We start from the raw sequence: 57,671 nt of genomic DNA, 5'->3' as shown, positions 1-57,671 counted from the left end.
GGCCGCGTGCGTGTGCGTGCCCGTACCGAAATCGATGTCGATAGCCGCGGTAAGCCGCGCATTGTCGTGAGCGAAATTCCTTACATGGTCAACAAGGCCGAACTCTGTAAGAAGATTGCAGAATTGGTGAAGGACAAACGTGTCGACGGCATTACCGACATCCGCGATGAATCTAGCCGCGAAGGTATGCGCATCGTGATTGAAATGCGCAAGGACGTGGTCGCCGAAGTCGTTTTGAATAATTTGTTCAAAAACACGCAGTTGCAGACGACGTTCAGCATTTACAATTTGGCTCTCGTCAATAACCTGCCGAAGCTCCTGACTCTCAAGGACCTCATCCAGGTTTATGTGGATCACCGCTTGGAAGTGATTACGCGTTCCACGCAGTTTGACTTGAACAAGGCCGAAGCCCGCTTGCACATTATCGAAGGCCTGCGCATTGCAACGCAGAACATTGACGAAGTGGTGCAGATTATCAAGTCGAGCCCGACGACCGAAGCCGCAAAGACTGCTTTGCAGGACCGCTTCAACCTGGACGACATTCAGTCCCAGGCTATCGTGGACATGCGTCTTGCCCAGCTCACGGGCCTGAACTTGGAAAAGTTGGAAAACGAATACAACGAACTCGTTGCTACCGTTGCCGACTTGAAGGATATTCTGGAAAAACGCGAACGCCGCGTGAAGATTATGCTCGACCGTCTCGACGCCATCGTGGACAAGTGTGGCGATGACCGCCGTACTTCTATCGAAGACGCTGTCGACGACTACGATTACGAAGACCTGATTGCCGAAGAAGAACAGGTGATTACGCTCAGCCGCGAAGGCTACATCAAGCGCTTGCCGATCGATACCTTCAAGGCTCAGAACCGTGGCGGCAAGGGCATTATCGGCGCAACTCTCAAGGAAGAAGACAACGTCGAACAGATCTTTACCGCAAGCACGCACAGCTACTTGCTGGTGTTCACGAACAAGGGTCGTGCTTACTGGACCAAGGTTTACCGCTTGCCCGAAGGCACTCGCAACGGCAAGGGCCGCCCGATTATCAACTTCATCGGTCTTACCGAAGGCGAAAAGGTGCAGGCGATTGTGCCGGTGCGTAAGTTCGGTGGCTACTTCTGCCTCGTATTTGCAACCAAGAAGGGTGTCATCAACAAGATGGACCTCACGCTGTTCAGCCGCCCGCGTAAGGCCGGCGTGAACGCCATCAGCCTCGACGAAGACGATGAATTGGTGAAGGTCCAGCTCGTGGGTATGTCTGCCGAAGACTTCAAGGCTAGCGAAGCCGCCGAAGGCGACGAAGTGGATGCCGAAGCCGAAACACAGGCTGCCGAAGCCGCCATCGCCGAGGAATCCGAAGACGCCGAAGATATCGAAGGTCGTCCGATTCCGAAGGACTTGCTGATGCTTGCGACCAAGAACGGTCAGGCCGTGACCTTCCCAATCAGCTGCTTCCGCGCCATGGGCCGCGGCACGCACGGCGTGAAGGGTATTACCTTGGCCGAAGGCGACGAAGTGATTTCTCTGTTGTGGCTCAAGGCCGGCAACAAGATCGTGACCATTACCGAAAACGGCTACGGCAAGCGTAGCGAGCCTTCGACTTACCGCATTACCCGTCGCGGTAGCAAGGGCGTGCGCAACCTGAACGTGACCGATAAGGTGGGCGCCGCCGTGTTCGTGGAAAGCGTCGCTGACGACTACGACTTGATCATTACCAGCCGCGAAGGCCAGGTGATTCGTATCAAGGCTGCCGATATCCGCCTCACGGGCCGTAACGCCCAGGGCGTCAAGGCTATTAGCCTGCGCGAAGGCGATGTGGTGCAAGATGCTACCGCACTCCCGAGCGTCGAAGATATTGAACAGGATAGCGCCGAGGCGAAGGAAACCTTCGACAAGGTGGAAGGCGTCGAAGTTGATGACGATTCTGTCGAAAAGATCGAAGACAAGCCGGAACAGCAGATTGGAGTTCCTTCTTCTGACGAAGAATAGCTCCAAATTCCGCTAAATAAAGCCGTTTTCGGCACTTTGTAAATCTTTTGCCGTTGTTTCTCGGAACAACGGCATTTCTTATATATAAAGAATGATTTGTTGAGGCTGGATATATTTTTGAAGCTAGAGGATCTTTTGATAGGAGACTGAAATGAAAACTCTATTCAAATCTGGCGTCAAAGTTGGTTTGGCTTTGACTTTGGGTGTAGCTGGGGCATATGCACAGGATTTCTGTAGCAATGCACAGCATTCTGGCCAAAAAGTAACGATTACTTCGAACCAGACAGGTAAAATCGGCGATATCGGTTACGAACTCTGGGACGAAAACGGTCATGGCGGTAGTGCTACCTTCTATAGCGACGGTTCCATGGACTGCACTATCACAGGTGCCAAGGACTATCTTTGCCGTGCGGGCCTTTCTCTTGGCAGTAACAAGACTTACAAGGAACTTGGCGGTGACATGATTGCCGAGTTCAAACTTGTGAAAAGTGGCGCAAGTAATGTGGGTTACTCCTATATCGGTATCTACGGCTGGATGGAAGGCGTTCCCGGAACAGCAAGTAACCTTGTTGAATACTACGTGATTGACAATACCCTCGCCAACGACATGCCGGGTAGCTGGATCGGTAACGAAAGAAAGGGTACCATTACGGTTGACGGCGGTACCTATACCGTTTATCGTAACACCCGTACCGGTCCGGCCATTAAGAACTCCGGTAACGTCACGTTCTATCAGTATTTCAGCGTGCGTACCTCGCCGCGCGATTGCGGTACCATCAATATTTCCGAACACATGAGACAGTGGGAAAAGATGGGCCTCACCATGGGTAAGCTTTACGAAGCCAAGGTGCTTGGTGAAGCTGGTAACGTCAATGGTCAAGTTAATGGTGGCCATATGGACTTCCCGCATGCCAAGGTGTATGTTTCTAACGGTGACACTCCGAAGTCCAGTGCTTCTGGCGCCAAGTCCAGCTCTTCGAGCGCTGCAGTTAAGTCCAGCTCCTCTAAGGGTAACGGTGGTTCTACCTCTACGACTATCGACGCCTGTAAGGACGAAATGGGCCACCAGGGTGAAAGCAAGACAACTCAGGGCCAGAACAACCAGAGCGTGACGGGTAACGTCGGCAGCTCTCCGTACCATTACGAAATCTGGTACCAGGGCGGCAACAACAACATGACGTTCTATGATAATGGTACTTATAAGGCCAGCTGGAACGGCACCAACGACTTCCTTGCCCGTGTGGGCTTCAAGTACAACGAAGACAAGACTTACCAAGAACTTGGTCCTATCGATGCTTACTTCAAGTGGAGCAAGCAGGGTAATGCCGGTGGTTACAACTATATCGGTATCTATGGTTGGACTGTCGACCCGCTCGTAGAATACTACATCGTGGATGACTGGTTCAGCGAACCGGGTGCAAATCTTCTGGGTTCCAAGAAGGGTGAGTTCACGGTTGATGGTGCAACTTATGAAATTTATCAGAACCAGCGTAATAACGCCCCCTCTATCAAGGGTAACCAGACCTTCCCGCAGTACTTCAGCAAGCGTAAGGGTGGAGCTCGTTCCTGCGGTCATATCGATGTTACCGCTCACTTCAAGAAGTGGGAAGAACTCGGTATGAAGATGGGTAAGATGTACGAAGCCAAGGTGCTTGTCGAAGCCGGTGGTGGCTCGGGTTCCTTCGATGTCTCTTACTTCAAGATGACGGACAAGGCTCATCCGCTTGCTCAGCCGGAACCGGAATCCAGCTCTAGCGAAGAACCCAAGTCCAGCTCCAGCAAGGAAGATAAGAAGTCCAGCTCCAGCGAAGCGAATGTCCCGAGCAGCTCTACTACCGCACTGTTTGCTCAGACGATCAAGCTCCAGGATATGAGTGGAACCTTCCAGGTGCTCGACATGCAGGGCCGTTACCTGGGTACTGTGGAAATGCAGGCCGGCAGCGACATGAAGGATGTGCTGTTCGCCAAGTTCCACAAGCCGGGTGTCTACATGGTCAAGCAGGGTAACTACTTGAACACGGTTAGGGTCAACCGCTAAAAAGTTTCCACAATTTTCAGGAAAATCCCGAAAAACAATACTCCAAATTTTGTGGAAAAAGGCGCCTCACACGATGTTGTGGGGCGTTTTTTTATGTGCGGAGAAAAACTCGGCTTTAAGTCCTAAAATTGGCCTTTTTGTGTAAGAAAAAGCCAATTCGGTGTTGTTTTTTACAACAACGCCATTTATATGGATGCTATTCCAAATTAGACTAAATGGATATAATTTTGGATTAGAGGTTAAAACGGGATTTTTCTTAAGGAGTATACCATGAAATCCAATCTTTTTGTTAAAACAGGGCTTGTTCTAGCCCTTGGTATGTCCGGAGCGTTTGCTCAGGATTTCTGCAGCAATGCATCTCATTCCGGCCAGAAAGTGACGATTACTTCGAACCAGACTGGTAAAATCGGCGATATCGGTTACGAACTCTGGGACGAAAACGGCCATGGTGGCAGTGCTACGTTCTATAGCGATGGTTCCATGGATTGTTCCATTACGGGAGCCAAGGACTATCTCTGCCGCGCCGGTCTTTCCCTTGGTAGTAACAAAACTTATAAGCAGCTTGATGGCGACATGATTGCCGAATTCAAGCTCGTGAAGTCTCCGGCACAAAATGTGGGTTACTCCTACATTGGTGTGTACGGCTGGATGGAAGGCGTTTCTGGAACGGCCAGCAGATTGGTCGAATACTACGTGATCGATAACACCCTCGCTAACGATATGCCGGGTAGCTGGATCGGTAACGAAAGAAAGGGTACCATTACAGTTGATGGCGGTACTTATACGGTTTACCGCAATACCCGTACGGGTCCGGCTATTAAGAACAGCGGCAACGTGCAGTTCTACCAGTACTTCAGTGTCCGTACTTCTCCGCGTGACTGCGGCTCCATCAATATTTCCGAACACATGAGACAGTGGGAAAAGATGGGCTTGGAAATGGGCGTGCTCTATGAAGCCAAGGTGCTTGGTGAAGCGGGCAACGTCAATGGCGAAGTTCGCAATGGCCGTATGGACTTCCCCCATGCTCGCGTTTATGTAGGCGAATATGTTCCGCCTGAACCGCCGAAAAAGATTGAGCGTCAGCCGTACAAGGGTGTAAAGGCTAAGGTTCCGGGTACTGTTGAAGCCGAAAACTTCGACGAAGGCAACAGCGGTGTTTCCTATGAAGATCTGGGTAACGGAGAAGCCACGGATGAAGTCTATACCTATCGTGGAACGGATTACCAGGCTGCTGTCGTGGATGGCGGTACCGGTAAGGCTATCGGTTATACCAATGCCGAAGAATGGTACGAATACACGATCGATGTCGAAGCCGATGGCGAATACGATGTCGAAGCAAACGTCTCCAATGGTTCCGGCGCCGGTAAGTTGAACCTTTCCTTGGACGGTAAGTCTCTCGCTTCGCTTTCCTTCACTGGTACTGAAAACGACTGGGATACCTATGAAAAGGCAACGGGCAAGGCAACCCTTACCAAGGGTGAACATGTACTCCGCATTACGATTGCTTCTGCAAACACCAACGTGGACTACGTCAAGTTCAGCAAGGATGGTGGCGAACCGCAGGCTATCGCAGCCGACCTCCGCCTGAACGCTACGGGCAAGACCTACCAGGTGTTCGATATGCAGGGTCGCGCTCTCGGCAAGGTTGAAGTTGTCGCCGGCGCATCCATCTCTGACGCTCTCTTTGCCAAGTTCCAGCAGACCGGTGTCTACATGGTCAAGCAGGGTGGCAAGCTCACCCAGGTGCGTGTGACTCGCTAATACTTAACATCCAAATGCTCCTATATTGTGGATGATGAGGAACGTCTCGCGAAAGCGAGACGTTTCTTTATGTAGGCAAAACAATCTTTTTTATATGCGGGAGGGCGGACAGCACTTAGCACTTTTAGTGCTTAGTGCGCATGGTCTTCGTAAGGAGAGACCCCAGCTCGGAGTTGACGCCTGCGGCGTCCGTGGCTGCATTCGGTCATATCGGCAAGTAAACTTGCCGCTGCGACACTCATTTGCGCACTCTTGCGAAGGCTTTCTTGGCCGACATTTTTCAGGACAGGCTTCGGTCTGCATCAGCATTGTTTGCCTACTGTCATGCTGACGAAAGTCAGCATCAGCTTCTCGTAAATACTATATTTCTCTCTGAGGTTTTACTATGAAATTCTTTGTGACAGGTGTTGGTGGCCAGCTGGGCCATGATGTAATGAATGAACTTGCAAAGCGCGGTCATACGGGTGTCGGTTCCGATATGGCGCCTGCCTATAGCGGTGTGGCTGACGGTTCTGCCGTCACGACCATGCCTTACGTGCAGCTCGACATTACAGACTCTGCCGCGGTTGACAAGGCTCTTTCTGAAATCAAGCCCGATGCCGTGATTCACTGCGCCGCATGGACTGCAGTCGACATGGCCGAAGACGATGCGAATGTGGCAAAAGTCCGCGCGGTAAACGCCGGCGGTACCCAGAACATCGCCAACGCCTGCAAAAAGCTCGGCTGCAAGATGACCTATATTAGCACCGACTACGTGTTCGACGGTCAGGGCACGGAACCCTGGCAGCCCGACTGCAAAGATTACAAACCTCTCAACGTTTACGGCCAGACCAAGCTCGAAGGCGAACTCGCCGTCGCCAATACGCTTGACAAGTACTTCATTGTGCGAATCGCTTGGGTGTTCGGCCTGAACGGCAAGAATTTTATCAAGACCATGCTGAACGTGGGCAAGACTCACGATACCGTGCGCGTGGTGAACGACCAGATCGGCACGCCCACCTACACGCTGGACCTTTCGCGCCTGCTCGTGGACATGAACGAAACCGAAAAGTACGGCTACTACCACGCCACCAACGAAGGCGGATTCATCAGCTGGTACGACTTTACCTGCGAAATTTACAAGCAGGCAGGCCTTTCTACCAAGGTGCTGCCGGTAACCACCGCCGAATATGGCCTGAGCAAGGCCGCGCGCCCCTTCAACAGCCGCCTCGACAAGAGCAAGCTCGTCGCAAACGGTTTCAAGCCGCTCCCGACCTGGCAAGACGCCCTCGCTCGCTACCTCAAGGAAATCGGAGAATAAACGATGGCTGAAAAAGAAACGTACCGCGAAGTCATGCCTGGCGAACTCCCGTGCGAAGTTCCGGAATGCGATGGCGTGATGGTCGTCGACCCCGATAACAGCTACAAGCTGACCTGCGACAAGTGCGGTCATATTAAGGAATGAGTCTAAAAATCGACTACCCAGAGCTTCCCGTCGTTGAACATCGGGAAGAATTTTTTGAGATGCTCGAAAAGCATCAGGTGGTGATTGTCAAGGCAGACACCGGTTCCGGAAAGTCGACGCAGCTCCCGAAATTTCTTTTAGAGTGGTTCGCAAACTCGAGTGAGAAGACGCAATCATTCAAAATCGGCGTCACGGAGCCGAGGCGCTTGGCCGCAATCTCCATTGCGGACCGCCTGCGTGAAGAACTGAAAGACGAAACGCTCGTCAGCACCAAGATTCGTTTCTGGGAACAAGGCCAGAGCGATGCCCCCATCAAGGTCATGACCGATGGTATCCTGCTGCAGGAATTCCGCCGCGACAGGCTTTTTCGCCAGTATTCGGCGGTCGTGATTGACGAAGCCCACGAACGCTCGCTGAATATCGATATCTTGCTTGGCATTTTCAAGACGGTTTTGCAGGCCCGCCCCGAGTTCAAGCTGATTGTGGCCTCGGCAACGCTGGATGCCAAGCTCTTCGAAGAATTTTATGACAACAGTTGCGTGCTCGAAGCCGAGGGCCGCATGTACCCGGTCGACATTGAGTATTTCTTTGACGGCAGTGCGGCAGAGCGGGCGGCGCTCGATATTAGCGGAAAGGGTGATTCCGGCTTGCTGGACGAAGCCCGCGACGCAATTCTCGATTTGGAATCCCGCCACCGCGACCATTTGCTTTGCTTTTTGCCGACCGAGCGCGACATTCAGGATTTAGCGGGGGAGTTGGCCCACGAACTGGACAGCGCGACTTTCGACGTGCTCCCGCTTTTCGGGCGCATGAGTCCCGAAGAACAACGCCGCATTTTCAAGAATTCGGGCAAGACTCGCGTGGTGCTTGCCACGAACATTGCCGAAACTTCACTCACGATTCCGGGAATTGCCTACGTGGTCGATACGGGCATGGCCCGCATCTCGCGATACAATGCCCAGTCGAGAATCCAGGGGCTCCCGGTCGAAGAAATTTCGAAGGCGAGTGCCCGGCAGCGCACAGGGCGCGCGGGGCGCGTCAAGCCTGGCGTCTGTATTCGACTTTATTCGCCTGAAGAATTCGAGAAGCGTGACGAGTTTACGGAGCCGGAAATCCGGCGCAGTAATCTCGCGAACGTCGTTTTGCAACTCAGAAGCCTCGGGCTTGAACTGGAAAACTTCCCGTTCTTGCAATCGCCGCCGCATTCGGCATTCCGCGGCGCGTACAAGACGCTTTTCGAACTCGGCGCGTTGACTGCGGACAATTCCAGCGGTCATGTGACTAAGCTTGGCCGCGAAATGACGCGGCTCCCCATGGACGTGGCGCTTTCGGCTGTGCTTTTGCGGGCCCGAGAAGCGGGCGTCTTGCAGCCGGCGCTCATCGTCTGCTCGGCCTTAAGCATTCAGGACCCACGCGTTGTCCCTGGCGAAGAGCCGGAACGCACCCGAATCCGCCAGCTGCACCGCAAGTTTGCGGGGCACAAGAGCGATTTTTTGACTTTTATAAGCATGTGGAATGCCTTCTGCGCCGAATGGGATGGCAAATCCTGGAACAAGCTCCGCAAATTCTGCGACAAGTTCAGCATGCATTTCTTGCGTTGCCGCGAATGGATTGATTTGTATGAGCAATTCGGTCGCATCCTCGATGTCAAGTTCGACAAGCGCGAATGCCCGCTTGAAAGTTTCCATGCCGACAACTTGCACATCGCACTCCTTTCCGGATTCCTGGGGGGCGTTGCCCGCCGCGACATCGAAAACGGTTGCTACCGTCTGGTAAGCGGGCGAGAGACTCATGTGTTCCCGGGCAGTGACCTTTACGGCAAGAGCGTAGAATGGCTCTTTAGCGCTGAAGTTCGCGAAACGAGTCGCATATTCCTGAACAAGGGCGCCGAAATCAAGCCCGAATGGATCATGCAGGTGGCAGAACCGTTCTGCACCCGCCGCTGGTTCATGCCGACCTGGAATCAGGAACGCGGATTCGTGGAAGCCGTCGAAGAAGTAAGTTTCAGGGGCCTCGTGATCAGTCGCGGCCACCGAGTGGATTACGCCCGCGTAAATCCGGACGAATGTGCCGAAATATTCTGGCGCGAGGCTGTGGTGCTCGGGCAAATGGCACGCCCGTTTGCCTTCATGACCCACAACGAGCGCGTGGTCGAAGACTTGCACGGGCTCGAAGCCCGCAAACGCCAATTCGGGCTCGCCCCCAGCGAAGACGCCTTGGTCGATTACTACGTGCGCATTGCCCCGCGGGTCAATTCCATCAAGACGCTCAAGGACTACATCCGCGAACATACCGACCAGTTCCTGAAATTCGACGCCAAATTCTGGCTAGATCAGAACGAATCGGGTGTCAGCTATACAGATTCGGGCTTCAGCAATCGCGCCTTTGATGCCTTGGCGAAGGGCGACAAGAAAAAGGGTCCCAAGCCGCAGGAACCGCAGCTCGGCGGTTCCCTCGAACAGTTCCGAATCGAATGTCTCGACGGGTCCAGCCGCATGGTCGTGGGCGAGATGGTTTTTGATGCTACCAAGGAATACGATGGCATTACGCTGGACTTGCCTTATGACTTGATTCCGCAGGTGACGCCTGCAAAACTCGCGCTTTCCATTCACCAGTGGCGCGAATGGATGATTGAATCTATCGTGCGCGAAATGCCCAAGGCCGCCAAAAAGCAGCTCGAAAATCGCCGGACTTTCATTGATGACGCTTTCTGTGATCGCCTTAAAGCGACCCCGCACAAGTCGCCCATGGTCTCGCTGTACGAAGTCTTTGCCGGAATCAAGCAGCTGGATTGCGACATTCCGACCGTGACGCCCGAAAAGGAAAACCACCTGCGCCTGCATGCCAAGATTTTCAAGACCGGCTTCCCGGAAAAGTTTGCCTGCGAAATCAACCCCGAATGGGGGAGTTTCAATTTGTTTGCTGCGGTCCGCCCGATTGTGGTGACCTTTGGCATCGATTTTGCGCTGGGCGACATGCGCTTTGGCTGGCGCCTCGGCGAATCGGCCCTCATGACTCCGGCAGAATCCGCCTTCTGGCAGAACTTCCGCAAGCGGGTAGAAGGTCGCGCAAATTCCTCGGTCGACGCAACCGCGCCCGAAACGTCCGAAGCTGCCGCGCAGGCCCTCATTGCCGACCGCCTGAATCTGCTCGAAACCGGCGGCCTCTATTCCGACGGATTCAAGACGGCGCTCAAAGCTTGGGCTCTCAAATCACTCGTCGCCGACCATCTGGATGCGAACCGCTGCGTACGCTTTACCGGCCTGGAATTTTCCCGCGGCAAGAAAATCAACGATTTCAAGAATCTCGCGGCGACCTCGCGCAGCGAAGATGACGAAGTTCGCCTCGCCCTGGTGCGTGCCACGTACGAGTCGGCGCTTCTCGGTGCCGAGGTGTTCGTAAAGTATTGGGACATCCTTCGCGAATTCTCGGTTGCCATGCGCCAGGGCGGTGACCACGCCCGCGACGCCATCGCCGCATTGACCGCTGGTCATAAGTTCATCGTCAAAATCATCGAGCTTTATTCGCCTGATGGCCCCGAAAACACGCTTTTCGAGCGAATTTCCGTCCTCGCCGGCGCACTTGCCTCGCAAATTAGTGCGCTTGCCTCGCAAATCGGTGCTCCAGAAGGCCAGAACAGCCGTATTTCCGTCGTCACGCCTCAGTCCGCGGACCGCCCAGACCTTTCGGTCAAGGCCCTCCGCGAAAAGTTCCGGCCCTTCCTCAAGGCCCGCTTCATGAAGGACCACGAGCTCAAAAACGCCCGCGACCTGCTTTCCAAGATGGAACGCCTTTCGCAAGACGAGCCCGAATACCCGGAACTCTACCTGCAGGCCTGTGCCATGCTCGAAGGTTTCGAAGTGCTCAAGTTCAAGCGCAAGGGCGACGATTCCGAAGACGTAATCGAAGTCGATGCCCTCGCCAAACTCAAGGGCCGTTTCGGACGACTCTAGTTCCCGCGACTCTTGTGATAAGGTCCCGCGACTCCCGCGCCCGATATTTATATTTTAGGCAAAAAAAGAGGTCCCCGATGCAAATTTCCGAATTCTCGACATGGCTAGACAACCTGCTTGAACCCAAGCTTTTTAAGGATTACTGTGTCGACGGCCTTTGCGTCGAAGCCTCCGACAAGGTCAGCCGAATCGTCACGGGCGTCTCTTTCCGCGACCGCCTGATTGATGCCGCCATCGAAAATAAGGCCGACTGCATTATCGTCCATCATCCGAACGGATTCTGGCAGGGCGAAAACCGCGTGCTCGTGGGCAAGTTCGGCGAGCGCATGCGCCGCCTGATGCAGAACGGGATTTCGCTTTACGGCTTCCACCTGCCGCTCGACGGCCACATGGAAGTGGGGAATAACATCTTGATAGCCAACGCTTTCGGACTCCAAAATGTGGAAGGGTTCCTCCGCGAAGGCGAACGGACCATCGGAGTCGTGGGGGAGTTTGCGGTCCCCGTCGCCCTCGACGAATTCCAGGCCCTCAGCGGCAAGGTGTTCGAACATGGTGTGCAGCACGCCCTCCGTTACGGCAAGCCCGCCATTAAAAAACTCGCCGTCTGCAGCGGCTCTGCCGGCGCTCCCGCCATCGAAGAGGCTATCGCCCTCGGTTGCGACGCCTTCGTGACCGGCGAAATCAAGGAGGCGGTCCCCATCGCCTGCGAAGAACTGGGCTTCAACTTGTTCAGCTGCGGCCACCACCGTACCGAAATATTCGGCGTGCGAGCCCTGGCTGCCAAAATCCAGGCCGAACTGGGTATCCCGGCTACCTTTATCGATATCGATAATGAAGTGTAAAAATCCCTGTTTTTACACCCTGTGTAAAGTTACTTTTTTATTCCGGAAAAGTCACTCTTTTGCCGTTTTTAGCCCGAAAATGGCGTTTTTGGAGCGGTTTGGCCGTTGAGTGCTTCGCATCACACTATTTTACATTGCCACACAAAACCTTTTTGCTATCTTTTCGCCCGTGAATTTTTATAAGACAACCATACACTTCCAGAACTCCTCGAAGTCGATGACCGTCCACATGCCGGTGTTCCTTTTCAAGGCATGGCCCGTGCTTCGGATCTTTGTTGCGATCGGTGTATTGTTGTTTGTCGTCCAGATGGTTTCGACCACGATTTACGACGGCATCTTGAACCATCAGTTGAACGAACGCCAGAAGCTCGACAAGGAAATGTCCCAGATTCAGGGGACCCTCGACTACCTGTCGAACACCACGGCTTCTTTCTTCTCCGACGAAAACCGCCTTTATGCAAGCTTTGGACTGCCGACCCAGGACAAGGGTTCCCGTGAACTCGGTACCGGTGGTTCTGTGAGCCCCAATTCCCTTTTGCTCCGCAAGACGTCCCCGGTCTACGAACGCATGTCCATGCTCGGCGAAACCGCCCAGCGTATTCAGGGCAAGCTTGCGAACAATGACTCGTCTTTCCGTACCCTGAACAAGTTCATGGACCAGAAGCACTACATGTGGCGCTTTATTCCGTCCATTTCTCCGACTAACGGCCGCTACGCTTCGGCTTTCGGCCCCCGTATCCATCCGGTGACGGGTGAAGTCGGCAAGATGCACCAGGGTGTGGATATCGCAAACGAACGCTGGACCCCGATTTACGCCCCTGCCGATGGCGTGGTGGAAGTCGCCCAGTTGAGTTCGACCTTCGGTAACTATGTAACGATTGACCACGGAAACGGCATCAAGACACGCTACGGTCACATGCAGCTGTCTATTGTGCATCCGGGCCAGTACTTGCACCGCTACCAGGTGATTGGTTATATGGGTAATACCGGCCGCTCCGTGGGTCCGCACCTCCATTACGAGGTCTGGGTCCGCAATAGCCCGGTGAACCCGCTTGCCTATATGTTGCCCAACGAATATACCGTTGACTGACGGTCCCGGGTAACACCCTGCTCCTAGAATATGGCGCCGCTTGTCGGCTAAGAGCAGCAACCCCCTAGGGGGTCTCATGAATCAGAATGCAGTTTTGCGTTTGTACACGCTTCTTTGGGGCGTGGTGTTTTTCTTTTTCGGCTTGGCCCGGGCAGCCGAAACTCCGGATCTCTACTTTACCGAGGTTCACCATTGCCCTGCAGAACCCGAACCGGAATGGGTCGAAGTCTACAACGCTTCGGGCGGGCCGCTCGCCTTCGAGGACTACCGCTTTTGCAACCGTACCAAGAACTGGAGCGCCTCTCAGGGCAAGACCCGGACCAAGCGCGACACCCTGGCCGCTTACGAGACCGTCATCTTCACCCGCGATACGCTCCTTTTGCGCGAATACCTCGGGTTCAAGGATGTGCGCCTCATCCAGTACGCCATGGGTTACCTGAACAATACCGCGGGCTCGCTTGCCATTTGCAAGGGCGATACCGTCATAGACAGTGTGGCCTGGGATAAAGGGACGGTCACGTGCCCTTCGGGGTTTAACCCGCAGACGGGCCGGGCCGAGAATACGCCGGGCTACCAGGGGCGGGTGGACTTGTACAGAGGCCGGTCTGCAGACAAAGGCGAGAAAACGCAAACGGGCAACCAGGCTCCATTTACATTCCGGCTATCGACGCGCGTGGTGCGGGTGAACAAGACTCCCTTGCGGGTCCTGATTGAAAGCGACTTGCCGGTGACGCTTCGGCTGCTGGATTCGGCAGGTCGCGAGCAATGGAAAACGGAGGTGCCGCCGCATTCGAATACCTGGCTGAATATCCCGCTGAATCACCTTTCGGGTATAGGCGTTGCCTATATCGCCCTCGCTTCGGGCAGCTACGAAAAGATGGTCGGATTCCTGCTGAGGCCGTAATATGCGAGGGGTTATACTATTAATAATATGGCTCGCGAGCCTAGCCTGCGCCATGGACTTTCCCGGAGAATTTGTCCAAAATCCGGGCGGCTCGCTCGCCCTTTCGGGGCTTCCCGGGTATAAATCGAGCCCGGCAAGAATTGCAGAACCCGGTTTCGGGCTTGCCTATGCGCAAGTGGACGAGGCTTCCTTGCAGGTGGCAGGTGCTGCTGGCGAACTCGGCCTCTGGCGGGATTATCGATTGGCGTTTTTCAGTTCGTATCTAGAAATGGATTCCCTGTACAGGCAAGTTTATTCCGAATGGAATTTCTCGGTGGCAAAATCCTGGCTTGTCGGGGGAGTGGGCTATGGGCTATCCGTCGACTGGATCCCGGGGGACCGATTGACCAAAGAAAACTGGACGATAAACCGTTACAAGGCGGGGTTCGCTTTGAGGCAAAGCCCGTTGTCGCTATCGGCAATGGCAGCCCTTGTCAATCACTGCTCGTTTTTCGACTTGGATTATGCGGTCGCGTTCCGGTTTCAGGGCGAACGATTCGGGGCCTTTGTCGAGTACGACGGAAACTCTATCGATATCGGCCATTCTCTAACCTTTGCGCATGCGGTTATCCTTTCGGCTTACCGTTTCCCGGAATTTGCAGTGTCCGTTTCGCTCGGGTTTACTTTGGGAACATGGACTTTTTCGGGGGCGTACGGCAACGCCCGCTCGATATGGGATTGGTTTGGCTTTACGGCGACTAAATCGGTTCGAAAAAAGACTATATTATGAATATGCAGGTTTCTGTAGGTCTTTTAATTGCGGTATCGTTTGTCTGTTTCTTGGTAATCACGGCGTTTGTGATTGTCGTCCTTTTGATTAGGGACTTATTGAACAAGCAAAAGATCTATTCCGTTTTTTCGGGCTACCTGGGCGATTTCTTGGTGATTGTCTCTAAAGAAGGCCGCCTGATCGATGCCACGCCGACCTATATTTCGGATCCGCTTTACAATTCCATTTTGCGCCAGAAATCCTTCAAGAAAATTTTTTCGGCGGCCGAATACAAGCGATTCCTGGAATACGTCAAAGGCCTGGACGCTTACCCCGATATTCCGTTCGTCTTTTCGCAGGATTCCGGTGACGGCTTGAACTGGTACGAAATCCGCGCCAGCATGCAAAAGCAGGGGGTCGATGTCCATATGGTGCTTTTGCTCAAGAATGTGACGCTGGACGTGGAATCCAGAACCCAGCGCGATGAATTGAAAGAAAAAGTCGATATGCTTTTGCAGAATACAGGCGACTTTTTGTGGTCCATGGATGTCGATACCCGTACATTTACGTTCTTGACTCCGCTAGTCGATGACGAAGGACGAGCCATTCCGAGAACCCAGGGCGTTCAGGATATTCGTGCGATGATGCCCGAAGACGATTACGCCTTCTTTGACAAGCATTTGAATGCCCGCATTGTGGAATTCCGTGCTACGGGACAGAATTCTAGCGAAAATCGTGGCGTACGGTTGCGCTTGCAGAGTGAAAACGGCAAACTGGACTGGTATGCTTTTTGTGGACGCCTCTACACCGAAGAAAATGCGAAAATCGTATTCCGCGGATCGGCTCGCCGCCTAGACTTGCAGCTTGAAAATCCGGTGGTCGAAGGGGCTGATATGAGTGAATCCCTGCAAATGTCGGCTTTGGCGTTTCCTGATATTCGCATGTTCTGGATTGATAGAGATTACAAGGTCCGCGGTTGCAACCAGGCTTTTTCGCTGGCGTTCGGTAGCCCGAATCCCGAAGAAATTGAAGGCAAGCGATTGCTCGAGGTGGTGCGCCCGCGGTATTTCTCGCTGTTCCACGGCGTGGTCTCAGAAGTTTTTGAAAAGGGGCTTTCTAAATCCTGGAAGGGCGCCTTCGGTGTAGGCAAACGCCTGCTTTGGTTTAATGCGGTACCCCTCAAGCGTGAAGATGGCTTTACCCATTGTGTGCTTGGCGTGTATATGCAACTCGATGAAAACGATTTTAATATCGCTAATAATTCAACTATGGAGAAGAAATGAAAAAGTTAATGATGATTGCCGTGGCCTCGATGTTCATTTTCGCAGGCTGTGAAGAAAAGAAGGCCGAAGCTGCCGTTGAACAGGCCAAGCCTGTGGAACAGCCGGCCCAGCCCGAAGCCAAGAAGGCTCCGGCTCCGTCTGAAGTGGCCGTACGTGCCGGTGTGCAGTCGGTTGATTGGGACAAGGCAATCGAAATGAATGCCAATGGTGCTATTTACGTGGATGTGCGTAATGCTCCGGAATTGAACGAAGGTTTTGCACCGCATGCCTTGAACATTCCGCTGAATGAGCTCAAGGAACGTATTGGCGAACTTCCGAAGGACAAGGACTTGCTGATTTACTGCCGTTCCGGCCGTCGCAGCGAAGCCGCTACCAAGTACCTGATGGATCAGGGCTACACCCGCGTGTACAACGTGATTGGTGGCTTCCTCGCTTTCCCGAAGAAGTAAGCCTGTTGCCCTCGTCATCCCGGCGAAGGCCGGTATCGGCTCCTGCCTCCAGTGTCATCCCGGCGAAGGCCGGGATCAGCAATCTCGTGTATGAATTATTTAAATCTAGCGTTTGAGACCTCTCTGTTTTCGGTCGGCATCAGTCGGCCGAATCCTGCCGTGGGCGCCGTCGTCGTTAAAGACGGAATCGTCGTCGGCAAGGGGCGTACACAGCGCCCGGGGAATGCTCATGCCGAGGTGATGGCGCTGCGTGACGCGGGCGAACTCGCCCGCGGGGCGGCCATCTATGTAACGCTGGAACCTTGCTGCCATTATGGCCGCACGCCCCCCTGCACCAAGGCAATCATCGATGCCGGCATCAAGGAAGTCTACTTCGCGCATGCCGACCCGAATCCGGTTGTGCGCGGCAAGAGCCGTGCCATTCTCGAAGAAGCCGGAATCAAGGTTTTTGAAGGTCAGGATGCTTGCGAGCGTGCGATTGTTGAAAGTGGCTGGGATGATTCTTGCTCCCATGACGGCTGCAAGGTGCTTTCTGGCAATCCGGCTGCCATGGGGGAGCCGGAAACTCGCGCCGAGGCGCTTGCCGAAGCCCGCATGCTCTTTCACGAAATCGAGCGATTCTTTGAAGCCTACGATTTCTATGTCCGCAACAAGACAACCTTTGTCGAAATCAAGTCGGCCATTTCGCAAGAAGGCAACATGGGTGCGATTGTAGGTGGCGACGCAAAGGGTGCGGCGTGTAATGCGCCGCTCAAAATCACCGCGCAAGGTGCCAACTGCTGGAACCATGAACTTCGCGCCATGAGTGACGCGATTCTCGTAGGCGCTGGCACCGTGCTTGCCGACAACCCCTCGCTAGACGTCCGCTTTGCCCAAGGGAACAATCCCGTGAAAATCATTTGGGCGGGCCATCATGAATTTAGTGTTGATGAAGTTGCGAGCCTTCGCGTGTTCCAGGCGCCTGTAGAAGAGGGCAAGGCTCCCATTGTCTTTACATGCGTGCCGCAGCCCGCGCTTGAAAAAAATCTTGAGAAGTTAAAGAATGCGGGGGAGGCGCCGGCTGCTGAAAATCTCGCAGTTGAAGTGGTCGCTTTAAGTAACGCCTCTTTCGTTGCCAACTGGCACGAAATGCATGCGAATCTCTCCGCCCGCGGCATGCACCGCCTGATGGTGGAACCTGGCGCTCGTCTCGCTGATGAAATCTTTAAATGCGGTCTTTGGAACCGCCTTGATTTATGGCAATCTTCCGACCCCGCGGTCGACCGTGCGCTTGAATCCAGCGGCGCCGACGGCTTGACTTATCCGGAACTTCCCACAGCCCTCGTCGCCCGCGAGTCCTTCATGCTCGGGCCCGACGTGTTGACCGTGTACGAAAAGTAATTAAAGCGCCTGCATCAAGCGTTTCTTAGCAGCGCCTTCCGGCAATTCCAGGAACAATTCCTTCGCGAATGCCTTAGTGAGCATTTCGCGGGCCTTGTCGGCCGGAATTCCGCGGCTCGTTAAATAGAACATCTGATCCTTGTCGAGTTCGCCCACGGTATTGCCGTGCGTACATTCCACATCGTCGTGGTAAATCTTGAGCACCGGCTTCACCGAAACACTCGGACCGTCGTCCAAGAGAATCGTATTCACCAACTGGCTCGAATTCACCTGGCTGCAGTTATAGCCCACGACCACCTGGCCGTCGTAGCTGGCGTAAGCGTTTTCGTCCAGAATGTTGCGCACGAACTGCGTGCTCACCGTACTGGGAGCGTTGTGCAAAATCGTCAGGCGCTGGTGCTTAGAGGCGTTTCCCTTCAGAATATTCAAACTGCGGTAATCGAAGTTTGCGCCCTCGCCGTTCAGTTCCACGCGGGCGCTGATGCGGCCAATGCCGCTGTCTTGCAAAACGTTCGCAAAATGCACTGTAGAGTTCGCGGCCTGCTTGATGTCGAAATGCCTAAAGGTCAACGGCAAGTCGTTAGCAGGGTTCGCAAAAAAGATTTCGAGTTCGGCGCCTTCAGCGACATTGATATCGAAACGTTCGGCGCAAATTTCATGCATTACCTTGTTGTCAAGGATTTCGATGCTAGCCTTTGCGTTCTTGCCGATGTTCAAAACCGTGCGACCGAAGTCGTTGTTGCACTTGAGCATCGCCATTTCGTTTTCGCCGTCATCAATTGTCTTCACCAACTGGCGGGCGTTGCAGGCAATCGGCAAAAGGGCGGCAAAGTCGTCTTCGTTTGCGAAGTCTTCGTCGCAAGTGCATTCGCTCGGGAATTCAGGAGCCTGAATCTTGTTGACCGGGAAAAACGTCCACAATTCGTTATTGCGACGCGGCATTCCCAATTGTTTAATGCGGGTAATGGCGTCCATTAGTTTTCCTCAATCCAGTCGTAACCTTGTTCTTCGAGCTTGAGGGCGAGTTCCGGACCGCCCGAAAGAATAATCTTGCCGTGGCGCAGCACATGCACGTAAGTCGGCTTGATGTAGTCCAGAAGTCTCTGGTAGTGCGTCACCAGAATCACGGCCTTTTCGGGCGACATAATCTGGTTGATGCCGTGAGCCACAATGCGGAGAGCGTCAATGTCGAGACCCGAGTCCGTTTCGTCGAGGAACGATACCATCGGGTCCAAAATAGCCATCTGCAGAATTTCGTTGCGCTTCTTTTCGCCACCGCTAAAGCCGTCGTTTACGCCGCGGTCGCGGTAACGGTCATCCATTTCGAGCATGGCCATCTTTTCTTCGCAAAGCTTCTTGAAGTCGGCATCGGCGAGCGGTTCGAGTCCGAGGTAGGCGCGCTTGGAATTGAGTGCCATCTGCAGGAATTCTACGTTGTTCACACCCGGAATCTCGGTCGGGTACTGCGTGCTGATGAACAGGCCGGAATTGGCGCGATCGCAAATTTCCATCGAAAGCAGGTCCTTGCCGTCCAGCGTCACCGAGCCGTCGTTCACCGTGTAGGCGGGGTGGCCTGCAATCACCTTCGAAAGCGTACTCTTGCCCGAACCGTTCGGACCCATGATGGCATGGACCTCGCCCGGTTTGACCTCCAGGTTGATCCCCTTCAAAATCTGGGTCCCGTCTTCGATACTTGCTTTCAGGTTCTTGATCGACAGCATAATTCCTCACTTAATTGGTAGGCAAATATAGAAAAATCTCCATAATTAAAAAAATGAAAGAAAATACTCTGTTTTCTGTAAGGTTTAAAAAATTTTTCCTATATTTTGTTCAAATCTGAATTTTTGCAAATTTTTGGAGACTCGGATGGCTGAAAACGAACAGCAGACGATCGTGGTCGGGGCACAAGCCCAATCGGCTAACAATACTATTACCCTGCTCGAAGCCTTGTTTATTCTGTGGAAAAAGCGCTTTACGCTATGCTTGTTCCTCGCTGCGGGTGCCTTAATTGGACTTGTGATTGGTCAGTGGATCCGTCCTCAGTTCACAAGTGACGCCCTGTTGCAGATCGACGTGAAGGGCAATAAGGCGGCAAACCGAGCCATGGGCGAAATGGGTGCCATTTTGGATGTCGCTAGCCCGGCCGATGCTGAAATCGAACTGATCAAGAGCCGTTTGGTGTTGAACTACGTGGTCTCCGAAGAACACTTGAACTACTCGGCAACCCCGACGAGCGCCTTGAACCGCCTTCTCCATCGCGAAGGCCGCATGGATCTCGATTACCTCTTTATTCCGGATATGGCCCGCACCGAAAAGTGGATGGCCGTGGTTACGGGTGATGATACTTACGCGATTTATAATGAAGATGAAACCAAGTTGATTGAAGGCAAAGTGGGCCAGATGCTCAAGGTCTTGTATGCGGGCGATACCTTGCAGATTCGCGTGAGCCGTATGCGTGCCACCATCGGCGAAGAGTTCCGAATCAATATGTCCAATCCGTTGATTGCGGTCCGCAGTCTTGCCGCTGGCCTCAAGGTGGCCGAAAAGGGGAAGCAGACCGGCGTGATTGGCGTGTCTTTCTCGCACCGTTACGCAGACCGCGCTGCCTCGATTCTCAATACCATTGCCAACACGTATGTGCGCCAGAATGTGGAAATGCGCAGCGCCGAGGCCGAAAAGACCTTGGAATTCCTGGAATCGCAGTTGCCTGGCGTGAAGGCGAAACTCGACAGCTCCGAAAAGATTTTGGCCGATTATCGCCATAGCATTGGTTCGGTGGACATGACCGGAGAAACCCAGGCTCACTTGAATAAGGAAGTGGACCTGCAACGCCAGTTGCTTCAGTTGGAACAGGAACGCCAGCAGGCGACGCGTCTGTTTAAAGAAGAACATCCCTCTGTTCAGACAATTGTAAAGCAGCAGAATCGCTTGCGTGGTGAACTCGCTCGCCTCAAGAAAACGGCTGAATCCATGCCGGTGACGCAGCAAGAAATAATCCGCTTGCAAGAAGAAGTGTCGGTGAACAATGCCCAGTATACGGCAATGCTCAACAACATCCAGCAGCTCCGCGTGGTGCGCGCCGGTGAAGTCGGTAACGTGCGCATTGTGGACTTTGCCCAGATTGAACCGATCCAGAGCAAGCCCAAGAAGTTCAACATCTTGGTTTGCTCGATGGCCGCCGCCTTTATGCTTGGCGTGCTCTGGGTATTCATGCTCCGCATGATGCGTAACGGCATCCGTAGCTCCCAGGAACTTGAACATGCTACCGAAGTCAGCGTGTTTGCAAAGATCCCGGAATCCAAGAACAGGCTCCTGCGTGACAAGCGTCACAAGTTGACCCTGGTCGAGGCTGCTCCGAACGACCAGGCGAGCGAAGCGTTCCGCACCCTGCAGACGGCGGTGGATTTCTCGCTTTCCGAAGGCCAGAAGGTGGTCATGGTTTGCGGCTTGGTGCCGGGTGTGGGTAAGTCCTTTGTGTCCAAGAACTTGGCTGCTGTATACGCCATGAACGGCAGACGAGTGCTGCTGGTCGATGCCGACATGCGCAAGGGCGTGATCCGCAGCTCCAAGTATTTGGGACTGACCGAAGTGCTTTCGGGTAAGATTCCTTGGCGTGAGACTGTGGCGGAATCCCGCTGCCAGAACCTGTTCGTAATGGGTTGCGGCAAGCGCTTGATGTCTCCGAGCGAACTATTGCGCCATGATTTGTTCAAGAACCTGCTTGAAGAAATGAAGTCAGAATATGACATGATTTTGGTGGATACCCCGCCCGTAAGCATGGTGACCGATGCCGAATTGATTTTCCCGTTGGTGGACTTTGCCTTGATGGTGGTGCATTACGGAACGGACTCCCTTGCCCAAATTAAGGAAAACCTTGCTAACCTGCGTCGCTATGCCGACAAGCCCTGCGCATTCGTGATGAACCACTGCGAATACGAACCTGGCCACTATAATGGCTATGGATACTACGGAAAAGGGTACTACGGTAAGGGATATTTCAGCAAATCGTAAGAATTTATTATATTTTAACAACAAACTCGTTACCGAAGAAGGAAACAAAACATGAAAAAAATACTTGGGACAGCACTTCTGGCAGCTGGAATCAGCTTTGCCCAGATAGGCATGGAGGGCGGCACTGACGGTCTCCATCAGACCAATGCCAAGACGCTTGGCCAGTGGCATTTTGCCGTTGGTACGGGTGGTAACATTGCCATTGACGGTTGGGCACTTGCTCGTGGCGGTAAGTACAATCATAATGGTAAAGATTACGCCTTCAACTATTGGGACTATACTCAGGCTGGTAACTTCTTCGTGAATGCCGGTTTGACCAACTGGATGGACGTGGGCGTGAGCCTGCCGGTTTACTACGAACACGCCAATTCTAATGGACCTTCCGGTTCAACTAACCAGTGGGGCACGAGCCGCGGCGACTTGAACGTCTGGTCCAAGATCCGTCTCCCGCTCGATACCAACAAGTGGTACGGATTTGCCGCCATGCTCAACATGTATATCCCGACGGGTGAATCGAACGCCGGTGTGCGTCCTCGCCACGCTTGGTACCTGAATAGCAATGGCTATACTCAGCCTTACACTGCTGACGACTGGGCCTTCGGTCTCGGTTTGGTTGGTACTGCTGACCTCACCAAGCTCAGCAACCCGAAGCCCTGGCGCTTCAACATGTTTGCCCAGTACGTTTACCCGCTGGACTTGGACGAAACCCAGGTGCTCGTTTACAGCGCTGGCGTGAACTGGCTCCCGAAGTCCTGGATGGATGTGTTCTTGGAATACTCCGGCGAAATGCGCCTGCAGACCAAGGGCATGTACAAGTTTGAACCGTCTGAAGATCCTATGATCATCACTCCGGGTCTCCGTTTCCACCTGCCGTACAACATCGACTTCGCAATGGGACTTGAAGTGGCAGTCCGCGCCTTCAAGAACCCGTTCTACGATGGCGAAGACGAAATGAAGGGCTGCGAAGATCGCGTCATCAAGTACCAGGGCGAAGACGGCTCTCATATCGAATACTGCTACGCTCCGACCCCGCTCGTTGCCGGTGCAGCACTCCTTACTTGGTACTTCGGTGCCGACATGTGGCGTGATACCGATGGCGATGGCGTGAAGAACAATGCCGACAAGTGCCCGCACACCAAGAAGGGTATTAAGGTCGACGCCGAAGGTTGCCCGCTCGATACCGACAAGGACGGCGTGGTTGATTCTTACGACAAGTGCCCGAACACTCCGGAAGGCGTCTCTGTGAATACTGACGGTTGCGCCGACAAGGATTCTGTGATTATGAACGGCGACAATGACCAGGTGGATTCCGCTGCATTGAACGCTGCTGAACGCGCCCGTCTCGATTCTCTGAACCGCATCGATAGCGACAAGGATGGCATCGCCGACATCAACGACAAGTGCCCGAACACTCCGGAAGGCATTGTGGTTGACTCTGTGGGTTGCATGCTCGACTTCGACGTCGACGGCGTGCCCGACAACAAGGACAAGTGCCCGAATACTCCGGAAGGCATCAGTGTCGATAGCACCGGTTGCCCGATGGACTTCGACCACGACGGCGTGCCTGACAACAAGGACAAGTGCCCGAACACCGCTATGGGCGTGACGGTTGATTCTACCGGTTGTGCTGCCGATAGCGACAACGATGGCGTTGCCGATGGTCAGGACAAGTGCCCGGGTACCATGGCCGGCATGCCGGTTGATTCTGTGGGTTGCGTGCTCGATGGCGACAAGGACGGCGTTCCTGACCCCAAGGACAAGTGCCCGAACACCCTCGAAGGCATTGCCGTTGACACTGTGGGTTGCGCCGTGAACAAGAAGGAAAACCTGGACGAACTCAAGAAGGGTATCCAATTCCAGACCGGTTCTGCCAAGCTCACCAAGAAGAGCTTCACCACCTTGAACGACATTGCTAACCTGATGCGCAAGGTGAAGTCTGCCAACCTCGAAGTGCAGGGCCATACCGACAATACCGGTTCCGAAGCCACCAACCAGAAGCTCTCTGAAAAGCGTGCCCAGGCCGTGGTGGACCACTTGAAGAAGAAGGGTATCGAAGGTGACCGCCTGCGTGCTATCGGTTACGGCTCTGAAATGCCGATCGCCGATAACGAAACGAAGGAAGGCCGCGAACAGAACCGCCGCGTGGAACTCGTTCCGTTTGAAAAGTAATTCGTTGAATTATACAGGGGTCGGCCATTAAGGCCGACCCTTTTTTTTAGCTTGCCTATTGGATCCCGAATATGAAACATCTGATTGTCTGCTTGCTAGTTCTTGCAACGTTTGCCTCGGCTCAGTCTGTAGTGGGCTCCGAACATAATCGCAACCTGCGCACGCTCGACTACCTCCCGATGCTCATGGACTACCATCGCCAGACGGTGGGCGAGTCTCGTCAGTTCTTTACTTATCCTCGCCGTAATTATGATTTTGTCAAAAATTTTGCAGATAAAGAAAGCAATGCGCTGGTATACTATGCCGACTCTTTAGGCTCTGGCGAAGGCGCTCATCATTTTGCAATTGCCGCTTCGCCTATTTTGGGCTTGGACTACCGTGGTGGCGAAGCTTTGGGTGATACGATTTGGCCGGGCATTGATGGCGGCCTGTATTTGCGTGGTTATGCAGACTCGCTTGATTTTGATTTGGATGCTCGCATTTATTCCGAAAGCCATTCGGCAAAAAAGCCCAAGAGCTTTGATGGCGAAGTCTTTGATGTGCAAACCGAAGACGGTAACGCCGGTGCCGATTACGTAAGCTATGCACGCTACCGTGCGCACTTGGGCTTGAACTACGCTTGGGCGCGAATCTCTTTGGCTCGAGACGTATTGCACTGGGGCCCGGGCTATTACAATAACTTGGCTTTTAACCAGTTTGCTCTCCCGTACAATATGTTCAATTTGGACTTTACTTTTGGTCCGTTGCGCGTGTTCAGCGTGTATGCCGACTTGCGCGTGAACAGCTGGAGCTATAGCAAAGACAACTTGAATGATCGTAACCTGTATGCGCATCGCTATGAACTTGCCTTAGGGAACCTGACTGTGGGCATGAGCGAACTGCAGGTGCTTTATAACGAAAATAAACCCTGGCTGTTTGTACCTGTGGTTCCGCTGTTTATCGAGAAGGGTAATTACACGGAACGCGTGAATAACGGGGCGCTCGCTTTCGACATCAATTACCGCTTGTTTAATGCGGTGCGTGTGTATGGTGAATTTTTCTTGGACGACATGGAATCGCCGATGGCTGTGTACGAAAACAAGTACAGCAATAACCGCTGGGCCGGTATGCTGGGTATGCAGGCCGGACATGACTTTAATGTAGGCGGCCATGCGCTTGAACTCGGAACGATTGCTGAAATTGCCCGTGTAGAACCCTACACCTACTGCCATTACGATACGGCAATGGCTCAGATGGCGCATTTGGGAAAGCCATTGGGAAATCCGAACGGCCCCAATAGCTTGGCGATTGACTGGACACTCTATGGCAATCTAGGCCTAAGCGGACTTTCTAGCTTGTTTGTAGGCATCCATCACAAGTGGTTGTGGAAGGGGACCGATTCCGGTAGCAGTATCGATGATCCGTACAAAACGTTGGAAAAACACTTTGTACACAATGCGCCGCTCCATTACACCTTGACTCCTTCCTTGAGCTATAGGGGGAACCATGTGGCATTTATGGGTGAATACGGATTTTTTGACGATAAGTACGTGAATGTGCGAATCGTGTTCATGCTGTAAGGTAAAAAAAATTATATTTGCGGCATTCAAAGGGGCATTAGATGTTAAATGAAAAAGTAAAAAATCTATTCAACAGCTTTAGACTGCGTAAGCGCGTGCTTGCTGCAACAGATGCATTTATCGTTGTAGCTGCAGCGCTTTTTGCAAACTGGCCTTTGCCTGTGGTCGCTGAACGAATCGATCGCCCTGAACTCTTGATTATTTCTGTTACGTGCGTTTTCGGATGCTTTGCGGGCTTGCTCTTTTTCGGAGCTTACAACAAGCTGTGGCGTTATTTTAGCAAGCGAGACTACCTGAGCTGCATCAAGGGTGTGGTGTGTGGTATGGCGGTGGCGTATGGTTTTGTGTACCTCTTCCAGCGTCAGATTTTTGTGGAATTCGCAGTACTCCATACCTTGGTTGCCCTTTTTGGTGTGTGTGCCTTCCGTTACATGTTCCGCGGCACGTTTGTGTCTCTGGTGCGTACGGGTTATAAAGAAGCAGCCTTGGCCAACAAGACCCGCACCATGATTGTGGGGGCTGGTTCTGCCGCCCAGATGTTGATCAAGGAAATCCGCAACAACCAGGCCGACGAAGAAGAAGGCCTCAAGTCCAGCGTGGCGACGCACTTGAATCCGGTATGCCTGGTAGACGATGACCGCTACAAGATTGGCAAGATGTTTGAAGGCGTGTTGGTGGCCGGCTCTACGACCGATATCCCGAAAATCGTCAAGGAAGAACGCATTGAACAGATCATTCTCGCCATTCCGAGTTGCCCGCCCAAGGACCGCCAGACGATTTTGGATATTTGCGGTAAAACGGGTGTCCCTGTAAAGGTGTTGCCCTTTATCGGCAGTCTTTTGGATACCTCTAGCATCGGTGATGGTTCCACCAGTTACGTGAACCAGATTCGTGATATCAACGTAGAAGACTTGTTGGGTCGTGATCCCATTCGCTTTGACAATAAGGATATCCGTGCCTTTATCGAAGGCAAGGTCTGCATGGTGTCGGGTGGTGGTGGCAGTATCGGTTCGGAACTGGTGCGCCAAATCGCCAAGTACAACCCGGCCCAGGTGATTATCGTGGACATTTACGAAAACAATGCCTACGATATCCAGCAGGAATTGCGCATGGAATACGGCGACAAGCTGAACTTGGTGACGTTGATTGCCTCGGTGCGCGACTACTTCCGCATGAACCAGATTTTCAAGAAGTACAAACCCCAGGTGGTGTTCCATGCGGCAGCCCACAAGCATGTGCCGCTCATGGAAAACAACCCCATGGAAGCCATCAAGAACAATGTGATTGGTACCTTTAACATGGGAACCTTGGCGGTGCTGAACGGCGTGAAGAAGTTCGTGATGATCAGTACGGACAAGGCGGTGAACCCCACGAACGTGATGGGTGCCTCTAAGCGCTGCTGCGAAATGATTGTGCAGTTCCTGGCTCAGCAGAAGAGTGGCGAAACGGAATTCGTGACGACTCGTTTTGGTAACGTGCTGGGCTCGAACGGTTCCGTGATTCCGCTGTTCAAGCGTCAGATTGAACAGGGCAAGCCGGTGACGGTGACGCACCCCGATATTATCCGTTATTTCATGACGATTCCTGAAGCCGTGAGCCTGGTGCTTGAAGCGGCCTCGATTGCTCATGGTGGCGAAATCTTTGTGCTTGATATGGGCCACCCGGTAAAGATTGTGACCTTGGCAGAAAACTTGATTCGTATGTACGGCAAGGTTCCGTACAAGGATGTGGAAATCAAGTTTACGGGCCTGCGTCCGGGCGAAAAGCTGCTTGAAGAATTGTTGATGAGCGAAGAAGGCCTGCAAAAGACCAAGAATAAGTTGATTTACATCGGTAAGCAGATTGAAATCGACATGGACAAGTTCATCAACCAACTGTGGGATTTGAAGAACGCTGCAAGCGCCAATGATGACGAAAAGGCCATCAAGGCATTGCATAAGATTGTGCCGACCTTCACCACGCCGGAAGAATTCAACCGCACCGTGAAAATGCCTGCGGTGTAATCCCGCTTGTCATTCCGGGCTTTGTCCCGGAATCTCCTTTGATGCCTGCTAAAAAGCGTTTGCAGAGTGCTGTCTGCTCGCGCCCTGTTGTCGCGACCCAGTTTTATCCTGCATGCGTTAGTGAGATGCCGATGCTGACCTTCGTCAGCATGACATGTGGGTGGAAAATACTCCTAAAAAAATGGCACGCATTGTTTCCTGACGAGAGCCTGCATCCGTCTCCCTGACGTAGGTCAGGGGCGGCTCTTGTCTCCAGATAGCAAGCCTGCTAGAACTGGAAGTAGATGAACGGGCAGGAGTCTGCGCTCATGAACTGGTAGATTACGAAGATGATGAACGCGGTGCTTGCAACCATGAGGGGGAGCGGCTGCGAGGCGAATGCGATGCGGTAGCGGCTCTTGACCTTCTTGGGAATCCAGTGGATAAGCATGCCCGCGATGAACACGAGAATGATGTTGATGTGTTCCCAGGCTATAGTGCCAAGAGTGCCCCATTTCCAGGCGCAACCCATTTGCTGTACCATGTTCTTGGCGGTATTCCAGGCGACTTCGTTGGCTTCGGCAGGGTCTAGGTTCGAACCTGCGCGGAAGAAGAGTCGCGTAAACGTGATGAAAACGAAGGTGAGCGACACGTTCCAGGCAACATAAATCCAGTGGAAGGTCTTGTCGCTGAACAGGCGGAACACCCATACGGCGTAAATGCCGGTGAAGAGCACGCCGAAGTAGACTGCAGTAATCGCGAAGATGGCGGTGTGCGTCTGCTTGAAGATTATGGCGCTTGCAGCGAACAGGATGAACGAGGCGATGGCGCGGAACTTGAGGCTGCGCTTGCACCAGATTTTGTTGAATACCTGGCCAAAGCCGTTCAGGCCACCCCAAATGATAAAGTTCCAGCTGGCACCGTGCCACCAACCGCCCACGATCTGGGTGGCCATGGCGTTCATGTTGGTGGTAATGAACTTGCGCGATTCGGGCCTAAAGTAGGCGACAACGGAAATGTAGATGAATAACAGGGCAAGCATGACACCCACGAGCACGCTGCCCGAAAGCATGATTGCCACAAGGCTCAAAAATGCCATCCAGAAATAGGTGCCGATGGTCGCGTTACGGTTACCGCCCAAGGGAATGTACAGGTAGTCGCGCCACCAGCTAGAAAGACTGATGTGCCAGCGGCGCCAGAATTCGGTGGGACTGAGGGCCTTGTAAGGGCTGTTAAAGTTCTGCGGCAGGCGGAATCCCATGAGGAGGGCAACGCCAATGGCAATGTCGGTATAGCCCGAGAAGTCGGCGTACACCTGCAGCGAGTAAGCAAAGAGCGCAATCAGGTTTTCGAGGCCGGTAAACAGCAGGGGAGTGTCGAAAACGCGGTCCACGAAGTTGGTGGCCAGGTAGTCACTCAGAATGATCTTCTTGGCGAGGCCATTCAGAATCCAGAACACGGCAATGCCAAAGGTACGGCGCGGCAAGAAATACTTGCGGTAAAGTTGCGGCACGAACTTGTCGGCGCGCACAATCGGGCCAGCCACAAGCTGCGGGAAGAACGTGAGGTAAAAGCCAAAATTCAGGATGTTGTCGACAGCCTTGATTTTACCGCGGTAAATATCGATGCAGTAACTCATTGCCTGGAAGGTGAAGAACGAAATACCCACCGGCAAAATGATGGTGTCTACCAGCGAATGCGTGCCGAACATCTTGTTGCTTGCGGCGGCGAAGAAGTTGTACACGTGCAGTTCGATACCGGTAAAGTCGTAGAGGGCATCCAAGAAGAAGTAAGAGTATTTATAGTAGCAAAGCACTAGCAGGTCGATGATGACCACGATGATCATCCAAAGCTTCTTTTTCCACTGCTCCTCGGCTTTTTCAATCCACTTGCCGATAAAGAAGTTCGCTACCACGCAGAAAATGAGAATGCAAACGTAGCTGCCGCTCGTCTTGTAGTAGAAGAACATGCTGGTCGCAAACAGGAAGGCGTTGCGCAACAGAATGCGATTCTTGATCAGGGTGAGGGCCGCAAATACAAAGGCGAAAAATCCCCAGAAATAGAACTGCGTAAACAGCAGCGGACTGTTCGGGTCAAACGCAAAGGTTCGAGTGAGGAATGGAATGACGTAGTCGAGCATAAGGGGGTCGGTTATTTCACTTCAGACTTGGTTTGTGCGGGGAGATTTGCGATGTGTTCTTGATAGCTGTTGATGATAGCCTTGTAGAACAGATCGCCAAGGAGGTTGTAGCCGGAAAGTTTGAAATGCACTTTGTCGGCTTTGGCGAGGTCGGCACGTTCCCACTTGGACATGGAGCCGAGGCCGCCCATAATGCCGAACTTGTCCCAAACGCCGGCCTTGTGCTTTTCAGCCAGGGCAAAGAATGCCTTGCGGGCAACATCGCCGTTCGGGTGCTGCACGAAGCGTTTCTTCTTGACTTTGCGATACATGTCGTTGTTGGTCTCGAAGATAATCGCTACGTTCGGGTTGACCTTCTTGATGCGGGCGATAAGCTTGTCGTAGTCGTCTTTAAACTGCTTGTCGTTGAATTTTTCCACGTTCGCATCGTTAATGCCGATGGCAAAAATCACGAGGTCGGGCTTGTAGAAGGACAGTTCCTTTTCGAACTGCGGGCAGACTTCTTCGAAATAGTCGTGCACCTTAGCACCGTTAATGCCAACGCCGGTGTAGGTGATGCCCGGAGCATCGGTCTCGGTGAGAATGCCGGTGAGCGTAAAGCGCGGGCGAGCGTTTTTCTTGACGGAATCGGGTACAGCGACCTGTTCAATGCAATGTTCGTTGGCGTAGTTGGTCGAATCGATTTCACCCTCGGCGTAATTGACGGCAGGCTTGTTCAACTTTTCGGCGCAGGCGCGAGATTTGCTCTTCGCTTCTTCGCGACGCAGGCATGCCGTATCAAGAACGTCGCATTCACCTTGGAACATGGAATCGCGGGCGACTTCAGGCAGGGCAACGTTGTTCGGAATCTTAGCCGGAATCACGTTGGAATCTTTCTTGTTCTGGGCGGTATCGCCGTTCGCTTTCTTGACCGAATCTTCCTTGGCGCGTGCGATAGAATCCTGGAAAAGCGAGTCGGTAATGAACTTTGCAATTTCGGCCTGCTTCAAGGAATCAATCCAGCGGAAGGCGATTTGAATCGTGTCAATCGGGCGCGGACTTGTAAACACGTAGCTCTGGCTTGCGGAATCGAGAATGCCGTAGATATCGGTCGAATCGACGCGCAACACGGGTACGACATCGTTGTTGTCGCTGTAGCCAAAAAGTCTGAGTTTGGTTTCGCCCCAAATCGGGGTAGAGTTGTACCTGTCAAGGAGCAATGTGATTTCGGAACGCGGGTCGCTGGTGCTCACGGCAATACCAAGCAAACCAAGCGGTTTCTTGATTTCACGCTGCACGTTCTTGTTCATGTCCCAAATGCCCTTGTAAGCGCTGGCGTAGCTCGCGGGCGTATTGGTGCGGGCGGCAGAATAAGGGAATACGAATCCGCGACCGGCAGAGGCTCCCGGGTATTCTTTAATGAGGTGCTCGCGAATGCGGCCCGAAATCACGTCGGCCTGCAGGTGCGAGCCGCCCACGTGCAGAATGCGAACCTGCCCACGGTTTTCGAACACGAGCGTATCCATCTTGTTAAAGAAAGCGTTGAACGAGGCGTTGCCCTTGGGAAACTGGATCACGTTCTGCGTGGTGTCGATAAAGTCGTAGCGCGAAAGGTCTATGTTATAGCTGCCCGGCGCCGTCGAGGCGTCTTTAGCCAAAACGTTTTGTGCAAAAACAGAAAGTGCGATGAACGCAAAGGTCCGGAGTACGCGTGTCATTTCTTTTTCGCTCCTTTCATATCATTTTTCTTTGCCGCCGGGACAATGGTTTTGGTTGCCTGGATCTTAGCAGGAAGCGGGGCTTGCTTTGCTACAGGTTTTGCAGCTGGCTTGGCGGCAGGTTTTGCAGCCGGTGCCGGAGCAGGCTTTGCTACAGGTTTTGCGACCGGTGCCGGCTTTGCCGCAGGCTTCGGTGCGGGGGCAGCCTTCTTGACTGGTTTGGCAGCGGGCTTGGGTTTGGTGACAGGCTTGGGTGCGGGCTTGTTCTCGGCGCTCCACTGGTGCAGTTCTTTCAACTTTTCGTCACTGATGTTGTGACGGTCGCGGAACTTGAAGTAGTCGTAATGCATGCGCAGGGCTGAGCAGAACAGATCGCCCATGTAGGCGGCGCCGCGGCGGGTAAAGTGAATGTGGTCGGTAAAGCCGAGGGCGGGTTCCTTGTTCACCCACTTGATCATCGCTCCGTTTCCGCCCATCACGCGGTGCATGTCCCAATAGGCGGCTCCGTTTTCAAGAGCGACTTCGCGTAGAGCCTTGATTGTCATGTTCAAGCCGGCGTAGGTCTGCCACTGGCCATCTTTTTGACGGGCCATGTCAGCCGGGCCAATGAACAAGATGTCCGCATCGGGGTTTGCCTTTTGTACGGCCTGAATTTGGCGCGTAATGATTTTCTTGGTCCAGTCGATGTTGCCCGAATTGATGCTCGGCACCAGGTTGCCGCCGTATTCCATAATAATCAGGCGGACGTTCATGGCCTTGTAAGATTCTGCCAAAAGTTCAGAATCGATGCGGTGGAAGATTGTGCCCGAAGAGCCGCGCATGGCCACGTTGTCGACTGCGACACCGTAAGCGCCGTCTGCAGAAATGGCGTAGACTTCGGCATTGCCCGAAAGGTACATCTTCGCAATGGACGTGGTATCCTTCAGCTTCCAGGTGTACACTTTGAGTTTATTGTAAGTGTCGATAATCGGTTCGCCAGCGTCAACCACCTTGGTGGAATGCTTTTCTTTCGGCGTGCCGTCGGCTTCTTGGCCTACGGTGTCTACAACGGTCTGGTTGACGTTGAGTCTGACCTTGAGGCGAGCATTCTTGTTGGTGAGAAGGCGGATGGTGCTGTAACCGCCCACGTGGCTGAACTGTTTCTTGCGTTCTTTGCGGCGTTGAATGGTAATGGAGGCTTCGCCTTCAAGCTTGGCGAGCTGGGCCAGAGGTCCATAGCGCGTGTGTTCGGCCTCGTCTTCTTTGGGGCCAAACAGAATGTAGCGCGAAAGCGCGCCCACACCGGCATGGCTTGTGGTCATGGACGGCACGGTCATAATGGCGGGCATCATGCCGGGGCCTGCGCCACCGAATTCATCTTGCAAGTCTTCGCGAATGGTGGCCGAGATTCGGTCTTCTTCAAGCTGTGAGTCGCCGTAATGCACGACGTGTACAACGTTCGAATCGAGGGAGGCGAGTTCCAGGTGCAAGAAGAATCGGTCAAACCACGTGGCGTCGTTGTTCGGCAAATCGAAACGCGTTTTGCCCTTTTCAAAAAAGTCCTCGTAGAACTTGAGCGAGTCGCTGAAGGCGGAAAACTCTTTGCGCTTGGTCGCTTCCATCATTTCACGGATGGCTTCTTCAGGGTCGCCCTGGGTAGAATCGCTGAGCGAATCGCCGGAGGACTGCTTTACGAAGATTTCGGTGAGCTTCGGGTAGCGGAGCGTGGAGTCGCCGATATGGATTCCGTCATCGGGGTAGATGATGGCGATAAAGCCAAGAAGGGCGAACAGGCTGATAATAGATAAGAGAACTTTTAAGGGGGACATCATAAGCGTTTAACTATTTATGCCTTCAAGCGCTCCACGATGGCTTCTGTATTTCCGACGAACATTTCGCCGGTGCGCATGTCCTTGTATTCGAATTCACCTGCGGCAGCCTTGGATCCGTCGACGTACACGACGATTTTGGCGCCCTGGTAGTTGGCTTGGTCGAGCTGCTTGCCCATTTTCATGGCGGCGAGCGGGTGAGCGACCGAGAAGGGTTTGCCCCCTTCTTTGCTAGAGCTTGCGCAGCGGAATACCTGTGCGGTTTCGAACACCTTCTTCATGTCGTTGGTAAAGCTTGCGATGTAGAAATCGACGCTCTGCTTGGGGCTCGGGAGCAGGTTGTGTTCGGCGAGCAAGTCGGCGAGCACTACGTCGCCCATGCCAAAGCCCACGCCCGGGATGCGTTCGCCACCGAGTTTTTCGGTGAGACTGTCGTAACGTCCACCGCCAGCGATGGCGCGCATGGATTTGCCCTTGTCAAAAACTTCGAATACGATGCCGGTGTAGTAGGCGAGGCCGCGAACAATGGAGAGATCCATGTTCACGCATTCGCCGTAACCAGCGGCGGTAAGGGTGGCGAACAGGTCTTCGATTTCGGCGAGGGCTGCAGTTGCGTTTTCGCTGTGAACCTTGGTCTTGACTTCTTCGATGGACTTACAACTCATGAAGTCGTCGAGCTTTTTCACTTGGTCTTCGGAGAGGCCTGCGTCGGCCAGAGCCTTGGCAAATGCTTCGGGGCCGATTTTTAAGCGGCGGTCAAGTACCGGGTAAACGAGAGCCGGATTCGGGGCACCGATTTCTTCGAGGTAGGTGGCCAGGAGCTTGCGGCTTGAAACGCCAATGGCAAATTCGCCATCTTTGAGGCCGAACTTGCGGAGCATTGTTGCGATGGCTGCCATCAGGTCGGCTTCGGCGTAAATGCTTTCGGTGCCGATGATGTCCATGTTTAGCTGGAAGAATTCGCGGAGGCGGCCCTTCTGCGCCTTTTCGTAACGGAACAGGCGCGGCATGCTGAACCACTTGAAAGGCTTCTTGAGTTCGCGGGCCTTCTGGATTACGAGGCGGGCGAGCGTCGGAGTCATTTCGGGGCGGAGTGCGATTTCGCGGTCGCCCTTGTCTTTAAAGTTGTAAAGCTGGCTGACGATTTCTTCGCCGGACTTGCCCGTATAAAGCTCCAAATGTTCAAACATCGGGCCTTCGTATTCTTCGTAGGCAAAAGATTCGGCGACGCTGCGCCAGGTGTCAAAAATGTAATTCTGGATGCGCTCGGCTTCCGGGTAAAAATCGCGTGTGCCCTTAGGCAACTGGGGGATAGAAATGCTCATAGTGAGCGGAAATATAGCAATTAGAATGTAGAGCTTAGAACTTAGAACTTAGAAATCGCGGTCATTCTAAGTTCTACCAACTAAGCTCTACCAACTACTTTATCTCGATCATCGGGCTGGTTTCGCTGAGCAAGTAGGTCCATTCCTCGCGAATCTTGTTGTATTCCGCCGGGTCGGCGTAAAGTGCGAAGGTGGTCCACTTGATGCTGTTTTTGCCGTCATAATTCTTCTCGAAGCTCACGTAATCCGGTTCGCGGTTCAGCTTCTTGGGACCGGTAATTTTGACTTTTTTGCCGCTCGGGGCGGTAACGCTTAATTTGTATGCAAACTGCGTTTCGTGGGGCATGCGAATCGGGTGGTGACGCTTGGAAACCTTCGGGAGCTTGAACAGGCTGCGTTCCCACACGTTCGGGAATCGGCCCTTGAGTTCGGAACCGCCCTGGCCAAAGTAACCCTTGGAGGCGTAAGTCACAATCAGGGCCAGCGGCTTGTTGAATTCGGCGAGGTTTTCGATGCGAATGTTGCCGATGCTCACGTCGGGGATACCCGAAGCGAGGAAGTCTTCCATCAGCTTTTCCTGTTCCTTGGCGTCGCGGCCAAAGAAGCGGTTACGCATCACACTGGCGAACTTGCCCTGCAGCGAAATCGAGTCGCGGAATTCGCAAGCGCCGTCGTTTCCGATAAACAGACGGTGTTCAATGCCAATCTGATGTTCCTGATTGTCTTCGAGAATCGGCGTGGTGACCACATGGCTGCTGTCATCGTTGATCACGAGCGCGACCTTGCCTTCCATGTCGAGCGGGACGGGGCGATCGTTGCCGGTCTTGTCGGTGGCGTCGACCCAGCGCTCGGTGACTTGACCCTGCGCCGGAATGTAGAGAATCATGTGGTTGAACTGCTGAATCGTCGGGAGGCCGGCAAAGCCTTCTTCGGTCAGGTGAATGGCGGTGAGGTAGCTCTTGATGCCGATAGATTCAAGCATTTCCTTGAGCAAGAGTGCCATGTCCTTGCAGTCGCCCTGGTGCTTTTTGAGCGTGACTTCGGCGGTTTGCGGAATCAGGCTGTGTCCGCCGAATCGCACGTCGCGGTAGCGAATATCGTGGCGCACAAAGTTCACGATGGCCTTGACGGCGTTGTCGTTTGCCTTGCTGCCGCGGACTTCGCGGGCCTTTTCACGCACGCTCACGGCCTGCTTGAACTGGTGCTTGATCAGGTTCTGGTAATCTTCGCCCACGTTCTTCCATTCCTGCTTGCCGGTAAGCATCAGGCCTGCGCCAAAGTCGCGGTACACGGGCATGTAAAGCTCTTTGCGGATAATGACAGGGTTTTCGATCTTCCATTCAATGCCGCCCTTGATGGTCTTCTTTTCGAGCGGGCCGTATTCTTCGGTCACAAAACGGGCGGTGTCGGCGTAAATGCGGAAGCTGGACTGGCCCACAGGAACGTCCTTGCTGCTCACGAAGTCGGTGTAGGGAATCATGCCCTTGTTTTCGATGTTCGTGCGGCTGAACTGCAGGTAAATAAAGTCGCCCGGCTCCAGTTCCTGCAGCGGGAAGTGCGCCGTCTGCGATTCGTTCTGGCCGCCGATTTCGGTGGCGTAGGTAATGTAGGCGCCGTTCAGGTTCGCCTTCTGCTTCAGGTTCCAGTTGCTGTCGTAGACTTCGAGGGCGTTTAGGTAAATGCGGTCAAATCCGGGCAAGAAATCGAAGGTGAATTCGCGATAGATGGCGGCGCCGCGAATGTCGAGGATTTCCATGAGCATTTCGTCGGTGCGGACCCAGTTTGCGCCCTTTTCGGCTTTCAAGGTCTGCTTGTTGTAATGCACCACAGCAGGGAAATCGCCTTCGGTGCCCTGCTTCTTGGCGCTTTCGCTGAGGAGTCCCTTCAGGTTCTTGGTGCGTTCTTCCACCGGCGTAATCGGCTTTTGCAGCGTGCGGTTGTCTGCCTTGCCGAGGAATGCCTTCGTGGCGCTGAGGAAGCTCTTGGCGTCTTCGTTATCGGGCTTGAGGGCGAGCGCCTTGGTGAGCGACTTTTCGGCGTCGCGGTAGTTGCGGCTGTAGAAGAGAATCTTGCCCTGCGTGGTCCAAATCTTGTAGTCGTTGCGGTCCTTGGCGAGTGTTTCTTCGCTGATGGCGCGGGCTTCTTCGTAGCGACCGAGGAACATGAGGGCGTCCATCAAGGTGCTTCCGAGTTCCACGCTCATGCCAAAGCGGCGGCGCACCTGGTAAAGAATATCGACGGCTTCGGCGTACTGGTCGAGGCCCATGTAAGTTTTGGCGAGGTAAACACCCAAACGGCTGCTCGGCTGCGTGTCGTAAAGGCGTTGCACGACTACCAGCGACTGGTTGCGCTGACCGAGTCCCCAGAGGGCGTCGCTCAAGTTGATCACGTATTCCGGATTGTTCGGCGTGTAGCGGAGGGCAGCTTCGGCGCATTCGCGGGCGCGGCCGTAGTCGAACAAGGCTTCGTACATTTCGCCGAGAATCGAGAGCAGTTTGCCGTTCTTTTGCACCAGTTCGCGCTGGCTTTCAAAGTGGCTGATGCCCGGACCGTAAAGTTCCTTCATCTGGTACACGAATCCGCAGTTGATCAGGTAGAGAGGCTCTTCGGGGTCCATGCGGTTCGCGCGTTCAAAGTAGCTGAGCGCCACCAGCGGCTGGTTTTCGAGCAGGCGCAAAATGCCCACCTGGCTCATGATGGCGGCGTTGAATTTTGCCTGCTTTTTGGCGGATTCGGCATCGCTTGCGGTGGCGGGCTTTTCGCCCACGGTCAGGCCTTCGATACCGTGCTGCATGACCTTGGCGTATTTCTTCTTGTTCACGCCCTGGGTCCAGCTGACAATCAAGATTCCGCGGCCGTCATCGTAGAAATAGCGACCTGTGTAGTAGAAGTCAAACTTGTTGACCACGTGAGTCAGGCTAAAGTCTTGCGCGTAGCGGTCGCCGACCTTTTGGCGGTAGCTTTCGATGGTCGGATTATTCGGGTCAACGCCCAGGCGCACGAGCAGCACCTTGAACAAATCCTGCGAATTCACGGCGTCGCTTTCAACGGTTGCGCCGTAAACGAACAGTGAAACGTCTTCGGCCTTGTTTGAAAGCACCAGGTCGGGGTCGTCATTCTGGCGGGCGATTCCTGTCCAGTGATGCCAGAGAGTATCCTTCACGGCCCAAGTGTAGCCGAGAGCGGGGGAGTTGAAGCTTTGCACGTTGTTCGGCGAGAGTTCCGGGCCTTCGCTTGCAGCAGTTTCGCGCATGCTGAAGTTCGCGAAGAACTCTTTCCACTCGTTCTTGAGTTCGCCCGGCTGGAGCGCCGTGTCGGTGGCAGAAAGCGTGAGCGTGTACACGCGGCTTCCTGCACCTGTTACAAAGCCCACTGCTTCATAGGGGCTGTCGTAGCGCTTGCCCGCAACGTCAAAGAATACGCCTGTACCGCCGAAATTTTCTTCGGGGTAGGTCTCGGCGAGAGTCGCCTTCTTGCCGCTCGATTCAAAAGCCTGCATTTCCATCTGGGCGCGGTCCATGAGTCGCATGGGTTCGCCCTTGGGGAGTTCGATTTCGACCAGGACCGCGCGGCGTCCCGTGCTGGCGTTGTAAAATTCATAGGGGACGCCGCTCTCGTGGGCGCTTCCGTCGTCATCGCCCACGAGCGCCCAGTCGCCTGCGCCGCCCTGCGGCAGGATGAAGCTGAAACCGTCGGAGCTGAAACTGTTGGCGGTGTTTCTGCGGGCCGATTTGGTGCTCGCGTCCGAATTTACAGCCGAACCTTCATCAAAATAGTCGTCCGTGTAGCTCCCGGAACCCCCGTTCCCAGCCACTTCGGACGTTTTCGGGTCCGATTCGGTCAGCGGCTTTCCGTTACCGGCGCAAGAAATTAAAGATGCAACAAACAACAGCCCAAACAGCGGGGCGCAAAAACTGGGGATACGACCAAATTTTTCAAACAAAGAATTGCTCATGACAACAAAAATAAAAAAACGGAGCGCGCAAGCCCCGAAATTCCATAGTCCAAGGTGGAATATGACTGTACCCGAGACAAGTAGGGTTTATGATTGTTTTTTATAAACGTGAAGATTTTTTTACGTCCGAAACTCGTGAACCCGTTCATTCCCGGTGAGCTGGGATACCGCAGCGTTGAGCCCGATATTCTTTTGACGAATGACCGTGGCGAAAACTCCCCGAAAGACCGCATTTCTATTGAAGTGCAGCATGAAGACAATAACTCCTTGTTCAAGGACCGCTTGGTCCTTTATGTGGCTCGCCTTACGAACAATATGGTAAAGCAGGGCGAAGTTCCGCAACTTGAAAACTTGCATGTGGTCAGTTTCCAGTTCTTTGACGCGTTCGCGAAATCGCCAAATTACCGCCATACGGTACAGTTGAGGAATCAGGAGCAGGAAGTCTATTTTGACCGGCAGACAGTGACGTTGGTTGAAGTGGCGAAGTTTCTCAAGAACGCGAAGGACTATGTCGGCGACAACTGCCGCTTGGCTCAGTGGCTCCGCGCCATCGACACGTTGAATCGCGAAGCCGATTTCAGTGAATTTGCAAATGATCCCGTGTTCAAGGTCTTGCAAAACGAGGTGAAATTATGTAATTTCAGTTCGAGGTATCTTATGACTGTGGACATGAGCGATTTTGATCGAGCCGTAGCCGAGTATTCAACGAAAATGGATATTGCGAAGAAAATGCTTGAACAGGGAAAACTCTCTGTGACAGAAATTTCTGCAGTTACGGGGCTTCCGGAAGCAAAAATTCGTGACTTGAAATAAACCTTTTAATAAAATGTGGCGGTCGAAAGGCCGCCGATTTCATACACAGCTTATTTCTATATTTCTCGTGAATTTATTTGAGGTTCGGAGGTCTTCTGTGAAGATTTTTACATTGCGTCATTCTTGGCCTGTCATTCTCGAAGCGAAGCGTAGGGAATCCATACTTCTTGCCATGGCTCTTGTCTTTGCGGCGTTCACTGCATGCGACAGCAGTTCCAGCAGTACTGACCCTGACCCGATTGCGGAAGTTTCGAGCAGTAGCGATGATGATGAAGTTTTCTCCTCGAGTTCCGTTACGGACAAAGGAACATCTTCCGGTGGCAGTTCGGTGTCGTCGGAAAAGCCTAGTTCCTCTACTGATACCAAGAGTAGTTCGTCTATCGGATCAATGTTTTCAGTGAGTTCAAGTGTATCCTTAGGTAGTAGTTCTGCTTCTCTAATGGATTGTTTAGACGAAGGGGAAATTGTTCGCATAAGAGATAGGCAAACTGGAGAAGATGTGATGTATATCTGCCAGGACGGTTACTATGTGTCGTATATTCGCTCCAGTTCTTCCGCAACGTCTAGCAGTAGCTATTTCAATATGGACAGCCTTTACAACAGCAAGATATCGTATGGGGAATTTGTAGACTCGCGTGACGGGCAAAAGTACAGGACTCTCCACATAACGACATCATGGTTGGCGCTCCCCGAGTTTGATGCTTTCGCACAAAACTTGAATTATGGCGTTCAGATAAAGCTTGACGTGACCGAATTTGATGACGGAAAAGTTGAAAAATACTGTTATGACGATGACCCGTGGTATTGTGACAATGGCTTCGGCGGCTTGTATAGCTGGAGCGAGGCGATGGGGCTCCCCAAGGCCTGCGATAGCGTCTGGACGGGTACGCCCCCCGCATGCCCGGATTCCATATTTCCTGGAAGGGAATATGAATGGCAATGGGACGATTTGATTATTCAAGGAGTGTGTCCGGATGGGTGGCACGTGATGAATGGCACAGAATGGCAAGCGTTAATAAAGGGTTTGGATGGGAGTGAGAGTGGTACGCAACTTATTTCGGCCGTGAGCAGAGGTCGGAATGGTACGGGCTTTTCTGCTGTATATGGTGGTATGACAAAACTCCCGACGCAATACGAACGTATGGGAGAATTGGGTGTCTATCATTTGCCGTTTGAGTATGAAGCCGGCAGGAATAGATCAGTAGGAATGACTAGAAGTATTGGTATAACTTACAAGGATCATCACCCTAAAAACGAAGGGCTTTCCGTTCGCTGCGTCAAGGACTACTAGTCCTAAACCATTGTCCATCAAAAAATTAAACAATAGTCGGGCTGGCTGAACTTGCCCATTGGGAGTTATTATGTCCAAGAAGAACAACAAGAGTAATAAGAAAAAGTCCGTTCGTGGCAAATGTAAAATTGAGGCTTAGGAACCATGTTTGCGCTAAAGCGCTTCCCGCTGCGGCTCGAATATGAAAACAGGTGAGCCTGTTTTCGCATCGCTCGCCTTACGGGTAGTGATGGACGCTGATTAGGTCATTGATTTGACCTTGAATGACGCAAATCCATTTCACACTTCACATTCCACACTCCACATTACAATCCGGGGGTTTTAGGGGGCGGAGCCATCTATGCCGGTGACCTCTAGCGGCGGTTTGACCCCCAAAATTGAAAAAAAATGCTGAAAAGACCTAGTCCGTTTAGGTAAATTTTTGTATCTTTCCGCCCAAGAACGCACCACCCTATGGTGGGTAGCAATTTCACAATAAAACAAAAGGATCCAATAATGGCTCTCAAACTCGGTATCAATGGTTTCGGTCGTATCGGCCGTATGGTCTTCCGCGCTGCTGTGGAAAACTTCTCCAAGGACATTACTGTTGTCGGTATCAACGACCTTCTCGACGCTGACTACCTCGCTTACATGCTGAAGTATGACTCCGTCCACGGCGCTTTCAACCACGACATCAAGGTGGAAGGCAACTTCCTCATCGTCGATGGCAACAAGATTCAGATCTTCGCCGAAAAGGATCCGTCCGCAATCACTTGGGGTGCCCTCGATGTTGACGTCGTTGTGGAATCCACTGGCTTCTTCCTGACCGAAGAACTCGCTTCTGCTCACCTCAAGGCTGGTGCCAAGAAGGTCATCATGTCTGCTCCGTCTAAGGACGCTACTCCGATGTTCGTGTACGGCGTGAACGACAAGACCTACGCTGGCCAGAAGATCATCTCCAACGCTTCCTGCACCACCAACTGCCTTGCCCCGATCTCCAAGGTCCTCGATGAAAAGTTCGGCATCGTCCGTGGCCTCATGACCACCGTTCACGCTGCAACTGCTACTCAGAAGACCGTTGACGGCCCGTCCAAGAAGGACTGGCGCGGTGGCCGTGGCATTCTCGAAAACATCATCCCGTCTTCTACGGGTGCTGCTAAGGCCGTGGGTAAGGTTCTCCCGCAGCTCAACGGCAAGCTCACCGGTATGTCTATGCGCGTGCCGACTTCCGACGTGTCCGTTGTTGACCTGACTGTCGAACTCAAGAAGGCTTGCACTTACGAAGAAATCTGCGCTGCCATGAAGGAAGCTTCTGAAGGCGAACTCAAGGGCATCCTCGGTTACACCGACGAAGCCGTTGTTTCTACCGACTTCCGCAACTGCCCGAAGACCTCCATCTTCGACGCCAAGGCTGGCATCCAGCTCGACCCGACCTTCGTTAAGGTTGTGTCCTGGTACGATAACGAATGGGGCTACAGCAACAAGGTTTGCGAAATGGCCCGCGTGATCGCCAAGTAAGATTTCTAGATGGCGTTAGTCGTGCGGACGCCACTTAGTTTTCCGCACTTCCGCTAAGAAACCTTTCAAAGACCCCTGTCGGTAACCCCGGCGGGGTTCTTTTTTATTGAAATCGTGTTTTGGATAAACTATATTTTGTGGCATGAAAAATAAATTCCTAGCTCTTTTGATTTCGTCGGCATTCCTGTTCGCAGCATGCGGTGACGATTCCTCCTCGACGTCTGCGAACGCTTCCGGCGAAGAGTCTTCTTCTTCGCTTGAAGATGGCGATGACTCCTCTTCCTCTTCTGAAAAGGGCGATGCAAAGTCTTCGTCTTCCAAGAAGGGCGAAAAGTCCTCGTCTAGCGAAAAAGCTTCAGAGAAGTCCTCTTCTTCTGAAAAGTCTTCTGACAAATCTTCGTCTTCTACCAAGGACGATTCCAAGTCCTCTTCGAGTGAATCTCCGAAGTCTTCGTCTAGCGAAGCGACGGAATCCTCGTCTTCTGAAGTTTCGTCTTCTTCTGTAGTAACTCCGGAAGGGACGCGCGCCGCAAAGCTGGCAGACTTGGAGAAGAATGTGGAACTCAAGCTGTTTGACCAGACGGTTTACCTGTCGACCGGTAGCAAACTGGGGGTTGTGTCTCTCCGCATTCCTGACGAATTATGGGCCGTTACTTATACGGATTTTGCTAATGGCGTGGTGAACTTTAAATCGAACAATACTGGCATGCAGTATTCCAAAACCGATGCAGCCACTAAGATTGTGGAAAAAGTAAATCAGGGCTTCAAAATTTCGTTTGTGGTCGATGATGAAGGCACGGTCATGTACTCCGTGGACGGCTCCGAAGATTACAGCGAAGCGGTAAAGGCCAGCGTTGCTGTTCAGAAGGGCAAGGTCTCTAAGGCGGATTCAATCAAGAACAAAATTTATGAATGTGCCGATGGCGATACTACGAGGGTCTTCAGGTTCTTCGATGGCTCGTATATCTATGAAAATTCTGTCAATGACAAGGTGGTGAACTGGCATGCCGGCCGCTACGATGTACAGCGTAGCACTCTGTTGATGCTTCCGTTACATTACGTAGGGGAGATTCGTACGTTGTTCATTCATTCTGTGGGCACCGACAACACCATCTCGATGGGCTCGGATGTGACTGTGAGTTGCACGGCAAACAATCTCGAGTACGATTACGAAAAGGCCGAGGATTTTGTCGGCGAATGGGTCGCGTCTAAAGATGGTGTCGATTGGACGTTTACCTTGAAGGCTGACGGAACATCCAAGCTAGAAGCTGTCGAAGGCGCCAAGAAAGTGGAATACAAGGCAGGCACCTGGGAAATTTACGGCTACTACATGATGATTAACAACCATACGTTCTTGCGTGCGGGGAGTACGACAAGCATGTACGGACAGTTACAGACCGGACCGATTGACCCCAAAACCGGCAAGATTAGTGGATTCTCGTTCATCCATAATGACACGGATACGCCGCATATTCCGACCTCGTTTGACGCTCCGGAATTCGACGACTAAATTGGGAAGAACCCCTGGAAAAAAAAGAAGGCCCGCATCTGCGGGCCTCTTTTGTAATTTCGTCTGTTGGGCGCAAGCCCCGTTCTAGATTACAGCTTCATATCGCTCAGGCGAGTGTGTTCCACAGCATCAAACTCTTCCTGAATCTCCTTGCTGGGGGCTTTGGTGCAGAGGCTTACGATCACGATGGTGGCGAAGCTAAGCACAAAGCCGGGCACGAGCTCGTAAATCTGGAAGATTTCGGCGGAGAATCCGGAGAGGTAGAACTTCCACACGAAGGTGGTGATGCCGCCCACCAGCATACCCGCGATGGCGCCCGGAAGCGTGGTACGCTTCCAGAACAGGGCGAGGAGCATAATCGGACCGAAGGTGGCGCCAAATCCGCCCCAGGCAAAGCTCACGAGGCTCATCACGACATCGAGGAAGCTCTTGCCCTGTTTAGCGCCGTCGGCGCTGGGCGCCCCCTGCATGGCGACGATGACCGCGATAACCGTAATGAGCACCACGACGCCGCGGCTCACCCACATGACTTCCTTGTTGCTCGCATTCTTGCGGAACAGGTGCTTGTAGAGGTCGTTACTGAAGGCAGAAGCCGAAACCAGCAGCTGGGAGTCGGCCGTACTCATGATGGCGGCGAGGATGGCTGCCATGAGGATAGCGGCGACAGCCGGATGGCAGAGCGTCTGGCACAAAATCATGAAGATGCGTTCCGGGTCGGCGACGGTAATGCCGTTCGCTTCTACGTAGTAGCGTCCGAGGATGGCAATCATGATGGCGGCACCGAGGCAGATGGTCACCCAGGTCATGGCGACGCGGCGGGAGAACTTGATGTCTTCGGCGTTCTTGATGCTCATGAAGCGCACCAGGATGTGCGGCATGCCAAAATAACCGAGTCCCCACGCGAGGCTAGAAATCAAGGCGATAAGCCCGATGGACTTGCCGGTGGTGGCGTTAGTGAACAGGCTCAACAGGTAGGGGTTCTGTGCGTTCACGGCGTCTATGGTCGCAGCAAAACCGCCCGAACCGGTCATGATAATCGAGGGAATCGCGATGACGGCGATGAGCATCATGGTCGCCTGGATAAAGTCTGTCCAGCACACGGCAAAGAAGCCGCCCATGAAGGTGTAGCTCACCACGACAACCGCACCGATGATAAGGCCGGTGGTGTAGTTCATGCCGAAGATGGTGCCGAAGAGTTTTGCGCTAGCCACAAAGCCCGAAACCGTGTAGAACAGGAAGAACGCGAGAATGAAGATGGAGGCGATAACGCGGATGATTCCCTTGTTGTCGCGGAAACGGTTCGCAAAGAAGTCGGGGAGTGTGATGGAGTCTCCGCAGAAGTGGCTGTACTTGCGGAGCCTGCGGCCCACGATTTTCCAGTTGAAGTAGGTGCCGATCACGAGACCGATACCGATCCACGCTTCGGAAAACCCGCTCACGAAGATAGCGCCCGGGAGGCCCATCAAAAGCCAGCCGCTCATGTCGGAGGCCTGTGCGGACATGGCCACGACCCACTTGTTCATGCCGCGGTTACCGAGGTAGTAGGCATTCAGGCTGTTTGCTTTTTTAGAGAAGTAAAAGCCGATGCCAAGCATCATTAAGAGGTATAAAATGAAAACGGTTAAGACCATTTTTTAACTCCTTTTTTATATGCAAAAAAGATAGCTAAAATATTGTAGCTTTCAAAATAGTGCCACACAGATTTGATTTTGCTAACGCAAAATTTGTTTATTATTCAGGAATCACGTTAATTTGTCCCACTGATTCGATTTTGCTAACGCAAAATCTGTTTTTTTGATCTATTATTTTTTGAAATGCCGTTAGGCATTTCGAATTCGTGTGACAATCCGAGTGACAATCTAAGTTTTATATTATTGCTATATATTCTCTTGTGAAAGAAATAAATGAATTGAACATAAAAGTGATTGCGAGGATTCAGAGCGATTTTCCGGATAAGTTCGGGATCCCGCGGCAGAGCGGGCTTTTGAAGAATTTGCGCTCTACAATTGTCTTTGAGCCGGAATTTCGGATTGCCGACGCTTTGCGTGGGCTGGAAGGCTTTAGTCACTTGTGGCTCCTGTGGATTTTCTCGGAAAACGTGCGCGACACCTGGAAGCCGACCGTTCGCCCGCCCCGTCTTGGAGGCAATACGAGGCTCGGCGTGTTTGCGACCCGCAGCAGCTTTAGGCCGAATCCGATCGCCATGAGTTGCGTGAAAATCGAGAAAATCAACCTGACGGGGGAGAATGCTCCCTCCATCGAGGTGAGCGGCGCTGACCTGATGGACGGCACGCCTATCGTAGACATCAAGCCCTATTTGCCTTATGCGGATTCCGTGCCCGAGGCGGCCGGCGGCTTTGCCGAGGCCGTGCGCTTCAACAAGCTTGAGGTCAGTTTCGCGCCCGAAGTGCAAGCTGCGCTTGACGAACAATTCCCTGCAGAAAAAAAAGCAGCTCTAGTAGAGCTGCTTTCCGAAGACCCGCGGCCCGCGTACCAGAGGTCCGCCGACCGGGTTTACGGCTTCCGGTTTGCCGACTTCGAAATCAAGTTTCAAGTGCAGGGCGACCACCTGACGGTCGTCGCTATTTTACCATTACAGCCTTAGTGGCCTTGAACCCCTCGCCCTGGGCACTTACTACGTAGCGCCCGGCCGGGAGTCTGCCCTCAAGCATCAAAGTGTTGGTTCCGGCGTAGTTGCCGCTCAAATCCAGCACTTCCTTGCCGAGGCTAGAGTAAATCTTGACGGTCAGCTGCGTTGCCTTGGCAAGGCTCAACTGCACATTGCCGGCTTTGTTCACCGTAAGCGCCCCGCCTGCAAAGTGGTTTACCTGCGCAATTCCCACGCCAGCATCCGACGACGATTCCGGCGACGAGCCTGCCTCTGACGAAGAAGAAACTCCGTGATGGCTATGGCTGGAACTTGACTTTGCTTCGCTAGAGCTGGAGGCGACTTCGCTGCTGCTGGATTCGGCGGTTGCGGCGGGTTTGAGCTTGTCGCCCAGGACCTCGATCATCTTTTCGGCGTAACGCTTACCGAAGTCGCGGTATTCCTGCGAGGTGAAGTGCACGTTCTGGCCGTCGCCCAAAGCCTGGTTGAAGCCTTCGGAAGACACCACGTAGAAGTTCTTGGACTGCTGCGGGAGCTTCGCGATGTTGTTGTTCGCGCCGGCACTGCTACCGCTGCGCAGCACTTCGCCCGCAAGGAACGGAATGTCATTGCCGAGACCCAGGTCCTTGATGATGTTGTCGTAGACACCCTTGACTTTGGAAGGCCAGCTACCGTCACCGGCGTCCGTTTCACCTTGGTGGAAGATAATGCCCTTGATAACGCCGTCTTCCTGAGCCTTCTTGGCCATTTCGATCAAGCGGCCGTAGGGGTTTCCACCATAATCGTTAATACGCTGGGTCATCCAGCTCTGCTGACCCTGGGCGTAGCTTCTGTATTGGTCCTTGTCGAACAGCTTGATGCTGCATCCTGCAACAGCCACCACGATGACGCCCACCTTAATCTGGGGATCCGTTTTTTCGACCATGGTACGGCCGAAGTAGTCCGTGGGGCCAAGCTTCGCTCCTTGACAGTGCGCCAGTGGAGGCACGGCAGTCGACCATTTGCCCTTGCTCTTGCCCGAGCAAGAACCATTATCGGAAGCCCAGAGAACCTGGAATCGGTCGTCGACAGACTTGTCTTGTTGTCCGATATCGCCCTGGCCTTCCATATTGGACTGGCCAAAGGCCAAGTAAATATGGAAATTCGGGTCCGGTGCGGCGTTTACTTGAGAAAGAGCCATTGCGAATGCTGCTCCGAGAAGAATTTTTTTCATAATATACTCCAAACAACGGGGGAAAAATTTCCCTCAACCTAAAAATAACCCATTATTATGGATCCATAATAATTGTAAACTTTAATATGTTGTTGATTTTTACAACAAGAATTACTTATATTCAAGGAAAAACGAGGAAATTCTATGAAAAAGATGTATTTGGTTCCGTTTGCTGCCGCCTTTGCTTTGGCAACTCTTGCTGCTTGCGGTGATTCTTCCAGCGACCCTAAGCCGTCCAAGGCTGAAGAATGCTCCAAGGGCTTGACCCCCGAATGCCTGGTGGGTTCCTGGTCCTTGGTAGGCATTGCCAATGCGGCTAACAACAACGAAATTATCCCTAATTTTGATTATGCCGCAGGTCCCGGCAAGTTGATCTTTACCGATGACGGCAAGTTCGAATTTGACCTGCCCACGGCAAATCTCGGCAACAGCCCCCTCCTGAATCCGCTTGATTATCCGGTTTATGGCGATTGGAAGGTTGAGGGCAATGTCGTCAAGCTCCATTCCATGAGCACGGCCTTGTTCAAGACCCGTACTGAAGTCGCTCCGGTTATCACTATGGATGCCGCCACGGTCAAAATGACTTTTGGTGCGGGCTCTCTCTGGCTTATGGAAAATGCGACCGACGAAGTGAGTATCAAGACTAACGCAACGGAAGTCTATACCATTAGCGCACAGTAGTTTTTTTGCAGGTTTTAGCCTGTAAAACGAATTGAAATGCAAAAATCCCCGACAATAAATTGCCGGGGATTTTTGTGTGTATTTGGATTTATGGAGAATCTTTTTATCGAAGCGTGATCGTCTTCTGGTTGAGAACTTTGCCGTTAGCGCCCTTCAGGCGAGCCATGTACTTGCCCACGGGCAGCTTGTTCAGGCTGACCACGTTTTCGCTTTCGAGGCTGGAGCTCAAGGCGAGCTTGCCGTTGGCGGCATAGATTTCGATCTTGCTGCCGGCCGGGGCGCTCACGTGCAGGTTGCGCTTTTCGAGCTGCATGAAGGTGCTAGCCGTAATGTTCACGCGGTTAAGCTTGGTAATGAATTCGGTGCCTTCGGGGGCGCCTACGATGGTGCCGCGGCCGACTGTGCTCATGTACACGACACCGAAGGTGTTCATGTCGCCCTGCACGAAGTTGCCGTTGCCCGGGCCGCCGAACTGGTGCATGTCATCATTCACGCGTTCAAAGGTCTTGCACTTGTCGGTGCTGCGGTAAATGCCGATCGGGTCGCCGGACTTGGCTGCACCCCAGATAAAGATGGTTTCGTAGTCGCTGCCTTCCTTGGCCTTGCCGATACCGACGGCGATGGCGGTAGATGCACCTTCGCAGTGGTTCCAGCTCTTGCCGCCGTTTTCGGAGTAGGCGAGGCCGTTTTCGCTAAAGCCCTTGGGGAGCCAGACTTGGGCCTGGTCCACAGGAACCCACAGGTGGCCTTCTTTGCCCGGAACGGTACGGATGAGTCCGCCACCGTTGTAGTAAACTCCTTCCTGTTCGTTCTGCAGGCGTGCTTCGGATTCAGCAAAGGTCTTGCCGCCGTCGGTCGACTTGTAAAGCGAGCCCATGCCGCCCATCACGTAGAACACGTCTGGGTTCACGGGGTCAGCGACAATGCGGGAATAGTTCGTCTGGGTGCCGGTTTCAACAGCGGTCCAAGTGGCGCCATTGTCGGCAGAGCGGTAAACGGTGGCGCCCTGGTCGGGGCGGTGTAGCATCACCTTGCCGTCGGCAGAGAGCACGACCAAGCCCTTGGGACCCTTGAGAGTCGTCTTCACGCTGTCCCAGGTGGCGCCCATGTCGTCGGAGCGGTACATCACATTGAAGTTCTGGGAGTCGTACTGGCCATATACGGTAATCACGCCCGTACGCAAAAGGCTTCCAGTCAGCGGGGCGTAGCCCATGCTTTCGGTGGTGCCGATAATCGGGGTATGGCGCTTGGTGCTGGAATTGATGTTGGAATAAGCGGCGCCGTCGTAGTCACCGATGGCGGTGACGAGCGGACCGCCCGGAATGCTCACGATGTCGAGCGGAACCGTTTCTTCGATACCCTTCGACATGAACTTCCATACGGGAACCTTGGCCGAAATGTCTTCGGTCATAAAGATGCCGTTACCGCTGGTGACCCATGCCTGCTTGTTGTTGAACGGGTTGATTTCAAGAGATCCTGCCCAGTGGATGGCGTTGCCCGGAATCCAGGCGGTACCGTTGGCATCGATGTTCGGAATGTCGTTGTAATGCTGGCCGTGAATCCAGGTCTTGCCGCCGTCGGTCGTGGTGTAAATGCGGTCGCCGTAGTTGTCCTTTTCGTCGATCGTTACATGGCGTCCAGTGTACTTGCCGAGGGTCGAAATCACGATGTGGTTCTTGTCCTTAGGGTCGATGGCCACGCCGCCGTATGAGCTCTTGTCTTTTTCATAGCTCTTGGTGGTGCTGCCTTCGTGTTCCACGGAATCGCTGGGGGTCAGGTCGGTCCAAGTGCCGCCGGCAATATTATACTTGTAGAATCCGCCACTGGCAATGTTGTAGGGGCCGGGGCCGTCAGCAAAGGTCACGTACATGTCGCCATCGACAATCTTGGCGCGGTGGGGCATGAGTCCGGTGGGGACTCCCTTGACGACTTCCCAAGTGGCGCCGCCGTCGTGGCTCACCTGCAGGTTGTCCTTGGTTTCAGAAGTGCCGATGTAGATTGTGGCGGTGCTTCCGTCGGCAAGTTTGCCCTGAGCCGGGTCAAACATTACGAAGCTGACGCCGTTCACGCCGTTCAGGCTAGATTCGGTGGCGCTCGAAAGGGCGACCTTGTAAAGGCTGGTCCAGGTCTTACCGTAGTCGGTACTCTTGTACACGCCCTTGGTGCGGCTGCCGCAAAGAACGATATTGCCCATGTTCGGGTCTACGGCCAGCTTTTCGCCGGTCTGGCGGCCCATGCCGTTACCGTGGGCGAGCATTTCCACATAGGTCGTGTCCCAGGATTCGCCGTAGTTTTCGCTACGGAGCACGGCGGTGCGGCCCTTGCTAAAGTAGCCCGTTCCTGCAAGCACATAAATGCGCATGGGGTCGTTCGGGTCGAGAGCGAAGGCTTCGGTTCCGTAGAGACCCACGTCATTCTGGTCTATCCAGTCCATCAACGGGATCCAGGTCTTCTTTTCAAAGTCAAAACGATAAATGCCGCCCACGTCAGTGCGGGCGTAAAGCAGATTTTCGGCCTTGGGGTGGAAAATCACGGCAGAAACGAATCCACCGCCGTCAAAACGGACGTTTCCCCAGTTGTATTTTTCGGCATTTGCCGCAGTCGCGAGCATTCCCACGCCCAAAGCGACTGTCAAAACCTTTATTTTACCAAGCATACCATCTCCATTTTTTTATTTCGCTATTGAAAATACCTAAATAACGAAAAAAGCGGCTTAAAAAGCCGCTTTGTATCCATAAATATGTTTATGACTTCTCAACAGGTCCGGAGGGCCTGAAAAGCCTTAAATTGTGCCCGAAGAACCACCCTTGATAGGTACGTAGCGCACCTCGTTCTTGTCGTTGATAATGACTGCGACACCGGCGAGGTAGCTGAGCCACTTACGGGAGGTCGGTTCGTGCAGCTTGAGGTCGATCTGCTTTTGCGTGGCAAATACGGTCAGAGGCATCAGAACCTGGTCGTGGGAGGCTATTACCGTGTACTTGGGCATTTCGGCGTAATCCTTGATCACGTAGGTGTTCAAGAGTTCGTTGCTGCGTTCTTCCAAGTCGTAGAACACGTCGGCGTATTGACCTTCGTAGACCCAGGCCGCGTAAATGACGTTCACGTTCTTGATAGAATCCCTCTTCATGACGGTATCGCGCAATTCCTTGTCCTTCATGTACCAGCCATCGGCCAGTTGCTTGATGGTATCGGCTGCGAAATTCACCACGGAGGAATCCGGCAGCATCTGTGACTGACCGCGACCGATTGCAATGTTCAATGCGGTCTGGTAAGTGCGCACGAATCCGGAATGGATAAACTTAAATTCGGTGGGTCCCACCAGTTTGGCGCCCATTTCTTGGGCTTCGATGGCGCCGTCTTCGGTCAACGGGGATTCGGAACCGATACCGGCTTCGCGTTCACCGTGACGTACCAGGAACACGACCTTTTCGTTGCACTGGATATTCTGGTAGACTTCGCCCACATCCGTGAACTCGTTCATCGGGAATACGATCGGCTGCGGGGAAACTCCTTCGCATTCGTCTTTCACCGGGGCCGTTGCCGAGGTATCCTGGATTCCGGGAGCCTGGCTCGTGGTAGTATCGGTGGGCGTAGCAGTCGTGTCGGCCGGGTCCGTGGGCTGAGGCGTGACGGCGGAACTCGTGTCAGCAGGATTCTGTTGGACTGCAGGATCCGTAGGATTTTGGGTCGGATCTGTCGGCGTCTGGGCCGGGTCAGTCGTCTGCGTCGGATCCGTCGGGGAAATTTCCGGAGTCGCGGGCGAGCTGGAAGAATCAGAAGAACATGCTGTAAACGAAACGGCAGAAAGGGCTGCCGCCGTTGCTAAGGCGAATAAAAATTGTCTTTTCATGCCATTAATATACAATAATTATGCTATGCAGAATGTAAATTTTAGAACTTAGAACTTAGAACTTAGAACTTAGAACTTAGAACTTAGAACTTAGAACACTCTCTTCTCTCTAAGCTCTACCAACTAAGTTCTACCAACTAACCTCTACTACTATACGCCTTTTCGGCGCGCTCGTTACGGCGCTTGAGTTCCTTGTTCAGTGGCCAGTAGATGGAGGCAAACAGGATGTAGCCGCACAACAGCACAATCCAGTGGTTGAGTCCGAGACCGATTTCGATATAGCGCATTTCGATGAACATGAGCGGCCCCGCAATCAGGAACAGCGGAAGTTGCCTGCACTGGTCGCCCAGCGAATAGCGGCTCTCGTAGCTCACGATGGAATTCATCATCGGGAAACTCGTGCAGAATCCGCCCATCAGGCGCTTGATGAGCATGAGTCCCGAAACAACGCCCGCAATGGCGGGCGCCTTGATGTAGATGGGGAGCGGAGTCTTGTAGCGCACGCCGGATTTGTAGCTCTGCTTCTGGAACATGACTACGCCTACGACAAAGTCAAAAGCGCAAGCGCCCAAGAACCAGGCGTCGTTATCGGGAATGCGCGGCATCAGGAATGTGCCGAGCGCTACAAAGAAGGCGAGCCCCGCGATAATGCTTGGGACAATCGGAATCTTGACCTTGTAGTGGAGAATGCGCACGATATGCACATACAGAAAGCACATGAATCCCGAAATCGCGTTCGCCGTCCCCATCGGGAGCCCAACCGCAATGTAGGCAAAACCGCAAGGAATGGGAATGGTGGCCGTGACCGCTTTAAGTTGCGGATCCTTCAAATAGGCACTCAGGGTTCCGAGCGCCGTGACCATGAAAATCAACAGCCAGTCGTAGAAGGAAAAATTGAGATTCAATACATCAAGCACAGATGTAAATATAGAAATCCGAACTAGGTTCTAGCTTTCTTCATCTTCTGCTTGTTCTGGTACATGTCTTCGTCGGCGCGCTTGCTCACGGAATCTACGGTGTCGCCGCTCTTGTATTCACCCAAGCCGATTGCGACCGAGTAACGATCCCAGGGTTCCCTGGATACATCGTTTTCGGTTTCATAGAATTTCTGGTTGGCGGCTTCAATGAGTTCGTGGCGTTGTTCGTAGTCGCTGTTCTTGAGGATGACGATGAATTCGTCACCGCCGATGCGGAACACCGGAGAGTGTCTGAAGATAGTACAGATGATATGGCATGCCCCTGCAATGTAGAGGTTGCCGTTTGCGTGACCATAGCTGTCGTTGATTACCTTCAGATCGTTCAAGTCGATCATGAGAATGCCAAATTCAGAGACGAGCCTTTCCTTCAAGTCTTTTTCAAGCGTCCTAGCCGCATTGTCGTAGGCGATCCTTGAACCCACATGCGTCAGCGCATCCTTGTAGGCGAGCATGGTCATGGTGGCCGCTTCTTCTTGGGCCGTCTTTACCGTTTCTTCGGCTTCCAGGATGTCTTCGACATAAGTCTTCAAGTCCTTGGACATCTGGGCGATAGCAATCGAGAGCGATTCGACTTCGTTATGGGTATTAATGTCGGGTGCGTCGAAAACGAGGTTCTTGGGATCTTTCTTTTTGCCGCGACTCTTTTCGGCGAACCGGCGGGCGCTTTTTTCAAGTGCGAGAATCGGGCCCGTTACGTTATGGCGTAGCCAGATAATCAAGATAAGGGCGAATAACAGACCTAGGCACAAAGACAGGATCACGTTGTAAAGAACGTAATCGTGAACGGTTTTGTGGAGCTCGTTGATAGAAAGGTCGGCACAGAGAAGACCATAGTGGACGCCTGTAGAACTGACGAGCGGCTTACAGGCCGTGTAGGCGTAACCCCATTCGGAATTCTCTTCGAAATACGAGATTTCATCTTTGGCGATTGCTTCGGAAAATTTATGGAGCTCTTCTTCCGGGTAGGCATCGCTCGTTTCGAGCAGGGGCATGTCCACTTCGCCTTTGGCTCGTTCTTTGGCACTAGTCGCCGAGCAGATGTTGACCATCAGCTTGTCGCGGACAAAAACGGAGTAAAGGTAGAACAACTGGAAATCGTCTACCATGCCATTGAGCAATTCTTGAAGTTGATTGTATTTTTCGCTCTTTTCGCCCTTGATGACACATTCGTAGAGATCGTCTAAGTCTGTCTGTTTTGTGACGTAGTTCAGAATGTCGTCAAGCTTGTCGTCGTAGCGCTCGAACATCGACTTCGAATAGGTGAGGTAAGCCTGAATCGAAAGCAAAAAACACATGAACGCGATAAATACCGCGCTTCCAAGAACAAGGCTTCTATGGATAGGTCTTTTGTACGCTGACATTGTTTTCACCTAGAAAAGAAGATAACCTATTTTTTCAAAAAGCGAACGTCCTAATTCTAATTGTAACAGAAAAATTTATTCCAATTTGGAATAACAGCCCTTTTTAGCGGAAACGGCGGGGCAGGTGTTTGCCTTCGGCGACCCATCCGCTGTATTCGGCCGCGGCGGTGTACATCACGTCGGTCGAAGAGTTGAGGGCGGTTTCAAGGCTATCCTGGACAGCACCAATGATAAATCCGACTGCAACGACCTGCATGGCGACATCGTTTGAAATGCCGAGGAAGGAGCAGGCCATAGGAATCAGGAACAGGGAACCGCCTGCAATACCGCTTGCACCGCAAGCACCGATACTGGCGATGATGCAAAGCATCAGGGCGGTCGGGAAACTGACCGAAATGCCGAGCGTATTGGCGGCGGCCAAGGTCATAATGGCAATCGTGATGGCGGCTCCGTTCATGTTGATGGTCGCCCCCAGCGGAATCGAAACTGAATAGAATTCACGGTCGAGCTTGAGCTTTTCGCAGACATCCATGTTCACGGGAATGTTGGCTGCCGAGCTTCGCGTAAAGAGGGCGGTAATGCCGCTTTCCTTTAAGCAGTAAATCACGAGCGGGTAGGGGTCTTGCTTGATGGCGAAACTGACGACCAGCGGTGCGATAATGAAGGTGGTGAAGATCATGGCGCCGGCAAGGAGGGCTATCAGCATGCCGTAGGTCTTGAAAATCCCGATACCGTTGGTGGCAATGGAAGAATGAATTAGGCCGATGATACCGAGAGGAGCCAAATTAATGAGCCAGTGGACAATGGCCGTGACGGACTTGGTAATGTCTTGCAGAAGTTCCTTGGTAGAATCGCTGGCGTGAATCTTGATGGCGAAACCGAAGATGATGGACCATACGAGAATACCGATGTAATTGGCTTCGGTAATGGCTTCGAAGGGGTTCGAAACCGCACGGACGAGCAAGTTGTTCAGGATTTCGCCGATGCCTTTGGGCAAGGTGGCGGAGGTGGTTGCTTCTTGTGCCAGTTGCAGATTCTGCGGGAACAAGAAGCTTGCTCCGACAGCGACAATGGCGGCTAATACGGTACTGACCATGTAATAGGCGAACGCCTTTCCGAAGCGTCGGTCAAGGGAGGTCTTGCCTGCAGAAAGCGAGTTCACAATCAATACGAACACGAGAATCGGGGCGATACCCTTCATGGCGCCTACGAACAGGACGCCCAGTTCGCCGATCCATTTTTGTCCGGGGAGTAGGATTCCGAGGAGTGTGCCAATGACGATGGCAATACAGATTCGGTAGTTCAGCTTAACGCCGTTGTATTTATCAAGAATCTTTTTGAACATATCATTCCTTTGATTCAAACAGATAAACTAACCTTATAGCACAAATATAAAGAAAAAAAGCGGATTTGTGATAAAAATAACAGAAAAAATCCGTGTAATAAATGTATTTTAGTCGATAGGGACAGGGTATTTTGTATGGAACCGCTGCAATACACATCGCTTGCGCATCTGTTTTTTGCAAACTGCGATAGAGAAAATTTCGCAGGGTGGTCCCATCGTAAACACGGGAAATGGATCAATTTTACCGGCCGACGCCTTCGCCGAGAAACCCAATACCTGGCGCTTGCCTTTAGGGCCCGTGGACTTGTGGCGGGTAAAAGTATAGGCATTGTGGCCGAAAGCTGCCCCGAATGGATTATGGCCGATGTGGCAACGCAGTTGAACCAGGCGAAGGTGGTGCCCCTTTTCCCGAATATTTCGGCCGAGAATTTTAACTACCAGTGCGATGACGCTTCGGTGCAGGTGCTCGTGCTGAACAAGCTTTCGGACTTGGAACCTGCCATTGGCGCCTTGATGCCGCGATTTAATGTGGTCATCTGTATTGATAAGCATTCGGAACTGCCGGCAAACGGGGTGTACTGGGAAGACCTTGTCAAAGAAGGCGAGATGCTGTCGCGCGATCCGGAATCTTCGCATTGGCTGAACCAGCAGATGCATTCCCTGAATCCGGACGATGTGTTCTCGATCCTGTATACGAGCGGTTCTACGGGAATCCCGAAGGGCGTTGAACTGACGCACCGCAACATGCTTTCGCAAATCCAGGTCATCAAGCGCGATTTTTTGCGCTTGAACCGGGAGTCGGACCGCGGCTTGGTCATACTGCCTGTGGCGCATGCCTTTGAACGCATGACGGTTTATTTTTATACTTTGTGCGGAATCAAGGTCTACTTTGCCGACTCGCCGCGCCATACCGCCGAAATTATTCGCGAAATTCGTCCGACGGTCATGACGGTGGTGCCGCGCGTTCTGGAACGACTTTACGAAAGCATGACCGTGGCCGGCGAGAAGATTCACGGCATTCAGAAGTTTGTATACGAGCATGCGATTGCTTACGCCAAAAGGCATAACCCTCTTGAAAAGCGCGGGATTTTTGCGAGTTTCTACGACAAGCTTGTTTACCGTAGAATGCGCGAGGCCATGGGCGGTAAATTCCGCACGGTGATTTCGGGCGGGGGAGCCTTGAACAAGTCAATTTGCAGGTTCTTGCTGAACGTGGGCATTAACGTGACCGAAGGTTACGGGCTTACGGAATGTTCGCCGGTGGTGAGCGTGAATAAGTTCGGAATGGCGCGACCGGGAAGTGTCGGGCTTCCGCTGACGCATTTGCAGGTGAAAATTGGCGAGCATAGCGAGGTCCTTGTCAAAGGCGAAAGCGTGTTCAAGGGATACCGCAACAGGCCTGATTTGAACTCGGATATCTTTACCGATGACGGCTTCTTTAAAACGGGGGACCAAGGCTATTTTGACCGTGACGGCTACTTGTATTTGACGGGACGCTTGAAGGAACTTTTGAAAACGAGTACGGGCAAGTACGTGAGTCCGAACCCGATTGAGCTGGAACTGGGCCGCCACATTCTGGTGGAACAGGCGCTCGTGATTGCGAATGACCGCAAGTTTGCTTCGGCTCTCATTTTCTTGAATCCGGTGAACGCAAAACGATTCTTGCAACGAACCGGTAAGGATTTCAGTGTCGAAAAAGCCTTGAAATCCAAGCGTATTTTTGAATCGATCAATCGCCATGTCGAACGCGTGAACAGCAAATTGAATCATTGGGAACAAATCCGCAAGTGGACCTTGGTGGGCGATGAACTTACCGTTGAGTCGGGCCTGTTGACGCCAACCCTGAAAATAAGGCGTGCCATTGCCGAAGCCCGCTACTCCGACGAAATCGAAAAAATGTACGAAGAATAAAAAAGCCTCCGCCAAAGCGGAGACTTTTTTTATTGTAAGAACGAAAACCACCAGCTAGGCTGGTGGTTCTAAAGAAGCCTTCTGGCG

General features: G+C 53.0%; 37 protein-coding genes and 1 pseudogene (1 of these 38 running past the window's edge). 24 read left to right on the top strand and 14 right to left on the bottom strand.

From position 1 onward, the window contains the following. From gyrA to B7989_RS11770, 13 genes and pseudogenes are all read left to right on the top strand, one after another. On the top strand, positions 1-1,986 hold the 3' portion of the coding sequence (gyrA, locus tag B7989_RS11825; RefSeq protein ID WP_088628688.1) for a DNA gyrase subunit A. Its footprint begins 717 nt before the window's first position; only the last 1,986 of its 2,703 coding nucleotides appear in the window; its start codon lies off the left edge, out of view; its stop codon occupies positions 1,984-1,986. A 151-nt stretch (positions 1,987-2,137) separates the two neighbouring features. Then, a complete protein-coding gene (locus tag B7989_RS11820; RefSeq protein WP_088628687.1) occupies positions 2,138-4,024 on the top strand; it encodes a glycoside hydrolase family 11 protein in 1,887 nt (628 codons plus the stop codon). A 270-nt stretch (positions 4,025-4,294) separates the two neighbouring features. Then, positions 4,295-5,557: pseudogene (locus B7989_RS14365) on the top strand (glycoside hydrolase family 11 protein); the annotation flags it as partial. Positions 5,558-6,170: 613 nt separating this feature from the next. Further along, positions 6,171-7,085, top strand: coding sequence for a dTDP-4-dehydrorhamnose reductase (gene rfbD / locus B7989_RS11810; RefSeq protein ID WP_088628685.1), 915 nt, complete (start codon positions 6,171-6,173; stop codon positions 7,083-7,085). A 3-nt stretch (positions 7,086-7,088) separates the two neighbouring features. Continuing rightward, on the top strand, positions 7,089-7,229 hold the full coding sequence (locus B7989_RS14025; RefSeq protein WP_158212913.1) for a hypothetical protein: 141 nt from the start codon (positions 7,089-7,091) through the stop codon (positions 7,227-7,229). Next, positions 7,226-11,182 (top strand): ATP-dependent RNA helicase HrpA, encoded by a 3,957-nt coding sequence (gene hrpA, locus B7989_RS11805; protein ID WP_088628684.1) that lies wholly within the window; start codon positions 7,226-7,228, stop codon positions 11,180-11,182. The genes B7989_RS14025 and hrpA overlap by 4 nt, the downstream gene beginning before the upstream one ends. Before the next feature lie 77 nt (positions 11,183-11,259). Then, complete coding sequence (locus B7989_RS11800) at positions 11,260-12,024, top strand: Nif3-like dinuclear metal center hexameric protein (RefSeq protein WP_088628683.1); 765 nt, start codon at positions 11,260-11,262, stop codon at positions 12,022-12,024. A 169-nt stretch (positions 12,025-12,193) separates the two neighbouring features. Further along, positions 12,194-13,114, top strand: coding sequence for a M23 family metallopeptidase (locus B7989_RS11795; protein ID WP_088628745.1), 921 nt, complete (start codon positions 12,194-12,196; stop codon positions 13,112-13,114). A 76-nt stretch (positions 13,115-13,190) separates the two neighbouring features. After that, positions 13,191-14,018 (top strand): lamin tail domain-containing protein, encoded by an 828-nt coding sequence (locus B7989_RS11790; protein WP_088628682.1) that lies wholly within the window; start codon positions 13,191-13,193, stop codon positions 14,016-14,018. Between the two features lie 52 nt (positions 14,019-14,070). Beyond that, a complete protein-coding gene (locus B7989_RS11785) occupies positions 14,071-14,787 on the top strand; it encodes a hypothetical protein (protein WP_144265048.1) in 717 nt (238 codons plus the stop codon). A gap of 2 nt (positions 14,788-14,789) precedes the next feature. Next, a complete protein-coding gene (locus B7989_RS11780; protein WP_144265047.1) occupies positions 14,790-16,049 on the top strand; it encodes a hypothetical protein in 1,260 nt (419 codons plus the stop codon). Further along, positions 16,046-16,498: a rhodanese-like domain-containing protein gene (locus B7989_RS11775; RefSeq protein ID WP_088628679.1), complete on the top strand. Its 453-nt coding sequence runs from the start codon at positions 16,046-16,048 to the stop codon at positions 16,496-16,498. The genes B7989_RS11780 and B7989_RS11775 overlap by 4 nt, the downstream gene beginning before the upstream one ends. A gap of 90 nt (positions 16,499-16,588) precedes the next feature. Continuing rightward, positions 16,589-17,878 carry a dihydrofolate reductase family protein gene (locus B7989_RS11770; RefSeq protein ID WP_088628678.1) on the top strand — a complete coding sequence of 430 codons (1,290 nt, stop codon included), beginning with the start codon at positions 16,589-16,591 and terminating at the stop codon, positions 17,876-17,878. On the opposite strand, the gene B7989_RS11765 is transcribed toward B7989_RS11770, so the two are convergent. Together B7989_RS11765 and sufC are read right to left on the bottom strand one after the other, a co-directional pair. Next, the gene (locus B7989_RS11765) at positions 17,879-18,853 is read right to left on the bottom strand and encodes a SufD family Fe-S cluster assembly protein (protein WP_088628677.1); all 975 of its coding nucleotides are present in this window, start codon (positions 18,851-18,853) and stop codon (positions 17,879-17,881) included. It lies immediately after the preceding gene. Beyond that, a complete protein-coding gene (gene sufC / locus B7989_RS11760) occupies positions 18,853-19,599 on the bottom strand; it encodes a Fe-S cluster assembly ATPase SufC (RefSeq protein WP_088628676.1) in 747 nt (248 codons plus the stop codon). Before sufC ends, B7989_RS11765 begins: the two co-directional genes overlap by 1 nt. Positions 19,600-19,744: 145 nt before the next feature. Between sufC and B7989_RS11755 the strand changes: the two genes are divergently transcribed. From B7989_RS11755 to B7989_RS11740, 4 genes are all read left to right on the top strand, one after another. Continuing rightward, on the top strand, positions 19,745-21,889 hold the full coding sequence (locus tag B7989_RS11755; protein WP_088628675.1) for a polysaccharide biosynthesis tyrosine autokinase: 2,145 nt from the start codon (positions 19,745-19,747) through the stop codon (positions 21,887-21,889). A gap of 51 nt (positions 21,890-21,940) precedes the next feature. Beyond that, positions 21,941-24,058 (top strand): OmpA family protein, encoded by a 2,118-nt coding sequence (locus tag B7989_RS14295; protein WP_088628674.1) that lies wholly within the window; start codon positions 21,941-21,943, stop codon positions 24,056-24,058. Between the two features lie 71 nt (positions 24,059-24,129). Next, on the top strand, positions 24,130-25,617 hold the full coding sequence (locus B7989_RS11745) for a hypothetical protein (RefSeq protein ID WP_088628673.1): 1,488 nt from the start codon (positions 24,130-24,132) through the stop codon (positions 25,615-25,617). A gap of 41 nt (positions 25,618-25,658) precedes the next feature. After that, positions 25,659-27,620, top strand: a complete 1,962-nt coding sequence (locus tag B7989_RS11740) for a nucleoside-diphosphate sugar epimerase/dehydratase (protein WP_088628672.1) — start codon at positions 25,659-25,661, stop codon at positions 27,618-27,620. Between the two features lie 268 nt (positions 27,621-27,888). On the opposite strand, the gene B7989_RS11735 is transcribed toward B7989_RS11740, so the two are convergent. The 5 genes from B7989_RS11735 to B7989_RS11715 all read right to left on the bottom strand — a co-directional run bounded on the left by B7989_RS11735 (position 27,889) and on the right by B7989_RS11715 (position 38,524). After that, positions 27,889-29,739: an MBOAT family protein gene (locus B7989_RS11735; protein ID WP_088628671.1), complete on the bottom strand. Its 1,851-nt coding sequence runs from the start codon at positions 29,737-29,739 to the stop codon at positions 27,889-27,891. 11 nt (positions 29,740-29,750) lie between these two features. Further along, positions 29,751-31,436: a GDSL-type esterase/lipase family protein gene (locus B7989_RS14200; protein WP_233144405.1), complete on the bottom strand. Its 1,686-nt coding sequence runs from the start codon at positions 31,434-31,436 to the stop codon at positions 29,751-29,753. After that, a complete protein-coding gene (locus tag B7989_RS14020; protein WP_158212912.1) occupies positions 31,433-33,247 on the bottom strand; it encodes a hypothetical protein in 1,815 nt (604 codons plus the stop codon). The genes B7989_RS14200 and B7989_RS14020 overlap by 4 nt, the downstream gene beginning before the upstream one ends. 14 nt (positions 33,248-33,261) lie before the next feature. After that, on the bottom strand, positions 33,262-34,569 hold the full coding sequence (gene hisS / locus B7989_RS11720) for a histidine--tRNA ligase (protein ID WP_088628670.1): 1,308 nt from the start codon (positions 34,567-34,569) through the stop codon (positions 33,262-33,264). Between the two features lie 94 nt (positions 34,570-34,663). Beyond that, complete coding sequence (locus B7989_RS11715) at positions 34,664-38,524, bottom strand: DUF3857 domain-containing protein (protein WP_088628669.1); 3,861 nt, start codon at positions 38,522-38,524, stop codon at positions 34,664-34,666. A gap of 108 nt (positions 38,525-38,632) precedes the next feature. Here B7989_RS11715 and B7989_RS11710 point away from each other — a divergent pair, with 108 nt between their 5' ends. The 4 genes from B7989_RS11710 to B7989_RS11695 all read left to right on the top strand — a co-directional run bounded on the left by B7989_RS11710 (position 38,633) and on the right by B7989_RS11695 (position 43,635). Beyond that, positions 38,633-39,337 carry a PD-(D/E)XK nuclease family transposase gene (locus B7989_RS11710; protein ID WP_158212911.1) on the top strand — a complete coding sequence of 235 codons (705 nt, stop codon included), beginning with the start codon at positions 38,633-38,635 and terminating at the stop codon, positions 39,335-39,337. A 97-nt stretch (positions 39,338-39,434) separates the two neighbouring features. Further along, on the top strand, positions 39,435-40,628 hold the full coding sequence (locus B7989_RS11705; protein ID WP_158212910.1) for an FISUMP domain-containing protein: 1,194 nt from the start codon (positions 39,435-39,437) through the stop codon (positions 40,626-40,628). Positions 40,629-41,123: 495 nt separating this feature from the next. Continuing rightward, the gene (gene gap, locus B7989_RS11700; protein WP_072978481.1) at positions 41,124-42,125 is read left to right on the top strand and encodes a type I glyceraldehyde-3-phosphate dehydrogenase; all 1,002 of its coding nucleotides are present in this window, start codon (positions 41,124-41,126) and stop codon (positions 42,123-42,125) included. 142 nt (positions 42,126-42,267) lie between these two features. Then, positions 42,268-43,635 carry a hypothetical protein gene (locus B7989_RS11695; RefSeq protein WP_088628666.1) on the top strand — a complete coding sequence of 456 codons (1,368 nt, stop codon included), beginning with the start codon at positions 42,268-42,270 and terminating at the stop codon, positions 43,633-43,635. An 89-nt stretch (positions 43,636-43,724) separates the two neighbouring features. On the opposite strand, the gene putP is transcribed toward B7989_RS11695, so the two are convergent. Further along, a complete protein-coding gene (gene putP, locus B7989_RS11690) occupies positions 43,725-45,266 on the bottom strand; it encodes a sodium/proline symporter PutP (RefSeq protein WP_088628665.1) in 1,542 nt (513 codons plus the stop codon). A 269-nt stretch (positions 45,267-45,535) separates the two neighbouring features. Between putP and tsaA the strand changes: the two genes are divergently transcribed. Further along, positions 45,536-46,240: a tRNA (N6-threonylcarbamoyladenosine(37)-N6)-methyltransferase TrmO gene (tsaA, locus tag B7989_RS11685; RefSeq protein WP_088628743.1), complete on the top strand. Its 705-nt coding sequence runs from the start codon at positions 45,536-45,538 to the stop codon at positions 46,238-46,240. Here the strand turns inward: tsaA and B7989_RS11680 are convergent. Beyond that, positions 46,218-47,456: a sialate O-acetylesterase gene (locus tag B7989_RS11680; RefSeq protein ID WP_088628664.1), complete on the bottom strand. Its 1,239-nt coding sequence runs from the start codon at positions 47,454-47,456 to the stop codon at positions 46,218-46,220. The two genes, tsaA and B7989_RS11680, sit on opposite strands and share 23 nt — an antisense overlap. Positions 47,457-47,600: 144 nt before the next feature. Between B7989_RS11680 and B7989_RS11675 the strand changes: the two genes are divergently transcribed. Next, on the top strand, positions 47,601-48,137 hold the full coding sequence (locus tag B7989_RS11675) for a hypothetical protein (RefSeq protein ID WP_088628663.1): 537 nt from the start codon (positions 47,601-47,603) through the stop codon (positions 48,135-48,137). Between the two features lie 103 nt (positions 48,138-48,240). Here B7989_RS11675 and B7989_RS11670 read toward each other — a convergent pair whose 3' ends face one another. The 5 genes from B7989_RS11670 to sstT form a co-directional block, all read right to left on the bottom strand. Next, complete coding sequence (locus B7989_RS11670) at positions 48,241-50,793, bottom strand: 1,4-beta-glucanase (RefSeq protein WP_088628662.1); 2,553 nt, start codon at positions 50,791-50,793, stop codon at positions 48,241-48,243. Positions 50,794-50,919: 126 nt separating this feature from the next. After that, entirely contained in the window at positions 50,920-51,990 is a 1,071-nt protein-coding gene (locus tag B7989_RS11665; protein ID WP_088628661.1) for a histidine phosphatase family protein, read from the bottom strand. A 137-nt stretch (positions 51,991-52,127) separates the two neighbouring features. Further along, positions 52,128-52,907 (bottom strand): hypothetical protein, encoded by a 780-nt coding sequence (locus B7989_RS11660; RefSeq protein ID WP_088628660.1) that lies wholly within the window; start codon positions 52,905-52,907, stop codon positions 52,128-52,130. A 23-nt stretch (positions 52,908-52,930) separates the two neighbouring features. After that, positions 52,931-54,262 carry a GGDEF domain-containing protein gene (locus B7989_RS11655; protein ID WP_233144402.1) on the bottom strand — a complete coding sequence of 444 codons (1,332 nt, stop codon included), beginning with the start codon at positions 54,260-54,262 and terminating at the stop codon, positions 52,931-52,933. Positions 54,263-54,431: 169 nt separating this feature from the next. Next, on the bottom strand, positions 54,432-55,673 hold the full coding sequence (gene sstT / locus B7989_RS11650) for a serine/threonine transporter SstT (RefSeq protein WP_088628658.1): 1,242 nt from the start codon (positions 55,671-55,673) through the stop codon (positions 54,432-54,434). A gap of 135 nt (positions 55,674-55,808) precedes the next feature. On the opposite strand from sstT, the gene B7989_RS11645 reads away from it, so the two are divergent. Beyond that, positions 55,809-57,584, top strand: a complete 1,776-nt coding sequence (locus tag B7989_RS11645; RefSeq protein ID WP_088628657.1) for a long-chain fatty acid--CoA ligase — start codon at positions 55,809-55,811, stop codon at positions 57,582-57,584. Positions 57,585-57,671 lie beyond the last annotated feature (87 nt).

This window comes from Fibrobacter sp. UWB5 (assembly GCF_002210295.1).
Classification (GTDB): domain Bacteria; phylum Fibrobacterota; class Fibrobacteria; order Fibrobacterales; family Fibrobacteraceae; genus Fibrobacter.
This window is presented reverse-complemented; position numbering and strand designations above follow the sequence as displayed.

What these genes read in the sequence shown, in the direction of transcription:
- B7989_RS11820 (WP_088628687.1), top strand. Translation starts at nt 2,138, where the DNA reads ATGAAAACTCTATTCAAATCTGGCGTCAAAGTTGGTTTGGCTTTGACT.
- rfbD (WP_088628685.1), top strand. Translation starts at nt 6,171, where the DNA reads ATGAAATTCTTTGTGACAGGTGTTGGTGGCCAGCTGGGCCATGATGTA.
- B7989_RS14025 (WP_158212913.1), top strand. Translation starts at nt 7,089, where the DNA reads ATGGCTGAAAAAGAAACGTACCGCGAAGTCATGCCTGGCGAACTCCCG.
- hrpA (WP_088628684.1), top strand. Translation starts at nt 7,226, where the DNA reads ATGAGTCTAAAAATCGACTACCCAGAGCTTCCCGTCGTTGAACATCGG.
- B7989_RS11800 (WP_088628683.1), top strand. Translation starts at nt 11,260, where the DNA reads ATGCAAATTTCCGAATTCTCGACATGGCTAGACAACCTGCTTGAACCC.
- B7989_RS11790 (WP_088628682.1), top strand. Translation starts at nt 13,191, where the DNA reads ATGAATCAGAATGCAGTTTTGCGTTTGTACACGCTTCTTTGGGGCGTG.
- B7989_RS11785 (WP_144265048.1), top strand. Translation starts at nt 14,071, where the DNA reads ATGGACTTTCCCGGAGAATTTGTCCAAAATCCGGGCGGCTCGCTCGCC.
- B7989_RS11780 (WP_144265047.1), top strand. Translation starts at nt 14,790, where the DNA reads ATGCAGGTTTCTGTAGGTCTTTTAATTGCGGTATCGTTTGTCTGTTTC.
- B7989_RS11775 (WP_088628679.1), top strand. Translation starts at nt 16,046, where the DNA reads ATGAAAAAGTTAATGATGATTGCCGTGGCCTCGATGTTCATTTTCGCA.
- B7989_RS11770 (WP_088628678.1), top strand. Translation starts at nt 16,589, where the DNA reads ATGAATTATTTAAATCTAGCGTTTGAGACCTCTCTGTTTTCGGTCGGC.
- B7989_RS11765 (WP_088628677.1), bottom strand. Translation starts at nt 18,853, where the DNA reads ATGGACGCCATTACCCGCATTAAACAATTGGGAATGCCGCGTCGCAAT.
- sufC (WP_088628676.1), bottom strand. Translation starts at nt 19,599, where the DNA reads ATGCTGTCGATCAAGAACCTGAAAGCAAGTATCGAAGACGGGACCCAG.
- B7989_RS11755 (WP_088628675.1), top strand. Translation starts at nt 19,745, where the DNA reads ATGGCTGAAAACGAACAGCAGACGATCGTGGTCGGGGCACAAGCCCAA.
- B7989_RS14295 (WP_088628674.1), top strand. Translation starts at nt 21,941, where the DNA reads ATGAAAAAAATACTTGGGACAGCACTTCTGGCAGCTGGAATCAGCTTT.
- B7989_RS11745 (WP_088628673.1), top strand. Translation starts at nt 24,130, where the DNA reads ATGAAACATCTGATTGTCTGCTTGCTAGTTCTTGCAACGTTTGCCTCG.
- B7989_RS11740 (WP_088628672.1), top strand. Translation starts at nt 25,659, where the DNA reads ATGTTAAATGAAAAAGTAAAAAATCTATTCAACAGCTTTAGACTGCGT.
- B7989_RS11735 (WP_088628671.1), bottom strand. Translation starts at nt 29,739, where the DNA reads ATGCTCGACTACGTCATTCCATTCCTCACTCGAACCTTTGCGTTTGAC.
- B7989_RS14200 (WP_233144405.1), bottom strand. Translation starts at nt 31,436, where the DNA reads ATGACACGCGTACTCCGGACCTTTGCGTTCATCGCACTTTCTGTTTTT.
- B7989_RS14020 (WP_158212912.1), bottom strand. Translation starts at nt 33,247, where the DNA reads ATGATGTCCCCCTTAAAAGTTCTCTTATCTATTATCAGCCTGTTCGCC.
- hisS (WP_088628670.1), bottom strand. Translation starts at nt 34,569, where the DNA reads ATGAGCATTTCTATCCCCCAGTTGCCTAAGGGCACACGCGATTTTTAC.
- B7989_RS11715 (WP_088628669.1), bottom strand. Translation starts at nt 38,524, where the DNA reads ATGAGCAATTCTTTGTTTGAAAAATTTGGTCGTATCCCCAGTTTTTGC.
- gap (WP_072978481.1), top strand. Translation starts at nt 41,124, where the DNA reads ATGGCTCTCAAACTCGGTATCAATGGTTTCGGTCGTATCGGCCGTATG.
- B7989_RS11695 (WP_088628666.1), top strand. Translation starts at nt 42,268, where the DNA reads ATGAAAAATAAATTCCTAGCTCTTTTGATTTCGTCGGCATTCCTGTTC.
- putP (WP_088628665.1), bottom strand. Translation starts at nt 45,266, where the DNA reads ATGGTCTTAACCGTTTTCATTTTATACCTCTTAATGATGCTTGGCATC.
- B7989_RS11680 (WP_088628664.1), bottom strand. Translation starts at nt 47,456, where the DNA reads ATGAAAAAAATTCTTCTCGGAGCAGCATTCGCAATGGCTCTTTCTCAA.
- B7989_RS11675 (WP_088628663.1), top strand. Translation starts at nt 47,601, where the DNA reads ATGAAAAAGATGTATTTGGTTCCGTTTGCTGCCGCCTTTGCTTTGGCA.
- B7989_RS11670 (WP_088628662.1), bottom strand. Translation starts at nt 50,793, where the DNA reads ATGCTTGGTAAAATAAAGGTTTTGACAGTCGCTTTGGGCGTGGGAATG.
- B7989_RS11665 (WP_088628661.1), bottom strand. Translation starts at nt 51,990, where the DNA reads ATGAAAAGACAATTTTTATTCGCCTTAGCAACGGCGGCAGCCCTTTCT.
- B7989_RS11655 (WP_233144402.1), bottom strand. Translation starts at nt 54,262, where the DNA reads ATGTGTTTTTTGCTTTCGATTCAGGCTTACCTCACCTATTCGAAGTCG.
- sstT (WP_088628658.1), bottom strand. Translation starts at nt 55,673, where the DNA reads ATGTTCAAAAAGATTCTTGATAAATACAACGGCGTTAAGCTGAACTAC.
- B7989_RS11645 (WP_088628657.1), top strand. Translation starts at nt 55,809, where the DNA reads ATGGAACCGCTGCAATACACATCGCTTGCGCATCTGTTTTTTGCAAAC.